The organism is Stutzerimonas zhaodongensis (genome assembly GCF_003696365.1).
Classification (GTDB): Bacteria; Pseudomonadota; Gammaproteobacteria; order Pseudomonadales; family Pseudomonadaceae; genus Stutzerimonas; species Stutzerimonas zhaodongensis.
The window spans coordinates 1-52,689 of record NZ_RFFM01000010.1 but is presented as its reverse complement, the minus strand read 5'-3'; the positions used below and the strand labels follow the sequence as shown (position 1 = coordinate 52,689).

Annotated in this window: 45 protein-coding genes, 1 pseudogene and 1 other annotated feature; of the genes and pseudogenes, 33 read left to right on the top strand and 13 right to left on the bottom strand. The window is 59.4% G+C overall.

The annotated features are described in order from the left end of the window. Positions 1 to 387 (top strand): pyridoxal-phosphate dependent enzyme (locus EA797_RS21115; RefSeq protein ID WP_122168875.1); only part of this gene is annotated, 387 nt, incomplete at its 5' end. A gap of 43 nt (positions 388 to 430) precedes the next feature. Here EA797_RS21115 and EA797_RS21110 read toward each other — a convergent pair. Next, positions 431 to 781 carry a DUF7079 family protein gene (locus tag EA797_RS21110; protein ID WP_122168873.1) on the bottom strand — a complete coding sequence of 117 codons (351 nt, stop codon included), beginning with the start codon at positions 779 to 781 and terminating at the stop codon, positions 431 to 433. Positions 782 to 1,096: 315 nt separating this feature from the next. On the opposite strand from EA797_RS21110, the gene EA797_RS21105 reads away from it, so the two are divergent. Both EA797_RS21105 and EA797_RS21100 read left to right on the top strand, forming a co-directional pair. After that, complete coding sequence (locus tag EA797_RS21105; RefSeq protein WP_122168871.1) at positions 1,097 to 2,938, top strand: DUF3592 domain-containing protein; 1,842 nt, start codon at positions 1,097 to 1,099, stop codon at positions 2,936 to 2,938. 116 nt (positions 2,939 to 3,054) lie between these two features. Beyond that, positions 3,055 to 4,277, top strand: a protein-coding gene (locus EA797_RS21100; RefSeq protein ID WP_116620509.1) for an IS3 family transposase whose coding sequence is annotated in 2 segments (ribosomal slippage) — positions 3,055 to 3,340 and positions 3,340 to 4,277 — 1,224 coding nt in all. Because the reading frame shifts where the segments join, the coding sequence is not laid out codon by codon here. Further along, positions 3,333 to 3,449, top strand: a sequence feature (AL1L pseudoknot). It overlaps the preceding gene by 117 nt. Before the next feature lie 200 nt (positions 4,278 to 4,477). Here the strand turns inward: EA797_RS21100 and EA797_RS21095 are convergent. From EA797_RS21095 to EA797_RS21065, 7 genes and pseudogenes are all read right to left on the bottom strand, one after another. Then, entirely contained in the window at positions 4,478 to 5,380 is a 903-nt protein-coding gene (locus EA797_RS21095; RefSeq protein WP_122168869.1) for a PoNe immunity protein domain-containing protein, read from the bottom strand. Between the two features lie 29 nt (positions 5,381 to 5,409). Continuing rightward, a pseudogene (locus tag EA797_RS21090) lies at positions 5,410 to 5,941 on the bottom strand (IS5 family transposase); the annotation flags it as partial. A gap of 129 nt (positions 5,942 to 6,070) precedes the next feature. Beyond that, positions 6,071 to 6,400: a hypothetical protein gene (locus tag EA797_RS21085; RefSeq protein ID WP_122168867.1), complete on the bottom strand. Its 330-nt coding sequence runs from the start codon at positions 6,398 to 6,400 to the stop codon at positions 6,071 to 6,073. Beyond that, complete coding sequence (locus EA797_RS21080) at positions 6,400 to 15,468, bottom strand: two-partner secretion domain-containing protein (RefSeq protein WP_167468843.1); 9,069 nt, start codon at positions 15,466 to 15,468, stop codon at positions 6,400 to 6,402. Before EA797_RS21080 ends, EA797_RS21085 begins: the two co-directional genes overlap by 1 nt. A gap of 38 nt (positions 15,469 to 15,506) precedes the next feature. Then, positions 15,507 to 16,025: a toxin-activating lysine-acyltransferase gene (locus tag EA797_RS21075; RefSeq protein WP_122168865.1), complete on the bottom strand. Its 519-nt coding sequence runs from the start codon at positions 16,023 to 16,025 to the stop codon at positions 15,507 to 15,509. A gap of 11 nt (positions 16,026 to 16,036) precedes the next feature. Continuing rightward, complete coding sequence (locus tag EA797_RS21070; protein ID WP_122168863.1) at positions 16,037 to 17,692, bottom strand: ShlB/FhaC/HecB family hemolysin secretion/activation protein; 1,656 nt, start codon at positions 17,690 to 17,692, stop codon at positions 16,037 to 16,039. Positions 17,693 to 17,988: 296 nt separating this feature from the next. Further along, the gene (locus EA797_RS21065) at positions 17,989 to 19,218 is read right to left on the bottom strand and encodes an MFS transporter (RefSeq protein ID WP_122168861.1); all 1,230 of its coding nucleotides are present in this window, start codon (positions 19,216 to 19,218) and stop codon (positions 17,989 to 17,991) included. Between the two features lie 96 nt (positions 19,219 to 19,314). Between EA797_RS21065 and EA797_RS21060 the strand changes: the two genes are divergently transcribed. After that, complete coding sequence (locus tag EA797_RS21060) at positions 19,315 to 20,247, top strand: LysR family transcriptional regulator (RefSeq protein WP_122168859.1); 933 nt, start codon at positions 19,315 to 19,317, stop codon at positions 20,245 to 20,247. A gap of 455 nt (positions 20,248 to 20,702) precedes the next feature. Next, positions 20,703 to 21,395 carry an endonuclease gene (locus EA797_RS21055; protein ID WP_122168857.1) on the top strand — a complete coding sequence of 231 codons (693 nt, stop codon included), beginning with the start codon at positions 20,703 to 20,705 and terminating at the stop codon, positions 21,393 to 21,395. 723 nt (positions 21,396 to 22,118) lie between these two features. Here EA797_RS21055 and EA797_RS21050 read toward each other — a convergent pair. After that, on the bottom strand, positions 22,119 to 22,409 hold the full coding sequence (locus tag EA797_RS21050; protein ID WP_122168855.1) for a diguanylate cyclase domain-containing protein: 291 nt from the start codon (positions 22,407 to 22,409) through the stop codon (positions 22,119 to 22,121). A 406-nt stretch (positions 22,410 to 22,815) separates the two neighbouring features. Between EA797_RS21050 and EA797_RS21045 the strand changes: the two genes are divergently transcribed. Then, positions 22,816 to 24,744 (top strand): pyruvate kinase, encoded by a 1,929-nt coding sequence (locus EA797_RS21045; protein ID WP_167468842.1) that lies wholly within the window; start codon positions 22,816 to 22,818, stop codon positions 24,742 to 24,744. Between the two features lie 62 nt (positions 24,745 to 24,806). Here EA797_RS21045 and EA797_RS21040 read toward each other — a convergent pair whose 3' ends face one another. Then, entirely contained in the window at positions 24,807 to 25,157 is a 351-nt protein-coding gene (locus tag EA797_RS21040; protein WP_122168851.1) for a histone-like nucleoid-structuring protein, MvaT/MvaU family, read from the bottom strand. Positions 25,158 to 25,581: 424 nt separating this feature from the next. On the opposite strand from EA797_RS21040, the gene EA797_RS21035 reads away from it, so the two are divergent. The 6 genes from EA797_RS21035 to EA797_RS21010 all read left to right on the top strand — a co-directional run bounded on the left by EA797_RS21035 (position 25,582) and on the right by EA797_RS21010 (position 30,708). Beyond that, positions 25,582 to 25,941 (top strand): helix-turn-helix transcriptional regulator, encoded by a 360-nt coding sequence (locus tag EA797_RS21035; protein WP_122168849.1) that lies wholly within the window; start codon positions 25,582 to 25,584, stop codon positions 25,939 to 25,941. A 35-nt stretch (positions 25,942 to 25,976) separates the two neighbouring features. Continuing rightward, positions 25,977 to 26,792 (top strand): replication initiator protein A, encoded by an 816-nt coding sequence (locus EA797_RS21030; RefSeq protein WP_122168847.1) that lies wholly within the window; start codon positions 25,977 to 25,979, stop codon positions 26,790 to 26,792. 229 nt (positions 26,793 to 27,021) lie between these two features. Further along, the gene (gene parA / locus EA797_RS21025; RefSeq protein WP_122168845.1) at positions 27,022 to 27,660 is read left to right on the top strand and encodes a ParA family partition ATPase; all 639 of its coding nucleotides are present in this window, start codon (positions 27,022 to 27,024) and stop codon (positions 27,658 to 27,660) included. Continuing rightward, on the top strand, positions 27,657 to 27,899 hold the full coding sequence (locus tag EA797_RS21020) for a hypothetical protein (RefSeq protein ID WP_122168843.1): 243 nt from the start codon (positions 27,657 to 27,659) through the stop codon (positions 27,897 to 27,899). Before parA ends, EA797_RS21020 begins: the two co-directional genes overlap by 4 nt. Then, positions 27,896 to 28,462 carry a S26 family signal peptidase gene (locus EA797_RS21015; protein ID WP_122168841.1) on the top strand — a complete coding sequence of 189 codons (567 nt, stop codon included), beginning with the start codon at positions 27,896 to 27,898 and terminating at the stop codon, positions 28,460 to 28,462. Before EA797_RS21020 ends, EA797_RS21015 begins: the two co-directional genes overlap by 4 nt. A 308-nt stretch (positions 28,463 to 28,770) precedes the next feature. After that, positions 28,771 to 30,708, top strand: a complete 1,938-nt coding sequence (locus tag EA797_RS21010) for a relaxase/mobilization nuclease and DUF3363 domain-containing protein (protein ID WP_122168883.1) — start codon at positions 28,771 to 28,773, stop codon at positions 30,706 to 30,708. Here EA797_RS21010 and EA797_RS21005 read toward each other — a convergent pair. Further along, positions 30,701 to 31,579: a helix-turn-helix transcriptional regulator gene (locus EA797_RS21005; protein ID WP_122168839.1), complete on the bottom strand. Its 879-nt coding sequence runs from the start codon at positions 31,577 to 31,579 to the stop codon at positions 30,701 to 30,703. The two genes, EA797_RS21010 and EA797_RS21005, sit on opposite strands and share 8 nt — an antisense overlap. A gap of 141 nt (positions 31,580 to 31,720) precedes the next feature. Between EA797_RS21005 and hemA the strand changes: the two genes are divergently transcribed. The 20 genes from hemA to EA797_RS20905 all read left to right on the top strand — a co-directional run bounded on the left by hemA (position 31,721) and on the right by EA797_RS20905 (position 51,607). Beyond that, the gene (hemA, locus tag EA797_RS21000; protein ID WP_122168837.1) at positions 31,721 to 32,953 is read left to right on the top strand and encodes a 5-aminolevulinate synthase; all 1,233 of its coding nucleotides are present in this window, start codon (positions 31,721 to 31,723) and stop codon (positions 32,951 to 32,953) included. Then, positions 32,953 to 33,456 (top strand): GNAT family N-acetyltransferase, encoded by a 504-nt coding sequence (locus EA797_RS20995; protein ID WP_122168835.1) that lies wholly within the window; start codon positions 32,953 to 32,955, stop codon positions 33,454 to 33,456. The genes hemA and EA797_RS20995 overlap by 1 nt, the downstream gene beginning before the upstream one ends. Continuing rightward, complete coding sequence (locus EA797_RS20990) at positions 33,453 to 34,523, top strand: Gfo/Idh/MocA family oxidoreductase (RefSeq protein WP_122168833.1); 1,071 nt, start codon at positions 33,453 to 33,455, stop codon at positions 34,521 to 34,523. The genes EA797_RS20995 and EA797_RS20990 overlap by 4 nt, the downstream gene beginning before the upstream one ends. A gap of 20 nt (positions 34,524 to 34,543) precedes the next feature. After that, positions 34,544 to 36,397 (top strand): asparagine synthase (glutamine-hydrolyzing), encoded by a 1,854-nt coding sequence (gene asnB, locus EA797_RS20985; protein ID WP_122168831.1) that lies wholly within the window; start codon positions 34,544 to 34,546, stop codon positions 36,395 to 36,397. A 56-nt stretch (positions 36,398 to 36,453) separates the two neighbouring features. Further along, positions 36,454 to 37,662 carry an MFS transporter gene (locus EA797_RS20980; RefSeq protein WP_122168830.1) on the top strand — a complete coding sequence of 403 codons (1,209 nt, stop codon included), beginning with the start codon at positions 36,454 to 36,456 and terminating at the stop codon, positions 37,660 to 37,662. 19 nt (positions 37,663 to 37,681) lie between these two features. Next, the gene (locus tag EA797_RS20975) at positions 37,682 to 38,620 is read left to right on the top strand and encodes a LysR family transcriptional regulator (RefSeq protein WP_122168828.1); all 939 of its coding nucleotides are present in this window, start codon (positions 37,682 to 37,684) and stop codon (positions 38,618 to 38,620) included. 119 nt (positions 38,621 to 38,739) lie between these two features. Further along, complete coding sequence (locus EA797_RS20970; RefSeq protein ID WP_122168826.1) at positions 38,740 to 39,144, top strand: hypothetical protein; 405 nt, start codon at positions 38,740 to 38,742, stop codon at positions 39,142 to 39,144. Further along, entirely contained in the window at positions 39,138 to 39,830 is a 693-nt protein-coding gene (locus tag EA797_RS20965; protein WP_122168824.1) for an RES family NAD+ phosphorylase, read from the top strand. Before EA797_RS20970 ends, EA797_RS20965 begins: the two co-directional genes overlap by 7 nt. 228 nt (positions 39,831 to 40,058) lie before the next feature. Continuing rightward, positions 40,059 to 42,005, top strand: a complete 1,947-nt coding sequence (locus EA797_RS20960) for a conjugal transfer protein TraG (RefSeq protein WP_208644481.1) — start codon at positions 40,059 to 40,061, stop codon at positions 42,003 to 42,005. Beyond that, positions 42,002 to 42,454: a CopG family transcriptional regulator gene (locus tag EA797_RS20955; RefSeq protein WP_122168820.1), complete on the top strand. Its 453-nt coding sequence runs from the start codon at positions 42,002 to 42,004 to the stop codon at positions 42,452 to 42,454. The genes EA797_RS20960 and EA797_RS20955 overlap by 4 nt, the downstream gene beginning before the upstream one ends. A gap of 53 nt (positions 42,455 to 42,507) precedes the next feature. Beyond that, entirely contained in the window at positions 42,508 to 43,458 is a 951-nt protein-coding gene (gene trbB, locus EA797_RS20950; protein ID WP_122168818.1) for a P-type conjugative transfer ATPase TrbB, read from the top strand. A gap of 17 nt (positions 43,459 to 43,475) precedes the next feature. Continuing rightward, positions 43,476 to 43,790 carry a TrbC/VirB2 family type IV secretion system protein gene (locus EA797_RS20945; protein WP_425275597.1) on the top strand — a complete coding sequence of 105 codons (315 nt, stop codon included), beginning with the start codon at positions 43,476 to 43,478 and terminating at the stop codon, positions 43,788 to 43,790. Further along, positions 43,787 to 44,059 (top strand): VirB3 family type IV secretion system protein, encoded by a 273-nt coding sequence (locus EA797_RS20940; protein WP_122168814.1) that lies wholly within the window; start codon positions 43,787 to 43,789, stop codon positions 44,057 to 44,059. The genes EA797_RS20945 and EA797_RS20940 overlap by 4 nt, the downstream gene beginning before the upstream one ends. 10 nt (positions 44,060 to 44,069) lie before the next feature. Beyond that, positions 44,070 to 46,493: a conjugal transfer protein TrbE gene (gene trbE, locus EA797_RS20935; protein WP_122168812.1), complete on the top strand. Its 2,424-nt coding sequence runs from the start codon at positions 44,070 to 44,072 to the stop codon at positions 46,491 to 46,493. After that, entirely contained in the window at positions 46,490 to 47,221 is a 732-nt protein-coding gene (trbJ, locus tag EA797_RS20930) for a P-type conjugative transfer protein TrbJ (RefSeq protein WP_122168810.1), read from the top strand. The genes trbE and trbJ overlap by 4 nt, the downstream gene beginning before the upstream one ends. After that, positions 47,218 to 47,430, top strand: a complete 213-nt coding sequence (locus tag EA797_RS20925; RefSeq protein WP_122168809.1) for a hypothetical protein — start codon at positions 47,218 to 47,220, stop codon at positions 47,428 to 47,430. Before trbJ ends, EA797_RS20925 begins: the two co-directional genes overlap by 4 nt. Beyond that, a complete protein-coding gene (trbL, locus tag EA797_RS20920) occupies positions 47,427 to 48,608 on the top strand; it encodes a P-type conjugative transfer protein TrbL (protein ID WP_122168807.1) in 1,182 nt (393 codons plus the stop codon). The genes EA797_RS20925 and trbL overlap by 4 nt, the downstream gene beginning before the upstream one ends. Before the next feature lie 10 nt (positions 48,609 to 48,618). After that, positions 48,619 to 49,311 (top strand): conjugal transfer protein TrbF, encoded by a 693-nt coding sequence (trbF, locus tag EA797_RS20915; protein WP_122168805.1) that lies wholly within the window; start codon positions 48,619 to 48,621, stop codon positions 49,309 to 49,311. Positions 49,312 to 49,322: 11 nt separating this feature from the next. Continuing rightward, positions 49,323 to 50,315 carry a P-type conjugative transfer protein TrbG gene (gene trbG / locus EA797_RS20910; protein WP_122168881.1) on the top strand — a complete coding sequence of 331 codons (993 nt, stop codon included), beginning with the start codon at positions 49,323 to 49,325 and terminating at the stop codon, positions 50,313 to 50,315. Further along, positions 50,309 to 51,607 carry a TraB/TrbI/VirB10 family type IV secretion system protein gene (locus EA797_RS20905; protein WP_122168803.1) on the top strand — a complete coding sequence of 433 codons (1,299 nt, stop codon included), beginning with the start codon at positions 50,309 to 50,311 and terminating at the stop codon, positions 51,605 to 51,607. Before trbG ends, EA797_RS20905 begins: the two co-directional genes overlap by 7 nt. Positions 51,608 to 51,673: 66 nt before the next feature. Here EA797_RS20905 and EA797_RS20900 read toward each other — a convergent pair whose 3' ends face one another. Together EA797_RS20900 and EA797_RS20895 are read right to left on the bottom strand one after the other, a co-directional pair. Continuing rightward, the gene (locus EA797_RS20900) at positions 51,674 to 51,961 is read right to left on the bottom strand and encodes a type II toxin-antitoxin system RelE family toxin (RefSeq protein WP_122168801.1); all 288 of its coding nucleotides are present in this window, start codon (positions 51,959 to 51,961) and stop codon (positions 51,674 to 51,676) included. Then, entirely contained in the window at positions 51,951 to 52,190 is a 240-nt protein-coding gene (locus EA797_RS20895; RefSeq protein WP_122168879.1) for a type II toxin-antitoxin system RelB/DinJ family antitoxin, read from the bottom strand. Before EA797_RS20895 ends, EA797_RS20900 begins: the two co-directional genes overlap by 11 nt. Before the next feature lie 301 nt (positions 52,191 to 52,491). On the opposite strand from EA797_RS20895, the gene EA797_RS20890 reads away from it, so the two are divergent. Further along, positions 52,492 to 52,689, top strand: a 198-nt coding sequence (locus EA797_RS20890) for a helix-turn-helix transcriptional regulator (protein WP_208644480.1), incomplete at its 3' end; no start/stop codon positions are given.

Below are 52,689 nucleotides of genomic sequence, written 5' to 3'. Positions count from 1 at the left end.
GAATTTGATGCAGCGTTGCTCGCCTCCGGAAGCGCAGGGACGCACAGTGGCCTGGCCCTGGCGCTCGAATATGCAAAGCCGGGTATCCGGGCGATCGGGGTAACCGTATCGCGCCCGGAAGCGGCGCAGCGGCCCAAGGTCGAAGGGTTGTTGGAACGCACCGCCGATCTGCTTGGCGTCGAGGTGCCGACGGGGCTACAGATCGAACTGTGGGATCAGTATTTTGCACCGCGCTATGGTGAGCCGAACGCCGGCACACTGGCCACGATCCGGTTGCTTGCCGCGCAGGAACGCGTCCTGCTCGACCCGGTGTACACATCAGCGCCATGCATGGCGCCGGTGGAAGCGATGCCGTCACAACTCGCCATACGTGCCTCTTATCGGTGATGTAAGTTAGTACGGTCACGGCTGTTCCCTAACACCCACGAGGTCAATAGTCAGTGGGCCTTTCGGTCAAAGCCCCAACAATCTTTTTCCAGATATAACCGTAGTTGTATTTCAACCAGACGATTAGTGCCTTATCCAATTTCTGTCTAAACCAACTGTTTTCCCGAGTTGCTAACCTTCCTTCGATCATGATGTTGAGAGAGCCTGGATCAAAGCCCGTCCCAACAGGAAGCATCGCCGCAGCGATATTGGTAAAGCACACAGGCGCCACTTCAGAATAGAGTATGTCGTACGCCATCCTAGGATCGACGTCCTTTATCTTTCTAGCTATGTAGTCGTAATTCACTAGAGAATCATTGAACGCATCGGAAAGTGCGGTTCTGACCTCTGTCAGTTTTGGTTCGCTTTAAAAATGTCCCAATACGAAAACCCCTCCAGCCCCTCATCCAACGAGTCCGCGGCGACCTCCCCTGCCACCAATCCAACCAAGACAGCAGCAATTGCGCAGATGGGCGCTTGGGCCGCAGTGCGCAGTGACTCCCAAGCCTACAAAAAATACTTTTCTATAGCTAAGGCTGGCGCTTTAATATCGCCGATAACAGCTCGATCTAAATTTTCTTGAATGGACTCTCTATGTTAAGCGCAGGACGTGTTTGCACACACTCGACCGATCATCTTGCTCCATTCTCGTTCGTGAGGAGCAGACGCCGTGGCGGCTAAACGTATTGGTGCGTTGCTGCTAATAGTCTTGGCAGCGCTCTTCCTATTCGGCTTTTTCTCTTCAGCCGCCCGCACGACCTGGTTTGTAGCAACGGCCGAAGTGTACTCGGCCACCGTGAGCGGATACCGCACGGTGCAAAGAGATCCGGAGCGACCACCGCTCTATGTTGCTCTGCTGGCCTATCAGAATAACGGGAAGGATGTTATCGCCAGCAACAACGAATCGTCCCGTGGGAAACCCTACGCGCTTGGCGAGCAACTGACGATATACGCCAGTAGCACTACACCGGATCGCGTAATCATCAAGGACCTAGCGAGTCTGGTGAGTACACCGTTGTTCAGTCTCGTTATGGCCTACCTCTTTGCGTGGGGATCGGGAGTAATCTACCGCAGCAATCGCGCCCGCGCCGAGCAGCAATCGACGAGTAAGGTCGATGCCTTCTATGCGCGCTATGGGCATTACCTCAAACCGACCACGCTGTTGCTCGTTCTGATATTAGTGCCACTGCTCGCGCTGATCAGTATTTTCGTATTTCTCGCCCAGAATCTGAGTCCGTCTTTACGCCGCGGCAGGCGGGATGCCGATGCGCTGGTAAAGGCTCTGGAGGACGTAGGATTCTTCAGTCTGGAGCACCTGCCCTTACCGTTACCCGCGTTTAAGAAGCATGTCCGCGACTCACAAACCCTGCATCTTGGGAACTATCGTGTGTGCGACAGTGGGTCCGGCGCTTTCAGCGCCCGGGTGTTAAGTCTTGCAGGCTGGTTTGCCCGCCGCGGCATTAATCTGAACGTGCGCAAGGGCACTCAGCCTGGTGAGCTCAATTATGGAACGGACGGGGTGTTACGGCTTCAGGGGTTAGATGGGACAAACGACGTGGATTCACGCCAGGTGGATCTGGCGCTAGCCCGGCTGTTTAACCGCTTGCTTGAGCGACAAGATCGGCCGGAACGTTTGTACGTGCCATTCCCCTATGGCGATATGACAATGCTCAGTGAAGACATTTATCAGGTCTTATGCCACTCGCCGTCTTTTCCTCGCGAACGTCTTCCGCTTGAGGTCGGTACCCAGGGACATCGGGACATTCAGTTGCTGGCGAAGGCTCAAGAACACCCATTGGCTTGGCGCTATCACCGCCTCTTCAAGGTTGACGCTGATACTTTGGGAGGGCTCGCCCAGATAGCCAATTCCGCCCCATTGTTGAGGCGGTTGCACGCTGCCGGGATGCGATTCGGCAAGGTCATAGGCCAGACCGATCAGAGCACGCTACTTACCGTCAAAGCCGCCGACGCGGATGAGAATACACCGCCGCTATTATTGCTTTACGCGCTGGCTAGCGAAGCCTATTCGTGCTGCCGTGACGTTCCTGATCTTGATCGATTGCATTTCAAACCATCTGAGGGACTTCAGCTACCAGTACCTAATCAGCTAGCTGCGAACGATCGACTCGTATTCAGTGAAAACGGCAGCGAAATAGACATCCTCGAACTCGATACTCATGCGCGCCACTGCTTAGCCGAGAAGGCGGCATGCCGCAGCTACATGGGGATGACGTTGGATGAAAGCGGACGCTGGCTGCTCTACTGGTACGTTGACGAAGATGTCGATTTCCCAAATATGTGCCTGCACGATTTGCTGAACAGAAAGAATATCCAACTGGACTGCGCGCCCCTGATTGACTATCGCTTCGATACTTTATGCTGGCAGCGGGCCCCTGTCGCTTTCACCGTTCGCAACCAGTTGACCGAAACGCACGAGGCCTGGCAGATCAACGTAGCTAACAGGGGATTGCGACCGTTACTGGAAAACGAAGCCACCGAACAGCCCGCGTAATCGTTAGCTATCTACTTCAAGCCAGCTCGAGCCACAGGTACTACTAGAAAGGGTAAACGATTCTCTTGAACCGCCCCGGGTTTCGTGGAGGCCTCAACTCTTGAGAAGATGAGGCCATGAAAAAGACTACGACCTACTCCCCTGAAGTCCGTGAACGTGCCGTGCGCATGGTTCTGGAGCATTTGAACGACTATCCCTCCGAGTGGGCCGCCATTGAAGCCATCGCGCCGAAGATTGGCTGTGCAGCGCAGACGTTGCATGGCTGGATTCGCCGTCATCAGACCGACGCAGGTCAGCGTCCAGGCCCGACAACCGAAGAGCGCGAACGCATCAAGGCGTTGGAGCGGGAGAACCGCGAACTGCGCAAAGCCAATGAAATTCTGCGTCTGGCCAGTGCGTATTTTGCCCAGGCGGAGCTCGACCGCCGCACCAAGTCCTGAGGGCTTTTGTCGATCAGTACCGTGACCGTCTTGGGGTCGAGTCGATCTGCCGCGTCTTACAGATCGCCCCGTCCGGTTACCGTAGGCATGCGGCCCAGCAGCGCAACCCCGAATTACGTTGCTGCCGCGCTCGACGCGATGACGCATTGATCATGGAAATCCAGCGCGTATGGGACACCAACATGCAGTGCTATGGCGCAGTGAAGGTCTGGAAGCAGTTACGGCGAGAAGGCATCGCAGCTGCCAGGTGCACGGTAGAGCGATTGATGCGTCGTGCTGGATTACAGGGCATAAGGCGTGGCCAGGTCGTGCGCACAACGGTGGCTGGCGACAAGGCTCTTTGCCCGCTGGATCGCGTCCAACGCCAGTTCCATGCCGACCGCCCGAACCAGTTGTGGGTGTCGGACTTCACCTATGTATCGACCTGGCAGGGCTGGCTGTACGTGGCGTTCGTGATCGACGTCTTTGCACGCCGGATCGTCGGCTGGCGAGTCAGTACTAGCATGAAGACAGACTTCGTACTGGATGCCCTGGAGCAAGCCCTGTATGCCCGTCAGCCGCATTGCACAGGTGGGCTGATCCATCACAGCGACCGTGGCAGTCAGTACGTCTCCATTCGCTACACTGAGCGATTGGCAGAGGCCGGTATAGAGCCCTCGGTGGGTAGCAAGGGAGACAGCTACGATAACGCCCTGGCCGAAACCATCAACGGGCTGTACAAGGCCGAGCTGATTTACCGTCAGTCATGGAAGAGCCGCGAAGCCGTCGAAATGGCGACCTTGAAATGGGTGCACTGGTACAACCACCAACGCCTGCTGAGCTCAATCGGCTATATCCCGCCTGCGGAGGCTGAGGCAAACTTCCACCAGCAGCAAACAGATCAGGCCGTGGCGGCCTGACTTAAACGAAACGGCCTCCACGAAACCCGGGGCGGTTCAGTGTGGACTCGCTTCGCCGAATTTTTTGATATGTATCGGGACGAACTCGTCTCTCATCTGCGATCCTCTCGGCGAAGCGCCCTCACAATATAAACACAGCTGGCGGAGCGTTTTAGAAGCTACCACTATTCGTTCGCCAAGCCGGAAGCTGCCGCCCGTTATCAATTCCGCCGACTGAGCAAACGAGCTATTAGACCTCGTTTGGCACTAGGCTGAGCCGAGCGCTCTGTCATAACTTCAGCTTGCACGGATGAGTCTGTCTCGTTGCGCGGCAGGTGTATCAGGTCAACAGGGTAGTGCTGATTACCAACGCATAAGGCATCGTCGACCCGGAATACCTTTGCAGCTACGGCGGCCTCTACGCACCATCTACCAAAGTAAGCGCCGCCTGCGAAATTCTCATCGCCGTACTTATACCAGTACGGATACGTGACCTTTGCTGCTTGACCATGCTTGGCATTTCGCACGGCTGCGCCCAGCCCATCGAACCAAGACTCAACGAACTGCTTGAGAAGGAGGGCCTGTTTCTCTACTGGTGCCTCAATAGCATTTAAGAGCAACGCGTAAGGTGTCGGATAGAGCACTTCATCCCTAATGACCCGTGCTGGTGAACGTTTGGATATTATTTTGTCAAGAAGACGATCTTGTCCTTCATTTCCAATTAGCGCTATCAGCCGTGACCATTGATCATCCGGAATATCTAACGTCAGCCCAAGTCCAACAAGCCAAAAGCAGCTGATATAATGGTCGAGATTAAGCTTCCAAGAGCTGCGGATAACCTGCTGCTCCTTGCTCCAGATTTCGCGGCCTAATTGCTCTGAACATTCCCATGCATCGAGCAAGCCTGGGAAGTATATCGCAAGAGTATCTACACGACAGCCAGCTGAGTAACGGCGCAGCATCTGGTGCCAATGTTTCTGCGCTATGGTAAATAAATACTGTGGTAGATAATTGGGATCCGCATTCTGTTGTGCAGCTGTCTGTTTCGCCTCAGCGATGTACTGATCACCATAATCTACCCATTCTGACCAGTAATCAGCACTTCCTTTGAGATCCCGCACCATCACGTCTTCCTACCACTCATTGCTATTGGCTTGCGAGGCCGGCCTTGTTTGCCGGGGATGCGGATCTGATCCTGGAGTGCTTGAGCATTCGAGATGCCGCTGGCCTGGCCCGGCGACAGCAGAAAACGCAGAGGCACGCCGTCGGCATCGCAAACCACGGGGATTTTGGTGTTCAGGCCACCTCGGCTACGCCCCAACGCATGGTCTGCCGGTTCTTCTGGCCCCCTTTCTTTCCGGCGCCAGAAGAGCCTTTGGTTGTTCGTACCGCCGTGGAGTCGATCAACCATGTATCCAGATCGATGATTTAGGCAAATATGCAAACGATCAAGCACTTGGTCGACATGCCTTCACCCCGCCAATCACGAAAGCGCTGATACACCGTCAACCATCGGCCGAAGCGCTCCGGCAGATCGCGCCAGGCGCCACCTGAGCACGAGGCCCAGAGGATGCCGATGAGTATCAGTCGATCATCACTGCGAGGTCGCCCTATTTTCTGTTTGGGGAAACCAGATCGGCGATCAGTTTCGAAGCTGCATCTGGGAGTTCGTAGCGCTCAGCCATGCGAGTCTCCAGCCTTTTATGGCACCGATTCTACCCGTTCGGGCTTTTCATACAGAACCTAGTTAAAGGTCGCAGATCATCGACCGATCGCACGCCTCCAATTTACTCAGAGCATACCGGAAGAGTGTCTTATTCATCATAATTGAATTTGATACCGAGCTTCATCTTATCAACCGCCAATGAAATCTCACACCCTGACCAAGCACCTTTGCCAGCAGTCAAGTCATTGATCAAAAAATAATCTCGCAATTGCACCAATAATTCAGTGAGATCCCCTACGGCACGTCCGTCCGGCGTAAACCAATCTAACACACCACCGTTGTCTATATAATCGAACTCATACTTTCCGCCATCTCCTTCCGAAAAGAGCTCTGCTCGAACTACTATTTCCCGAGCATTCGAAGGCCCAGCATCAACCAAAAGTTGCCCGATCTTCTGATACAACGCCTGATCACTCATCAAATACCACCTGGTGAATTTTTGAAGTCCATAATAACAGGGCGACCGCCGTCAATCGAATACTGGACACTAAATCTATCTGGGCGCGCACCAGAGCCACTATAGACAGGCTCAATTTTCACATAGACCGCCTGCCCTTGCTTGAGCGCATCGGCCCATTTATTCTCCATTTTTTTCCAGGCGCCCTTATTCAAGTTCCCATTCATAGGCAGCAAATTGAGTTTCTCGCCTGGCCCATTGAAGACACTGGCGATCAGATGTCCTCCTTCGTCGCCGCTGACCCCGCACTTACCGGCGATACATTGCTGATAGGTATTCCGGTCATTCTTAGCAAGCGATAGATTAGATTCAACTTTTTCAACTCGCCCGACACTGTCTGTCTGGTAGGTTTTGTTACCGTCTACCCTATAGATAGTGTTCGGCTCTGGCTTATTCAACTCTTTCGTCCAAGCACCTTTAGCGCCGGAGCTAACCTCGACCTCACGGAGAGGATTTCCAAGAATTTTCCCACCACCCGCCAGATCAACTGCGTCGGTCTTGAGCAGCTTGGTGCTATCTACTGCCATTTTCTCCAGGCTGTCTCGGCCCAGCTTGATGCCGACACTCGCGAGTTTAACTCCCCCTTTCGCTATTCCACCGACACCGGTGAGAATGCCCCCGACATCCCATACCAGCTCACCCATGTCACGGCCCAGTTGCACAGCATGCTCGTCGCCCCCGACTGTCAGCGCTTGCTCAATGCGGTCGATCTTGGCTTGTAACTGCAGCTTGACCTCATCTGGGTAACCGGCCAAAGCGCCTGGCTCATTGATCAGCCTGCCGATCGCCTGGATGGTCTCCACCGGATGCATTAGCATCTGCGACAGACCCTGGACATCATCGAAGCCCGCTTCAACTAGGCCCAGGCCAACGCCACTCTGCGTCAGCAAATCCTGCTTTTTGCTGATAAACGCCCATTTCGCCAAGACCTGCAGTTCATCCAGGCGCCCTTCTGCCTCTTTCAGTTCCTTCTTCGCCTGCACAAGCTGCTGAGTCGCCAGCCAGTTGTTATCAATGGCTGCGCTGGCGGAGGCGTTTGCAGCGGCCGCATCGAGGTCGCCAGCCGCGGCAAGGCCGGTGACCAGGCTCGCAATTAGATTTCGTTTAGCCTCGCGTTGGGTCTCGCTCTCGTTCGGGCTCGCATTGGAGAATAATCCCGTGAGAAGACTTGATGCGGCTGCACCCGCCGCACCGCTTCCACAGCTCTGGCTGCTCGCCGCTGCGCCCGCGCATCCCACGATCCCATGCAGTGCAGCATGGGATGGGGATCCTTCTATCAAGGCGCCGTCCTCCACGAGCTTCCCAATATAACCGGCGCCCTGCTGCTGAATGTAATTGACGACCAAGCCTTGTATGAAAGCGCCATTGCTTGCGCTTACGTTTCCACCCGCCGCCGCGACCAAGGCTGTGGTCACCTGACGATAGGTTCCACCCGCCCCCCACTTGTCGGCGACCGCTGCGGCGTCCTTTCTGAGTTGTTGTGCAGATTGCAGAAGAGCCAAAGCCTGGTCTCCGGTCAGATCCGGATTCATCGCGGCGGCTTCCGCTTCATCTGCAGCGCGGCGTTTTTCGTCAACCTCATTCGCTTTGTTGGCCAACAGAGTACCTACCTCGTTGGTGAGCGCCCCAACGATCTGGAAACCGGCCCGAATCTCCTCTTCGTTGAAGATCGGCTTGAGCGCGTTTGACGTATCACGATCGCTCGACACGTCGCGATTCAGCGATGCGACGGTTTGCTCGGCGGTTGAGCCTGTCAACGCTTGCTGACCAGCCTCGTCTCTGATTTCAATGACCGCACCGCTGATCCCACTGCGCGTGGTGCTGCTCGCGCTGTCACGTGCACCAATGACCACTGGCAGGGCCGAGCTGACCCCGCCCTCGCTTGGCAATGTTGATCCCGGGGTCTGGGCACTACCGGCCTGTGCGTTGCCTTGCTGATCCTTCCCGACGGCGCCGCCATACCCTCCGCCCAGGCTGATACTGCTACCGCTGTATTTCGCGCCGTTCTCAATGTCGCGGGTCGTTAGCGTGGCCGTACTGAGCGTGTTACGACCGTCCTGGATGGCCTTGTCGGAGCTCGTGATAACCGCGCCTCCCAGGTCGGTATTGCCACCTACCCGGATCTGGAATCCGTCATCGCCCGCCCTAATGCCGGACTGCTCGGTGACGCTTGCAAACTCGGAATTGATGTCCGTCTTGCCGATATTTCCGGATACGGAACTTGCGCCATAGCAGAACGGCGGGATGCACAGACTCACGCCAAAACCCATACTCTTTTCGTCGACCTTGTAGGTGCTGGTGTCCTGCAAACTCTCGATATTCAGGTCGCGCCCGACATCGGCAATAACCTGCTTGCCTGTCGCCACGGCGCCTTTGAGATTGGTGTCTCGACCAGATATCAATGCCAGCGTGTTGCCAGCATCGACCCGCGCGTTTGTATGAGTAACGTCTTCCCCGTCGCTTTCGCCTCGATTAGCAGATACACCCAGGTTGAAGGAAATGCCGTTCTGGCTACCGCCAAAGGAGATCCCGATTCCCACGCTGGCACTGCTTCCCTCGCTATCACTCTGCTGTTCAGCTCTGTCTGTAGCAGCGAGCAGATTGATATCGCCCTCTGAGACGAGGGTCGCGTTGTTCCCCGCTTTGATCTGGCTACCACGGACGGTGATGGAGCTGTTATCGCCGGCGCCACGGGCGGTCAACGTCACGTCGTTGCCCGCCGCAACGGTGGAAGCCGCGGAGGTGTCGCTGCGCTGAGTGACGGTGTTTTCGTTCTTTTGACTACCCAGGGAGATACTGATGTTAACTCCGCCGACTTGCGCCGGATTCTGGGCGACAGCGGTGGCAGCATTGTTTGCAGACAGCGCGGTCGTGGCCAGTGCCAAGGTTTGCATGCGGCTGTTATCGGTTTTATCCGATGCCTGCTTCATCTGCTCGGCAGTTTGAATCGCACTGATCACCGGATTGGTGATCGTGATTGACACCCCTGTTTGCTTGAACTTGGTCTCACGTGCGCGCTCGCTGATATTGCGTGCTTCGAGAATATCGATGCGCTCGGCGCTGATATCGACATCACCCTTGGGGGCGACGACTTGGCTACCCACCTGGCGATAATCTTTCCCAGCGGCAATCAAGACATCGCCGTCAGTTGAACCGATGGTGCTGCCAACCGCTGTCCGCCGAGTCGATTCATCTTCGACGCTTTGCTGCTGGCTCCCGATCGTTACCGCGATGCCGCCACCGCTGAACAAGCCGCTCTTTTTCTCCGTCTTGTCGTGACGCTCGGTGACCCGGTCGGCCGCCGCTTCAATATTGATATTGTTGTCAGCTACCAGGATCGTCTGTTGCGTGGAAACCACATTGCTGCCGCGCACGTTGATGTCTCGACCGGCCTGCAGATACGTTTGCTCACCACTGACGGTAGAGCCGGCCACCAGGGTCTGGGTGACGGTATCTCGGGTCGTCGTGGTCTTGCTTGAGAACATCCCACTCTTGCCCTTGAACTTGTGCGCCTCGTCGGCGAACTGGTAGTTCTCGGCCTCAGTGAGATTGATGTCACGCTGCGCGTCAGCCAGTACCATCCCTTTGTCGCTTGTTACATCTGCGCCACGGGCGTTGATGTCTTGACCGGCGCTCAGCTGAAGGTCGCCGGTAGACTGAATGACAGAGCCGACCTCCGTTCGGCTGGCATCTTTACGCCAGTTGCTGGCGTTCCAGGCGATGGATTGCTCGTGCGCCTCTGAAACCGTCCCCAGGTTGATGTCTCGACCAGCACTAATTGCCGTTTGGCCGTCGCCAGCATTGACCACCTGTGCAGCATCGAGATTGACATCGTTGCCTGCACTCACCTTCATGGTGCCGTTGGCGCCACTGACGAAGAGCCCTGCCACCCTGGACAGGTTTGTCCGGCCTCCTTGCGCGCCTGAGCTCTCATGGGTGGTGGACGCAACAGTGATGTCCTGTCCTGCGCTTAGGGACAGCGAATCCACCGCGCCGATCAGCCCGCCGAGGTTATTGAGGTTCTCACGTGCTTGAATTGATGCCTTGTCAGCCTGGATGCGTCCACCGAGGTTGTCGATATTCTGTGCAGTCAACGACATGACGCTGCGGCCAGCCAGGCTACCGCTGTTGATCACATCACCGCTGATGTCCAGGTTGAGCTGCTGGCCGGCAATCAAGGCGCCTGAGCCGTCAAGATCACCCTCTTTCACGCGAACATAGACCTGAGGTACCAGGACGGTCCTGACTTCTCCGGAGGGAAGCGTTACCGGCTGCTCGACTAGCCAAACGATGTCGCTGGTGAGCGACGCCATTTGCTCAGCCGTCAGTGCAATGCCTGGGACGAGCTGCCACTCGCTCGCGACGGTAACGGCATTGTCTATCAGCGATCGATACTGCTGCTCGTCGCTTGCATAGCCCTCCAGGAAGCGCCGCCCAGTCAATTGCGCGATCTGCTCGCGAACAAGTCTCTGCTCATAGAAACCATCGCCAAGACGAAGCTGGCTCTGCGCCGGATCGATTCTAAGCCGGTCCAGCATGTAGTCGGAGGACAACCAGGTCCGATAGCTTGCGAACTTGGGATCGGTTTCAATCAGGAAACCGGTGCGTGCGCTCGGGTTGGTTTTGAACAAGCTGCTGGTGGGCAGACTTACCGAGTATCCGCCGGTGCGAACGTGCTCTGGGACAGCACTTCCTTGCTCGGATGATTGAGCGGCAACCTCGATGATCGATCCGACCTGATGCATTCCACCGGCATTTGCGGTCAGTGCGCCGGTTGTGGCGACCTGCTGGGCTACTAGCTGGCTGCCGTGTCCGGCCACCGACGTGCCGGTACCGACCACGTTGGCAGTCTGTTGGTAGACGGCAGGCGACAGGGATATCGATTGGATGACGGGCGCCGGTGTATAGGCCGCACGACTACTGCCCTGGTCATCGCGTCCCTTTTTCTTCTTGCGGTAGAAATTGGTGACCGAGCCTTGATCTGCAATGACGCGCTCACCTTGCAGCTCGGTGTTGGTCAGCTGATCAATGTGGCCCTGCAGCAAACCGCCGGCAATGATCCGACTGTTATCGTTGAGGACATCTCCTGACTTGATCAGCAAGTTGCCACCCGACAGAATCTGCGCAGGGGCCGAGGAGACGATTTGCGTCTCTTGAATGACGCGCGTGTAGTCGTATCGATTCCAGGTATCGTCGCTCCCGTCAGGCGTGTGAAGGTAATCTACCTCGTCATGGGTTAGCGTGATTTGGTCTTTGGAGTAGCGATTGGATGATCCGGAGAGCTGGTACTCCTGTACCGCCTCTCGGCTGACCTCGGCAATGCGAGTACTGAAGTGCTCATTGGTGTTGCGGATACTCTGCACATCCATGGACAGGTTGCCGATCGACTCAATCGTAGCGCTCGCGTTATGGAGCCACTGGGCACGCCCCTGCGCCTTCCCATCGGCCGTTAGCGTCTTTCCGATCGACAGATCCCCGGCGCTGAAGATCAGCGACTGTTCGCGATTGCTAAGCACGTCGGCGCCGATATTGAGTTCGTCCCGCGCGGCAATGACAGCCGCACTGCCATTCTCGTCGCTGTTTACAAGGCTAGTCGCCTCAACGGAGAGCTGATCGCCGTACAGCCTTCCAGTCCCGAGGTTGGTTAACGCATTGGCTTGCAGCCGCACGCGCTGGCCGTCGATCAGGCCCCGGTTAACGAGCGAGTCACTGGCTTCTACGCTCACCTGTGACGCGCTGATTTCCCCGCTGACAAGGTTGTTCAAGGATTTGGCGCTGAGCAGCAGCGAACCTGCCACCAAGCTGCCGCTGTTGGTTAGGTCGCCAGCAACCGCCAGATCAAGCACATTGTTCGCCTGAAACTGACCGCTATTGGTCAACCCATTGTGGCTGCGGAATGTCAGGTCACCCAGGCTCAAGGCCCGGCCGGTACCCGAGAAGTAGGCGGCGTTGAGCGATAGGAGATTGCCTGCTATCAGGGTTCCGCCGGTGTTCGATACCGACAGGCGCTGCAGGCTGGGGTCGCGGTCACTGACCTTCAGCTGCGTGCCTCCCGAGATAAGACCGCTGTCGTTGTCGACGGACTGGCTGGCACCGATCTCAATTGATTCGTCTGCCCGAATGGCCCCAGACCGGTTGATAACCCTATCAACGGCCAGGCGCATCGAACGTCCCTCGATGCCAGTTTCAGCGCCTGAGGTCAGGCTGTTGTCTAGTTTGACAGCCTCAATATCAAGGTGACTGCCCGAGCGGATCAAACCCCCGGTGTTATTGATATCTTGCGCGATTGCCAGACCGATATCGCTGCGCGCCTGGATCGTGCCCGCCTCGTTGGCTAGATTGGAGCCGTGAATCCGAATGCCGGCCTCACCAATCACCTGTCCGCGGTTTATGACGCTTGTTGCTTGAAGCAGTACGTCGTCTTTGGCCGCGATAAAGCCTTTATCATTGAGGACGTGTGCACTTAGGATTTGCAGCTCACCCTGACTGACTATGCCTCCGGCGTCGCCTGAGGCTGCGTTAACAAGCCGGTCGGACCCCGTGTCTAGCTTGAGGTCCCCCGCCGATTGGATCAGGCCTCCGACATTGAGCAGTTCGCCGCTTTCGGAAACCAAGCCCGCCTGGGCGTTAATCGTTCCTCCACCGTTGTCCAGACGTTCTCCGTGAGCGTCCAAATCCAGGTTATGCCCGCTGATGGTGCCCTTTGCATTGTCGATACCGGAGGCATTCACGCTGATGTCACCAGCGGCCTCCAGCCGGCCTGCCGCATTGCCCAGCTTTTCCTTCACGCTGATCGTCAGATCCGAGTCCACGGAGCCAATAACGCCTTGCTCGTTGTTCAGTCGCTCGGTTGTAATCGTGACGTCCTGCTTGGCAGCCACTGTGCCCTTGGCGTTATTCAGGTCATCGGCTGCGACTGCAAGGCTATCCGCCGCACTCAGCGTGCCCCCGCCGTTGCTGAACAATGAAGCGGTCAGGGTGGCGGCACCGCTCGATCCCAAGGTTCCGTTGGTATTAACAACCGATCCCTCAGCCGCTATAACCAGGTCTCCACCGGTCGTGGACAGAACCTTGCCTGCGGTGTTGTCTAGCATTCCAGCTTTCAAGGTTGCCGGTCCGCTACTGCTGATGAGGCCGCCATGGTTATCCAGACGGCCTGTGGCGGTGATGCTCAGCGGATCGTCGCCTACCTGCAGCATTTTCCCGCCGCGGTTGCTGAGATCGCCGACCTGAAAAAAAATACCCCGGCCCTGAGTTACACTGCTATCAAGGACAACGTCGTTTGCCTTCACCTGGAGCGATCCGTTGCTGGCTAGCAAGCCCTGGGAGCCATCAAACGATTCGGTCTGAACATCCAGCAGGCCGTTGCCCGCATGCTCAATCCGGCCTTTCGTGTTGTCTACAGCAGCCGCGTCAATACGAAGGTCAGAGCCGTTACTGGCGATGCGCCCATCCTGGTTACCCAGCGCGCCGGCAACCCGTATGGTCGTGCTACCCGTACCTGACTGTACGAGTTCGCCACCTAGGTTTGACAGTGTTCCAGCATCGATACTTAGCGAATCGGCCGTGACTCGCGCCCGCTCCGTGATCAGCGCTGAAGTCGCGTTCGCTGACAGGCGTTGCGAAGCGTCCACAGTACTATCTGATAGGTCGAGCTGGCCTGATTCGATCTGGATGTTCCCGGCCCTGATCTCGCCTCCGCTAAAATTGACATTCACTCCGCGAGCGGTGACATCACCTCCGGCCAGACTCTGTCCATTCGACTTGATCTGTTCGGCTGTCAGGACAAGGTTACCAGCACGCCCTAGTTCACCGTCGTCCGTCAAGCCCGCCGCCAGTGTCGAGTTCAGGTCACTGACGATCGTTGCAGCCTTGAGATTGACGTCGCCTTGAGCCGCAATGGTTCCGCTGTTACGGATAATCGTGGCGCTCTCAAGGATCGCATCACCCTTGGCGTACAGCGATCCGCTATTGCCGATTGCGTCACGGCTGTTTATTCGGGTAGAGACCGCACTGCTGATCGTGCCGGCATTCTGTATCTTGCCGTCTGCACTGATAGTGACATCGCCGGCCATGGCGCCAATCTGTCCGGCGTTGCGAACACCTACGCCTGACTCCGTGCCAATCAACATAATCTTGCCGGCGTACATGCCACCCAGTTGAGCGACGTCGATGGCGACGCTCGGCATTTCTGCGGCGATGTCCGCCAACGGTTTGGCCTGCGTATTATCGGCGTTGACCTGATTCCGCCCGGCGGTGACTTTGAGATCGTTTGCCCAGATCCCGGCGTTCACTTCAACTGCTCGGGCGATCAGGTTCGTGTAGTCGGATTGGGCAGTGTCGAGCCCCTTTCCCTCGATCCGAAGCGTCCCGCCTGTCACGTCAAATCCGGTAATGCGCCCATTTTCCATCTGTGCCCGACCGGTAGTGAGCGTGGCGCGTTCAGCATTGATGAAACCGCAACCGTTACAGGTAATCCCTGCAGGGTTGGCAATGATGACTTCGGCACGCTGTCCGGCCACTTCGGTATAACCGCGCAGCTGGCTCGGATTGGCCGCATTCACCTCATTGAGAATGACCCGAGCGCTGGTCTGTCCGAGTAGTGGATTACCCTCGATCCATCCACCGAGTTGAGTCTGGACGCTGCGATTTGAATTGTTGAGGATGACGCCCTTACCCTCAACATCGAACTGGCTGTAGGTGTTCCGCGATACGCCAGCCGCACTGGGCGCGCGGATATTGATCTGAGGCGTGCCGTTGGCGCTGTTGATGATGCCTGGCTGTTGATTCGATGGCGCAGTTGAGTCAGCGACCACTCCAGACGCCCAGGATGGCGTACTGATAACGGCAACAAGCCCAAGAGCAGCCATGATTGCGAACCGGACGCCGCCGATGACTGCGACGCACCGGGTTCCAACAGGACCATCAGACGCTCCGGGTGATTTCCCCTGACTGCTCACATTTTCGGCCACTACCATCAGCAGCCCGCGAGCCTTGTTGAAAACAACGCGGTAGAGGTTCTTATTCATTGCAATTCCATTTGCGGTACGACGCCGCCCAAGAGTGTTTAGAACGTCACAGAGGGAAGTCTTGCGGCAAACCAGGCACCCGCCTGTTCGCGCGTTACGTTGTTTCCAATAAAGGTTTTGATGCGCGCGCCTCGCTGCTCGCCCCTGTGGTGCAGAAAGCGAGCGCAACGATTCGGCAGCAGTTGGCCCTGAAGCAATCGTCTAACGATGGCCGAATGACCGAACGGTGCTATCCAATCCTCAAACCACATGCGATCGCCGCTATTCCAATCTTGCTCGGAAAGCCCAAGTGGTGAGTGGCACAGATATCGTCGCTCGCTCTCTTCATTGAGGCGCAGCCAGGACATGTAAAAAACGGGCTTTCCCGCCTCGCTACCGACAATGAATTGCCGATGTTTGATTGCAGGAAGCAGCACCGTGGGAAGTGCATGGAGCGGAGCGTCACGGTGTGCATCCGAATGCATCCAGAGCCATGTGGCAGCGCCCAACGCTGAAGCTTCACTCCACGGCTCATCAATGAGCCCAGGCGCCATAATTTCTAAATTGTCGAATCGCATGATCAGCGGCCTCAGAACGAAACGGACACGGTAAAGGCACTGGTGACCTTCGCGGCCTCAAAGCCATCTGGCTTCTTGAGCGGTGTTCCCCAGGACCAGTCGTAGTAGAGCCACTTGTAACCGCCCCTTATGCCGACTGCCGCGCCGACAAGATCTTGGCCTATCAGGTATTCGCTGGATGGCCCGCCGACGCGGCCGTAATCAGCGGCGGCATAGAGTTCCTGACCTGTAGAGCCCAAGCTAAAGCCAAGTTCATTGCGTATCGTCCAGCCCCTATCGGCAGACAGAACGCTCTCACCATCAAAACCACGGACGGTATATCGCCCACCTATCGCAAAGCGGTCCTGAGGAACCAGCGGTGTTCGATTCCATTGCGCACGCCAGCTGCCGATGTATCGGAGCCGTTGCGCGTACAGTTCGAAAGGAATTTGTAGTTGGGTACTGGCCGTTATGATCTTGGATCGAGACGTACCCTCATCGAATTCGTCTTCCGGTGCGACAAGTGCCGAATGAGCACCCGTTCCGCGTCGATAAGCCGCGCTGACTTCCAGCGTAGAGGCACCCAGATACTCTCGATGGCTGACTCCGGCCTCCCACCCAGCCATACGACGCCGTTGAATTTCGATCTCCGTATCATCGATGAAATTCTCCGAAGAGCGACTCCAGAAACTGCTCCAAGCGCTGGTCTTGCGTACCGCGTCCCGATAAAGCATTCGCGACAACCGAAGCTCATTGTTGCGGCTCTCACCCCGATAAAGATAAGACTGGTTTACACCTGCTACAGACTGGTGATAGTCGAACTCGCTGCTCGTTAGTCCGAACGTCCAGTAACCAAATGGCAACGAATAATGCAGCGTGTTGCCTTTGGATCCGCGATCGCCCGATTCACCGCCGCCTAGGTCGTGCGTGAAGCTTGAATAGAACAGATCGTTGAGGGAAAAGATGTTGTCCAGAGACAACGCAACATTTCCCTGATACTTGCCCGTTCCTTTGCTGCCCGAGTTATCGAACGAGAAACTCACCCGGGCTGGGAAACTCTGCGTCCATGCTATTACGACATCGCTCTCACCCGGCTTGGCGTCAACAGCGCTAGCGGGCGCAATCTGGATGTCCGCGTCCGCTGTCGGCACACGCTTGAAGTTCTCTAAAGCCTGTTCGATATCGCGAAGATTCAGAAGATCACCCGGCGACGCTGGCAATGCATTCCAAGCATTGGCGCGCCGGCTTGTACCTTCGGCAAACCTGATGTCGTTGATACGACCAGGAAGGATGGTAAGAACCAATATTCCGCTTTTGAGATCTTGAGCCTCGGCCAGGACTCGAGTAGTGACGTAGCCCCGCTCGATGACCGCGTTCTGAATACGGCCCATCACCAGATTGATTCCGCCCGCTCCCAGGCATCGGCCGACGGCTCGATCGTGGTCTGGGTTTGCTGCGCTCAACGCCCACTGAAATTGATGAGAAGCCTCGCCAATCAATCGAATATCGTTGATGGGAAAGCAAGGCACCTCGCCCGAAGGGAGATCGCCCGAATCGATGGTAGGCGCCTGCAAACGCACATCCGGACGTGCTTCGAGTTGCTCCTGAAGAACCCGCTCGCGTTCGCGCTGACGCAAAAGCTCATCCTCAGCACCCGGCACCTGCGCGCTCGCTTCGCTGAGCATCATTGCAAGAACCGCGGCACCTATTCGCGCTGACACGGCCCTGCCGATGGGTGTACAGCTAACAGGCGGTTGCGGGTGCTCTTTTCCTGAGGCCCGCCTGCGGCAAAAGCCGACGTACTGCATGGCACATTCCTTGTGGACCAGTTTGGTGCGCGATCCTAAGAAGGGATGCCATGGGCTTCAACAGGCGAAGCCGCGAAACAGGATCAACGTCTCGGTTTTCTCAGCGTTCATCAATAAAGCGTCGACCGGGTTGCGCTCCGGCAACAACATGAGCGCCCCGCCAACGAAGGCTACTGCTAGAGCCCAGAGGGCCAGTTCCGATCTGGGTGATTCGCCAATAGGATGCCTAGCGCGCCGAGAGACGCCAGCGTCGCGAGTACAACCACCCCACTCCAACCCCATTGAGCCAGCGCTAGACTGCCTAAGCCGGCCCCCGTGGCCATGCCAACAAACACGCCGGTGAACAGAACTGCGTTCAATCGACTCCGAGCTGGTGGATCAATCCCGTAGACGATCGCCTGATGAGCAACCAATGTTGCTTGAATGCCGAAGTCAAAACCAATGGCGGCAACTACTATCAATGCGAGCTGTGACTCCATCGGAACGGCACCTGCCAAGCCCAGTACGGCAAACGATGCAGCAGTCAAGGCAGCGCCGAGTCGCGTCACCTGCACGGGGCCACGTTGATCGGCCAGCCTGCCTGCTAACGGGGCGGCCAATGCGCCAGCGGCGCCAGCAAGGCCAAACGCACCGGCCGCCGCACTGCCCAAACCGAACTGCGTATGAAGCATAACCGCGAGTGTCGACCAGAACGCGCTGAACGCAACTGACAGCAGACCTTGGGCTACAGCCGCGCGGCGCAGGGCTGGATACCGCGACCACAGCTTGAGCATCGATCCGAGCAGAGCGCCATAACCCAGCGCTGTGGTTGGGGTGAAACGCGGCAGACCTCGCCAGGTGGCGACGCCCACCAACGCGATCGAACCCGCAGCAATCGCATACACCGTTCGCCATCCGAACTGATCTGCGATCAGCCCGCTCATGACCCGTGACAGCAGGATGCCGAGCAGCAAGCCCGTCATGACCGTGCCCACGATTCTGCCTCGTTGCGCTTCGGGAGCGAGCGTCGCGGCAGCCGGAATAATGTCCTGCGCCATGGTGGCGGCGACGCCAATCACAAGACTGGCTACGAGCAAGGTACCGACGCCGGGGGCGATGCTGCTGAGCACCAGTGCGAGCATCAGCATGACGGCTTTAGTAAGAATGATTCGACGCCGATCGTAGCGATCACCCAGAGGGGCCAAAAACAGGATCCCGAGCGCATAGCCGAGCTGCGTCAGCATCGGGACCATTCCGACAGTCTGTTCGCCTGCCTGGATATCCGCACCCAGCAGGCCCAGCATGGGCTGGCTGTAATACAGGGTGGCAACGCTAAGTCCGGCACCGGTTGCCAGCAGAAGAATCAGTTTGCGCGAGGGAGCAGGCGCGCTCTGATAAAGCGCAGTGGATAGATGAGCAGATGTCATGGCGATTCCAAATGAACTGTTGGGCAGGCTCATTCTCATCGCGTATCGAGCGGCGCTGTAGTAGCCTTAAAAACATGTCAATTATGCGCGAAACGTATGACTAAAGCCCTCGCCTCTGGCCTCGACCGCATCGATTTGCTGCGCACTTTCATACGCATTGTCGACGCCGGGAGCCTGTCGGCCGCTGCGGCGCAGTTGAGCACAAGCCAGCCCACCGTCAGCCGCCGACTCAAGGCGCTCGAGCAATCCCTTGGTCTGCAGCTGCTCAATCGCTCGACTCACAGTATGCAGCTTACCGGCGACGGTGAACGGTGCTACGCCTTTGCCAGGCAGGTCCTAGATAGCTGGGGGGAGATGGAAGCCGAACTGCTCGGCGCTCGCGACGATCCCCGCGGAACGCTTCGCGTGCAGGTGCCCCACGCGTTCGGGCAGGACCAGCTGATCGCCCCGCTTGGCGAATACCTTCGCCAGTATCCAAACGTGAGTGTCGAATGGGTGCTGCATGACCGTAGGCCCTATTTCACGGCCGAGGGCATCGATTGTGCGATTCAGGTTGGCGTCATCGAGGACCCTTCTGTGGTCGCCATCAGACTCGGCGAGATCCCTCGAATAGTGGTGGTAGCTCCGGAGGTTTTGGGACCTGGCGCCCTGCCAAATTCTGCTGAGCAACTGCAGCGCTTACCCTGGCTGGCCTTACGCACCTACTATACCGACGAGGTAGTCTTGAACTGTTTGGCGGACGGTCGCGTTCATAAGTTTTCAATACAGCCACGGATGAGTACCGACAGCCTGTATGCGCTGCGTGGCGCAGCATTGGAGGGGCTCGGCGCATGCGTCAGCTCCGCCTGGGTAGTTGCGCGCGATATCGAGCAAGGCCGCTTGATACAGCTTATCCCCCAGTGGCAGGCGGCCCCCCTGCCCGTCTACCTCATCTACCCTCACGCTCGTAGCCATCCTGCGAAACTCCGACTGTTCGCGGACCTGATCCGTAAACGCATGCCGAACCTGGTTGGCTTGCGCAGGGCATAGGCGAACTCGCAGGAAGATAGTGCGCGGAGAAAGATGAGCTGCTTGCAGGTCACGTTGCGGAGTTATGACCGCTAAACAAAAGCTATCGATCATTACAGGCGAGTGCGTCCCAGCTGCGACCATGATCACCGATGCCATGCCGATGGCAGCAATACGAAAAGCCCCGCGCGGTGCATATCATGGAGGCAGCCGGTCTGCTCTCTCCAAACCGACCGATCATTCTTCGCCGCGCGCTCTTGCACAGTTCTTTAAGCACCTATTCCGGCCCCCACTTATGTACTCCGCATAATTGACTTGCCGCAGCAGTAACTTCGGCGCTGTGCTCCAATCAAATCGGTACTGTTTTCGAGCGCCCCGGGAGAGATGCAAATGTCCATGGCGTTTCTCTTCATGGCGCCTCGCCCGAGAAAGCTGTATATTTATACATACAAAGTTTCTGCGCCAAGGACGTGCGAATGCCTCGCCTCTGCCTTCTGCTGTCTCTCCTGTCTTTGCTATTTTCTGTCAGTGCCGTTGCTGAAGCGCCTCGAACTTTCGCCGAGGCGAAGAGGATTGCCTGGAAGCTCTATGCCGGCAATCCCGAGTTCTACTGCGGTTGCAGCTTTACGGGAAACAAGGTCGACCTTCAGAGCTGCGGCTATGTTCCGCGCAAGAACGCCCAGCGCGCTGCTCGCATCGAATGGGAGCACATCGTGCCGGCCTGGGTCATCGGTCATCAACGCCAGTGCTGGCAAAACGGTGGGCGGTCCAACTGCTCGAAGACTGACGCAACCTTTCGGGTAGCTGAAGCGGACCTTCACAACCTGGTGCCTAGTATCGGTGAGGTTAATGGTGATCGGAGCAACTACAGCTTCGCCTGGCTTCCACAGCAGCCCACCCAATATGGCGCCTGCCCCTTGGTCGTAGACTTCAAGGCGCGCAAGGCTATGCCTCGCCAAAAGGTACGGGGCATGATCGCCCGCACCTACTTCTACATGGCTGACCGTTATTCGCTGCGTTTATCCAAGCAGGATCGCCAGCTCTTTGCGGCCTGGAGCAAAACCTACCCACCAGAACCCTGGGAGCTGGCCCGCAATCAACGGGTCGCCTGTATCATGGGACATGGCAATGGTTATGTAGCAAAAGTCGATCTGAGCCAATGCCAGTGACCCGCTCCCAGGCAGTTACTGCAGCGAATGTGAATTCCTATTCAGCCTGTCATACGGTTGAAACGCGCTTGATATCTGGGATTTAACGGTTATCCCCAGAACCTGTGGATAACGCTGTGAACAGTTGCGGGATGACTTGCCCAATCGCCCGGCAGGCGTGGGTTTGCAGCAGATCGGCGAGAATTTGGTCAGTTAACGTAATTTCTTTATAATCAACAAGTTAATGAAAACGCAGGCAAGGTGCGCCTCCAGCGTCGGCTGCCTCGTATCCAGACACTGCGGCATGTGCATAACAAATTTCTGTCAACGATTTTTTTAGAAAAAAAAGCAGTAATAGGGCTGGACAAAAGGCGTTTTCGGCGCTGTACGGCAGTAGCTTGCGAGCGAAGTACATTGTCCTCCACCCGAGGTTCCCCTATCCGAACCTATCATGGACGTTCATAGCGGTGGTATTAGACGCGTATTGCCAGTCGTCATGTTCCTCGCGCCTTTGCCGAAGATCGTGTCGATAAGCTAGCCCGACGCGATTTCGGCCATGCTCCTTGACGCGGTAGGTCGCCTGATCCGCTCGATCGAGCACAACGTCAATCGTCATCGTCGCGCCTAACGGCGACCCCAACGCTGCCGCTGGTACGTGCGGTGTCCGTACCGGATGAAATTTGCCAGCCGAACGCGTTCTGCAACGCATGCGCAGCTCCTCTGCCTGGTTAACCAGCACTAGCCTTACAAACTCTTCACGCCGAGACGGATCAGCACATAATCGGTACGCAGCACAGTTTTCAATTGGCGGGCGGCCTGCACGTGCACGTGATCACCACACGTGTGACCACAGCGATCGTTGAGCGCTTTGAAATGATTGATGCCGCAGGACACAGTCCCACCCGCTTGCCATCCGTCCGCGCCTGGATAACCAACGGCGCAAGGTAGTTCAGTCGACCGCGATTCCACGCCCGCGTCAGTGGGTAGCTCGGCATCGAGTGCCTCGTAGAGCGTCCTGATACGGTAGTTCTGCATCCGTTGCGTCACGAAGCCCTAGGCTAGCGTAGCCAAATCGTCGAGCATGTTTTGCTGGTCTGCTCAACTGACGAGTTGGCATGTAGCAAGCAGAACGAACCGATGGGGAAGCCGTTAATGCGAATGGGATGGCCTGCATAGAGCCGCACTCTGGGGGCTGCCAGCACCAAGGGGTTGTGTTGAATCGAAGATCTTCAGCGCATCGGGTACGATCAGCGAACCGGACTGCAATATGGTGTGGTTGCAGAAGGAGATATCTCGCGGCCCCTCGTTAACATCGGTGCCTTGCCTGGCCTTGAACCATTGACAATCATGTAGAAGCGGCCATCCATCGGGTCAGCGAAACCGCGAAAGTTCCGCGCTGGTCTGTGTTCTGCCTGCCAAGAGGGCGTTCATGGAGCCAGTCATGTTTCGTGTCGACGATCAACCACCGTCCAACCACGCCTCGATCCAACCCAGTACCACTGCGCTTTTGCAGTCATTGCATGAGCTGCGCCAGCTGATGCGGCAAGGCAATTGCGTGCAGATTCCCGAAACGCTGAAGCCGCACCCCTCTTATCGGCAAAGCGCTGAGAATCTGCTCGCCTATCTCTGTTTGCGGCGCCGTGATATTCGATCGCTGCAAAATCAATTAGCCGAGTTGGGGCTGTCATCTTTGGCTGGGTGCGAAGCGTACTGTCTGAGCGCTGTCGAAAACGTCACCGCCGCGCTGCAAAGCCTTACAGGCGAGGCTCTGTCGGACGATACGCCTGCTGCTCCAGGTCTCGCTAGCGGCCGCGCGCACTTGCGTCTTCATACCGAGGCACTGCTCGGTCCAACTGGCGATGACCGTGCGGTCAGGATCATGGTCACCCTGCCCGAGCAGGCGGCCAATGATGCAGCCATGGTTCGAGATTTCCTCGCCCAGGGTATGAACTGCGCGCGGATCAACTGCGCTCACGGGAATGCAGACAGCTGGAGCCGGATGATCGATCACGTCAGAAGCGGCGCCGATGAGCTCGGTCGTAATTGCAAGGTCATGATGGATCTCGCTGGACCGAAGCTGCGAACCGGGGACATTGCACATGACACTGCGGTACTCAAGATTAAGCCAGAGCGAGACCGCTGCGGCCGGGTTACACGGCCGGCCCGGGTATGGCTCACAGCCCAGGCTACCGAGGTGCGCTCCGATATGCCGGCGGTGCAGTCACCCTGGATTGAAGTACCAGCCAAGTGGCTTGCCAACCTTCGCAGTGGGGACACGCTGAAGCTGCGAGATGCGCGCGGCGCCAAGCGCGTTTTGAACGTCGTTGAGCACACCCCGGGTGGTTGCTGGGCCGAGCTTGAAAAAACGGTGTATCTGACATCTGGCTTGAAGCTCAAAGTAAAACGCGAGACCAAGCGAGAAGCCGGCAAGAAACAGGCTCAGACGAAGATCACAGCCGTGCCGAAGTCCGAATCTTTCATTGAGCTGCGTGTGGGTGAGTCGCTTGTCCTGCAGCGCAATGGTATTGGACACCAGGCCCAGCACGACGACAAAGGGGAGATCAGCGCACCGGCCTGCGTGGTATGTGATGTACCTGAACTGTATCGCGACGCGCGGGTTGGGCAGCCGATCTGGTTTGATGACGGCAAAATTGGGGGACGCATCGAGGCGGTCAACTACGAAAAGCTTGAAATAGGCATTGAGCACATTGTGCACGCCAGCGGACGCGCCAAATTGCGCTGCGCCAAGGGAATAAACCTGCCGGAGACAGACCTGCAACTTGCGGCTCTGACAGATGAGGATCTTCGAGCGCTTGAGTTCGCTGTTGCCCATGCAGATGTTGTCGAGCTGTCATTTGCCAACACAGTCGAAGATGTCCAGGCCTTGGCTGGACACCTGCGGAGACTGGGCCGCGACGACCTGGGGGTGGTGCTGAAGATCGAGACACGCAAAGGCTTCGAGAATCTGCCGGCCATGCTGCTTGCCGGCATGCAGTTCGAAGGGTTCGGCGTCATGATCGCGCGAGGTGATTTGGCAGTTGAGAGCGGTTTCGAGCGACTAGCTGAAGTGCAGGAGGAAATTCTTTGCCTATGCGAGGCGGCCCATGTACCTGTTATATGGGCCACTCAGGTACTTGAGACGCTCGCAAAAAAAGGCGCACCCTCGCGGGCTGAGATTACCGACGCGGCCATGGGAGTCCGCGCCGAGTGCGTCATGCTGAACAAGGGCCCGCACGTGCTCGACGCAATACGCACACTCGATGATCTGCTGAGGCGCATGCAGGGACATCACGTAAAGAATCGCGGGATGATGCGCTGCCTTAGCGTGGCAAAAGAGCCCTCCGGGTTAGTTGCGGCCCACCCTACCTAGCGGAGCATTCGTCCGCAGCACAAGTCGAGCAAGCCCTTCGATCTTTGCCTGGCCCAGCGTTCCTACTGCGCCCAGGACTTGACCTGTTCGGCGCCGTATTCGCTCTTCCAGGCATTGATGGTCTTGTGGTTCCCACCTTTGGTTTCAACAACCTCCCCCGTATGTGGGTTTGTGTATTTCTTAAGAACCCGAGACTTGCGGCTGACCGGTATTGCAGACTTCGATGCTGAATCCGGATCAAGAATGTCCAGCACAGTCTGGAGGTTGAATCCGTACTCTTTGAGCAATCCCTTTAGCTTGGTTTCAAACTCCATCTCTTGCTGTAACTTGTCATCACTCTTGAGCTTGTCCAGCGCGGCAAGTTGTTCAGCAAGTTGTGCTTCCAATCTTTTGTATTCTGCAATCTTGCTCATCATTACTCTCGTAAGCTTGGTCAAAGGCTGTCAGTCTTTATCGACTGCCCGATGCGATGTTTCCCAATGCCCTTTGATTATATTTAAGTACCCGTCCTGCTGCATTCTATTAGCTTTATATATTGAGACTAATTAAACAATGGATATTTAAAGAAACTGGATAATGCGCAATGGTGGCTTTGTGTTTTTGTGTACCTTCATTTTTTCTCTTGCACGCAGTTATTACTGCGGAACGGGCGCCACTGGTGGGAGTACCTACCGAGCAGTGGCGTGAACTGCCGCGTCCGATAGGCCTGGAATGACTTTGACCGAGCCCGCCGTAATCTCCGGCAGTTGCGGGGGCCGACTCGGTTGAGACCCAACCAGGCATGATCACCGCACCCGGGCACATCAGGGTAAGTCTCCACCCACCGGAGGCCAGACCATGTCCCATCACTTCTATCGCAACGCCCAACCTTGCGTCTCTCACGTGGCGCCGTCGCACCGACGTCGGGGCGGTACCGGGAACCTAGATCGCGACGACGCTCAAGAGCATTGCCTGAGTGCGAGCGACACCCCGCAGTACCTGAACAACGACGAAGCGGCAGCCTTCCTGCGGCTCTCGCCGCGAACGCTGGAAAAGCAGCGCGTGATCGGCGGGGGCCCGCGTTTTCGCAAATTCGGACGCCGCGTGATGTATGCCCAGGCCGACCTGCTTGCCTGGGCCGACGCGAGGTGCTTTGAAACCACCTTTGACCCGGAATATCTGGCCCACCATCAGGGAGCGGCACGCGATGAGCTTTGAGTCCTTTATCCAACGTGAGCGTGAAGTGTCGCTCCATGCAGCCAGAACAACTGCAGCTGTTTCGAGCACTGCCAGGCGACATGGCGCCTCGGGATGCGCAGGACCTGATGGCGCACCCGTTCTTCTCGCTGACCAAGTCCCGCCGCACCAGCCCAATCGACTTTCGAACCGCCAAGGTCACCATTCGGGTCGAGGGTACCCTCGATCATGGCATTGCCACGATCTGGGATGCCGACATCCTTATCTGGGCAGCCAGCCAATTGGTCGAGGCGCGCGATTCAGGTATCCCGACGTCCCGATTGATCCAGGCAACTCCCTACGAGATTCTGCGATTTATTGGCCGCGGGACGTCCCAGCGCGACTATCAACGGCTCAGGGCTGCACTGGACCGTCTTCAAAGTACAAGTGTTGCCACCTCCATACGAGAACCAACCGGACGCCGGTTGCACCGCTTTTCCTGGATCAACGAATGGAAGGAGTTGGAATCGGCCAACGGCAGACCCCTGGGCCTGGAGATGATCTTGCCCGACTGGTTCTACTCCGGCGTGCTCGACCAGGCACTTGTCCTGACAATCGATCCTGCGTATTTCCGGCTTACCGGCGGTATAGAAAGATGGCTGTACCGCCTGGTGCGAAAGCATGGAGGGCGGCAGGTGGACGGCTGGCAGTTCGATTTCCGCCACCTGCATCGCAAGTCCGGAAGCACGGCACGATATTCGGATTTTGCCTACGACCTGCGCGCCCTGGTTGCTCGGCAGTCCCTGCCTGGCTACCGGTTGAGCACCTTGCGTCTCCCGCCCTCGACCGAGCTGCTCGCCTTTCACCCCGTGCCGCCCACGGCACGGGGATAACTCGCGAACAAGCTGTGGAATCACTCGTGCTATCGGGCGCAAGAACCCTCGTGTTATCAGGCGCATGCCTGTCGTGCTATCAGGAGTATCCATATGCGCTGAGCCCTTCATTGGCGCGGCCTGTAGCTCGCCCTAACTTAACTAACAAAAAAAACCTAACTTGTTATTGGTGCACGGCTTCGTTTTGGATGGTCGCCAGGTCGTGCATTGCCCACACCGAGGGTGCGTCATGATCATCGCCCTGCTCAATCAGAAAGGCGGCGTGGGCAAGACGACCCTGGCCACCCATATTGCCGGTGAGCTTGCGCTGCGCGGTAAAACGGTGATCCTGCTTGATGCCGACCCGCAGGGCTCTGCGCTGGACTGGACCCAGCGACGCGCTCAGCGGGGCCTGCCTAGGCTGTTCGGGGCGGTAGGGCTTGCACGCGAGACGCTTCACCAAGAGGCCCCGCAACTGGCCCAGCGGGCCGATCATGTAATCATTGATGGGCCACCTCGGATTGCCGCGCTGGCGAGATCGGCGTTGATGGCAGCCGACCGGGTGCTTATCCCGGTGCAACCCAGTCCATTCGACCTCTGGGCCAGCGCCGAAATGGTCTCGCTGCTGCAGGAAGCGCAGGTCTTCAAGCCCGCGCTTCGCGCCGCGTTTGCCATTAATCGGCGGGTCAGCACCACCATCATCGGCCGCGAGGTACGCCAGGCGCTGGCCGATCAGCCGTTACCTGCATTGCATGCCGAGGTTCGCCAACGAATCGTGTTCGCAGACAGCGCCGCAGGCGGGCAACTGGCGTGTGAGCTGGCTCCCGACAGCGCTGCATCGCGGGAAGTCAGTTGCCTGGTCGACGAGCTGCTGGGGTGGGAGACATGAGCGCCAGACGACCTGCCATTGGTGGCCGGCCTCTGGCCGACCCGCAAGCAGAGGCCTGGGTACGACAGCGCGAGCGGACAGCCTTGGACAAGGGGGCGGTATACAGTGCGCGGCTGACCCTTGACGTTACGCCTGCCCTGCGAGCGCGCATCAAGGTCGCCGCGTTCAAGCAGGGAATTACGGTTGCCGAAATGCTCCGTGAACTGCTGATCGGCCGTTTCCCTGAGGGCGACCAATGAGGCCCTCTCCCCAGCGCTTGCAGTACTGGTCTGCAAGCATTCGCGGCAAACCTTTGGCACCGGCCAACCGGATAGTGATTGGACTTGCCGCAACCGGCCTGATCGCCCTTGGCTGGGCGATGCTGCGAACGCCCTGCTCGCAGATCGTCTACAACGCGTCAGCCAGCATGCCCACAGGCTGGTATCGCATCACGCCAGGGACGTCGGTCAGGCGGGAAGATACGGTACTCGTTCGGCTTCCTCCCGGTCCCGCCACCCTCGCCGCCGCACGCGGCTACCTGCCTGCGAACGTCCCCCTGATCAAACAGGTGTTTGCCACCTCGCCAAGCCGTGTCTGTATTCGAGCAACGCAGGTGCTGGTCGACGACCGTGTTGTGGCGAGGTGGCATTCGCGTGACCGCTCGGGGCGTGCGCTGCCTCGATGGAGCGGCTGCCGGAGACTTACCGACGATGAAATCTGGTTGATGAGTGCGGATCACCCGGACTCCTTCGATAGCCGATATTTCGGTCCGCTCACCCTCGACTCCGTACTCGGTGTTGCCGAGCCACTGCGTCTTGATTGAGCTCCGTTGCGCTAGATGGTGGTGGCCAATAGTCAAAGCCCGCTGCGCCTTCAGGGATGCCAGGTTTCGCCTGTTTGTTGTGATCCTTTGAACGATTTATCGAGAAAGAACGCGGCAAGGCGGAGGAAAAGCGGAGGGCAAGATAAAAGGAGCCTGCACGAGCAGGTGTCGAGAGCGCGTCTGCACATGGGGATGGGAGAGCACGCCGATAACAGCGTCGGTGCCTTGCAGCCGTGGAGGCGGCATGCACAGGGCATTACAGCGGTGTCGGCACGCTGCACTACGCTGATCTGGGAGCAGTCAAAAACATGGCCAATCGACGCACCAAGAAAGCCGACGACCCGTTTCGGCCACAGGTAGGCCCGCCTCGGCAGCGAGGCGAGTCCTTTATCACCCAGATCGTCCGGCAGACGAGCAGGTCGGGTGCGGCCAGCCGCAAGGGGCGACATCAGCCTGGCGCTCGCCTAGGTCGTGGCCACGTCGCCGCCCGGATGAATGCCAGCAGCCCACGGGGGCGGCGTGTCACCGTAAAGACCCGTCTTGTGAATCTGGGTAAGGCTGGCGGTCGCTCAACGGCAACGCATTTGCGCTATATCGAGCGCGAAGGCGTAGGCCGAACCGGTGAACAAGGACGAGCCTACACACCGATAGAGGACCGGGCACACCTGGGCGCTTTTGAAACCCGGAGCCGGCAGGATAGGCATCAATTCCGATTGATCGTGTCGCCCGAGGATGCCGAGTCTCTTGATGACCTGCGCCGCTACACCCGGCACCTGATGGAGCGCGTCGAGTCCGACCTGGGCACACGCCTCGACTGGGTTGCCGTCGATCACTGGAACACCGATAACCCCCACACGCATGTCGTCATCAGAGGCGTGGACGACACGGGCAGAGATCTGGTGATTTCAAGGGACTACATCGCGCATGGCATGCGGATGCGCGCCTGCGAACTGGCAACCGAATGGCTCGGGCAGCGCAGCGAGCGAGAAATCCAGCTCGGCCACTTACGCGAAGTGAACCTTGAGCGGCTAACTGGCCTTGACCGCACCCTCCTGAAAGAAGCCCGAACCGCCGATATAGCGCTGGGCCAGCTCAACCGGTATCCACATCGACAGCAACTGATTGGACGCCTGCAGCATCTCAACCGCCTCGGGCTGGCGCATGAATCACGGCCTGGACTCTGGCACATCGAGCAATCGACCGAACGAACGTTGCGCACATTGGGGGAACGGGGCGATATCATCCGCACGATGCAGCGCGCCCTCGCCGGCTCAGAGCGAGAGCTCAGCGTCCACGAGCCCGGCGCTGGCCCAGCCATAGTCGGTCAGCTGCTCGCCAAGGGCCTCGCAGGCGAGTCGCATGACCGCGGTTACCTTATCGTCGACGGCACCGACGGAAAGGCTCATCACCTGCCGCTTGCCCACACCGCTGATCTTTCAGCCTATCCGCTCGGCGCAATCATTGACGCCCGCTCGCCCCGAGTGCCAAGGGACATGGACAGACAATTGGCCTCGCTGGCGCCGGACGGCTGGTATCGAAGGGAGCACCACAGGCTCCAGGTGTTGGCTCAGCCCGGTAACGCTTCAGACCCGGACTTCGTGCTCGATGCCTACGAGCGCAGGCTCGAAGCGCTGCGTCGCTCCGGTATTGTTGAACGATCAGGCAACGGCCTCTGGCGGATTCCGCGTGATCTGGTTGAGCAAGGCCAACGCAACGATGCGCAGCGTGCCGGGGACATGCACGTCACGGTGCGTGCACGGTTATCACTCGAGCGGCAGATTCGGGCACTGGGCGCCACATGGCTTGATGGCCAACTCATTGCTGGAAGCTCGGCGCTTGCCGACAGAGGTTTTGGCGCCCAGGCGAGGATGGCGCTGGCGAAACGCGCCGACTTTTTGATTGAACAGGGTCTGGCCAAGCGTGAGGACCAACGCGTGTTGCTCGCGCCAAATCTGCTTTCAACATTGCGTGAGCGGGAGTTAGAAACAGTTGGCCGCAGGCTGGCCGGTCAGTTGGGAAAGCCTCATCACCCAACCCTCGATGGGCGGCCCGTCAATGGCATCTATCGCCGGCAGGTCGAGCTTGTCAGTGGCCGCTACGCGCTTCTGGAGACCGACTCCGGCTTTAGCCTGGTGCCGTGGAAGCCGGTGATCGAGGCAAGGCTCGGCCAGTCGATCGCCGCCGTCATGCGGGGCGGCCAGGTGTCCTGGCAGTTGGGGCGATCCCGCAGCCCTACGATCAACTGACGGCTTGAACGTCGTCGGCCATCTGTTCTTTTGAATCGGCCAGCCATCGTTCGAACCGAGTGCTTTGGGGATGCTCTGGTTTAGCTGCGTAGTAGACAAGCCGCAGGTCTCGATCGACGTCGATGGTCAGCGAGGTGTGATCGAACACCACCTGGCCTACGCCGTCGACCTGCAAATGCCGGACGCCCTGGCAGGGACCATGGATATCCTGCTGGCGCCACCAGGTCCTGAAATCCGTATCAATCTTCTCCAGGTCCTTGACCAGCGCTCCGATATCCGGGTCCTGGGCCGCCCGGACAAAATCGCGGCGAAAGCTCGACAGAATTTGTAGCGCTTGGTCATCCCATGGATCGAACAGTGCGCGCATTGAAGGCACAGTGAATAGCATCCACAGCAGATTGCGGCGCTCGGCTGGAGTGCGTGAAAAGCCGAACAACTTGTCCGCTGGTGCATTCCATGCCAGCACATCCCACCGCAGGTTCAGCACATAGGCCGGGCGCAGGGGCAGATCTCCCATCAGCCGATGCACCAAGGGCGGCACCACGCACCACGTTTTGCCAGGCTCCGGTGGCAGCCGCTGGTGAGCGAGGAGGAACAGGTAGCGACGCTCGGTCGCATCCAGCTTGAGCGTTCTGGACAGATTCTCCAGAAACTGAGCCGATACGCCGATCTCCCTGCCCTGCTCCAGCCAGGTGTACCAGGACAAGCCCACCCCTGCGAGCGCAGCAACTTCCTCACGGCGTAGTCCAGGCGTGCGGCGCCGTGCGCCGGCCGGCAGGCCAACTTCCTCTGGGCTAATTCGCTCGCGGCGATTGCGAAGGAAGTCTGCCAGCTCCGCACGGTTTCGCTCAAGGCTGCGCGGCGCGCTCATCCAGTTACCTCCAGTAATAGCATAAACGGTCAAATTGTAACCCCATCGAAGCGGTACTAAGAATACCTCCTGTCGCCTGTAAGGCGCGACGCAGAGGGCTAGCTCGCGCCAGGGCGATCTTGACCGTTCAGGAGAATATGGATGTACCAATCAATACTTCGCCAACAGCTGGAGTTACTGAAGTCCTCCAACCAGTACCGCACGTTCACCACGTTGAGTCGCATCTGTGGACAGTACCCGCTCGCCAAGCTCGAAGGTGCGCCGGACACGCCAGTCGTGGTGTGGTGCAGCAATGACTACCTCGGTATGTCGCAGCATCCGCTTGTACGCCAGCAGATGCATTGGGCGCTTGAGACATATGGGGCGGGATCGGGCGGCTCTCGCAATATCGGCGGGTCACACGAACTATATGCGCGGCTGGAAAGCAGCCTGGCCGACTGGCACGAGAAGGAAGCTGCGCTCGTCTTTCCTACCGGGTTCGGATCGAACGACGCGACGTTGCAATGCCTGCTGAGGCAGATCCCCGACTGTGTCGTCGCCAGCGACGAACGAAACCACGCCTCCATCGTCAATGGCATCCGTGCGACGCCCAACGAGCGCCGGGTCTTTCGTCACAATGATGTGGACGAACTCGAGCAGATCCTCTCGGCTTATCCGGTCGATCGACCCAAGCTCGTCGTGTTCGAATCGATCTACTCCATGGACGGCGACATCGCTCCCATCGCGCAGATCGTCAAGATCGCCAAGCGGTTCAATGCACTCACCTACCTCGACGAAGTCCATGCGGTAGGCATGTACGGTCCTCGTGGTGCTGGCATCGCCGCGAAACTCGGCATCGCCGACCAGGTGGACATCATCCAAGGCACCATGGCCAAGGCGATCGGGGTGATCGGCGGCTACATTACTTCGACACAGACGCTCATCGATGCGGTTCGATCGTTCGCAACGGGATTCATCTTCACCACCTCCTTGCCTCCGGCCATCACCGCCGGCTGCCTAGCCAGCATTGAGCACCTCAAGACCAGCTCCTGCGAGCGCGAGCAATTGCATCGCAGCTCAGGCACGCTCCGTGAACGCCTACGCCAGCACGACATCCCGGTCATGCGCTGTTCCCAGACGCACGTGCTACCGGTACTTGTTGGAGATGCTGAGCGTTGCAAGGCGGCTGCGCATCGTCTGCTGAACGTCCATGGCATCTACCTGCAGCCGATCAACTCTCCCTCGGTTCCGGTTGGCACCGAACGCTTCCGAGTCAATGCAACGCCCAACCACGACCTGAACCAGATCGACCATCTGGCCGCTTCGTTGCGCGAGACGTTCGACCATTTCGCGATCCCGCTGGCCTCGCAAGCGTCTGCAGCGGAGGTGGCTTGATGATCAGCTCGTTGTTTTTGGTACGGCTCGCCACGGCCGACGACATCGCCGCGCTGACCGAACTCAGGGCCCTTCTGCTAGACGGCACCGGAGCAAGCTATTCCAGCCGCACCCCCGAGGACGCAGCGAAGTGGCGTGCGGCCTACAGGAGCTGGCTTGCGGGCGTGCTTGGCATACACGACAGCGTCCAGATCCTGGTTGCCGAGCATCGAGCGTCGAGGCAGCTACTCGGCTGCGCGACGGGCATCATTGATATGAGGGCGCCCACCTCGGCAAGCCCCAACGGCCTGAGCGGTTGGGTCCAATCGGTGGTTGTAGCCCCGCCGTGGCGCGGGCGCGGAATCGCGAACCAGTTGATGCAGGTACTGCTTCGCTGGTTCGCCAATCGGGACGTGGCAACCATTGCTCTACAGACCACAGACAGGGCGTCCGGGCTCTACGGCAAGCTCGGGTTCGCCCCCAGCGGGGAGTGCCTTCTGGTCCGCCAGGAGGTACCGGCATGAAGGTGCTGATCATTGGACTGGGCTACGCAGGCGATCGTTTTCGTCGCGCATTCGAACATGCGGCGAGCCAAACAGGCGTGTCGGTTTCGATCGCCTATGTGGGACGCCAGCAGAAGCCAACGGCGTTGCGCTACTTCAATCGCATTGATGGCGCGCTGCAGGATTTCAACCCCGACATCGTGGTGGTCAGCGTCAATGACATCAGCCACGCGAGCGTCTTGTGCGAACTGGCCGGGTACGAAGGCTTCGTCATTTGTGAAAAACCGCTCACGGCGCCGGCAGATGACCTTGCGAGCGTAGGAGCGGCACTTGCTCAGGTCCGCGGGTTTGCGCTGAACCTGATCGAGCGCTATTCGGATGCCACGCAGGCACTGCGCGACTGGGTCGCTCGTCATGGCTGGCAACCCGTTCGCGCCAGTTTTTACTGGGGTAAGGACCGCCTCAACGACTATCGGCCAACCTGCGGTGTTACCAGTGAAGCAATCCACGCATTGGATCTTCTGGGTTGGATATGTCCAGCGGCAGGGCCGCTGCGCCTGACCGATGCGATAGGCATCCGCTCTGACTTCTCGGTATCAGGCGATGCGGTCCTCGACACGGTTCAATTGAGTGCGACGCTCGGTGACACGCCTATAGCCGGGTATAGCAGCTTCGTCAGTGTTGTTCGACAGCGCACGGTCGACTTCACGTTTGTCGATCACGAAGACCAGTTGATCCATGCGCGGCTGACCTTCGATACGCCGCGATGGGACCACGACCATCTTCGGATCTGGATGCGCGACACCGACGGCAGCGAACTCGTCCTGCACGACCTTCGTGTCTCGCCCGTGCAACCAGGGCTTGAAACGCTCAGTAAGCTCTCGAAGTTCTGCCAGCAGGTTCTGCAGTGGGTCACGCGGCGGCAGCCCCCTGCCCCACGTTTCGCCAGCCTGGACGAATCGCTGGACCTCCAGCGGCTGCTCAATGAACTCGAGCACCGTGCCCGAACGCCCGCCCCAGCACGCTACAACCACGGCGCAACCCGCTCATTGCTCGCTGAAAGCAGCGACCTTGAAGTCCTCGGTTAATAGATCAGCAGGAGAAAACCATGTGTGGAATAGCAGGATGGCTTTCGTTTGGCCAGAACATGCAGACGCAACGAGACACGCTCCAAACAATGACCGAGACGATGTCCAAGCGAGGTCCTGACGCGGGAGGGCTATGGATAGATGGGCCGATTGGGCTTGGCCATCGCAGGCTGTCGATCATTGATCTTGAGGGTGGTCGCCAACCAATGCTGGCTCGTCGTGACGATGGCCTAGAGGCTGCGGCCATCACCTATAGCGGTGAGGTCTATAATTTCCGTGAGCTCCGCACGGAGTTGAAGGTTCTCGGCCATCGGTTCGAGAGCCATAGCGATACCGAAGTTGCCCTGCGGGCCTACGTCGAATGGGGTGAAAGCTTCGTCGATCGACTCAACGGCATGTACGCCTTTGCGCTATGGGATTTGCGCACCCGCGAACTGCTGCTGGTACGCGACCGTATGGGCGTCAAGCCGCTGTTTTACTATGAGACGGCCGACGGCGTAGTGTTTGGGTCCGAACCCAAAGCACTGCTAGCCAACCCGCTCGTTCCGCGCACCGTGCGGGCCGATGGGCTTCGCGAGCTGCTTGAGATGGTGAAAACGCCGGGCCAAGCGATCTTTGCGGGGATGCGCGAGGTCCTGCCGGGTGAGGTCGTACGGTTCAACGAGCACGGCTCACATCGCCGCCGGTATTGGCAACTCGAGGCGCGCGAGCACGCCGATTCGGTCGAACAGACCATACGGCATACCCGTGACCTACTTGAGGACATAGTCCAGCGGCAGATCGTTTCGGACGTCCCCCTGTGCAGCCTGCTCTCCGGCGGGCTGGACTCGTCCATCATCACGGCTCTGGCGTCTAAAAAGCTGTTGGCCGCTGGCAAGCCGAACATCCGCTCTTTCTCAGTCGATTTTGTCGATCACGGCAGTGCCTTTACCAGCGACGCCGTGCGCGGCACCCCCGATGCGCCCTACGTTCGCGACCTGGTCGCGCGCATTCACTCGACCCACAACGAAATCGTGCTCGACAGTGCCGAGTTGGGCGATCCAGCCCTGCGCAGCCTGGTCGTACAGGCACTGGATCTACCACCGGCCTACTGGGGCGACATGTGGCCTTCGCTGTACCGATTGTTTGAACAGGTGCGCCAGCATTCCACCGTGGCCTTGTCTGGAGAAAGCGCCGACGAGGTCTTTGGCGGCTATCGCTGGTTTCACGATCCGGTGGCGATCGAGGCGCAAACGTTTCCTTGGCTGACGTCCGTGACGGGCAAGTATTTCGACGGCAAGACCCTGTTCGATGCCACTCTGCTGAACCAGTTGGATATGCCGGGCTTCGTGCAGGACAGCTACAGCCAAGCAATAGCCGAAACGCCTGTCCTCGCGAGCGAAAGCACCACGGAACGGCGCATGCGCCAAATGAGCTACGTCAACCTGACCCGTTTCGTCCAGACGCTGCTCGACCGCAAGGATCGAATGAGCATGGCGGTCGGCCTCGAGGTCCGGGTGCCGTTTTGCGATCACAGACTCGTCGAGTATGCGTTCAACATTCCCTGGGAAATGAAGGCCTTCGACGGGCGAGAAAAAAGCATCCTGCGCGCGGCAACACGTGACCTCCTTCCCGACTCTATCGCCGATCGGGTCAAGAGCCCCTACCCATCAACGCAGGACCCTGCGTACGAACAGGCGCTACGCACTTCGCTGGCGCACATCATGGCCAGCGACCGTGCTCCCGTACGGGCGCTGCTGGATGCATCGAAGGTCAAGCACACGCTGGACAGGACGGTAGGTGCGTCATCGCCCATGCATGAGCGCATGGGCATGGAGCTCGCGGTTGGGCTGAACACCTGGCTGACAGAGCAGGACGTCACGCTCGACCTGTAACCCGACCGGGCGCGGCCCGGCGGGCCGCGCCCCCTATTTTTTGCGGAGCGTCTGCAATGAACAACCCCTCTCCCAACCACCAGCTATCGGTCTACCTGATCGCCCTCGGCGCGTTCTCGCTGGGCATGGCCTCCTATGTGACAGCGGGGCTTATTCCGCTAATCGAATCGTCGTTCTCGGTCTCGGTCGCCGTCGCGGCTCAGCTTGTTACGGCCTTCACCCTGGCTTATGGCCTCGGGTCGCCCATATTCGTAGCGCTGACACCGCCTGACCGGCAGCGCGCCGGACTCCTGATCGCACTGGGCCTATTCGTACTGGCGAACGCGGCAAGCGCCATCTCTACGGACTTCATGGCTCTGGTCGTCTGGCGGGCCGTTACCGGCATCGGTGCCGGTGTCTACCTTGCCATGGGAATCGGCGCTGCCACCGCGCTCTCGCCGCCCGAGCGCCGCGGCAAGTCGATTGCCCTCATTATGGGAGGCATGGCCAGCGGCGTCGTGCTGGGCGTTCCCCTGAGCCTGATGATAGCCGAGCGCATGGGCTGGCAAGCCGCCCTATGGCTGGTCACCCTGCTCGGCCTGATGGCGTTTGCCGGGTTGATGATCAGGCTGCCCCAGCTACCGGCGGCTCCGGCTAGCTCACTTCGGCAGAAGATGGCAATTCTTGCCGATGGTCACGTCATGACCATTCTGCTTGTTTCACTGCTGGCAGCCGTCGCGAGCCTAGGCATGTACACCTTTATCGCCCCGCTGCTCGCAGACCCCGACCACGGCGCCGTCCGCTCGGTTACGCCCTATCTCTGGATATGGGGCATTGGGGGCGTGCTGGGCAGCTTTCTCGTGGGCCCGATAGTGGATCGCGTCAGGGGACCGGTTCTGGTCTTCGCCATCATGGCCATTCTCTCGGCATCGCTCTTCCTGCTGCCGTTTGCCGCGGCGTCAGGTGCCTGGCTGGTCGCTATTCCCATCGTTGTTTGGGGAGCGGTTGGCTGGGCGCTCCAGGTCCCCCAGAACAACGAACTGATCATGGCCCGGCAGGCGCAGGGAGACGGAAACCTTGCCATTGCCCTGAACGAGTCAGCGCTCTACCTGGGCAGCGCCATCGGTGCGGCAGCAGGTGGTTTCGTCCTCCTGCTTCGGATGCCGACGTGGTCGCTTGCCGCCTGTGCGGGATCAGTTGCCCTGGCGGGTGCATTGCTCCAGATCCTGAACCTGAGACGCCAGGAAGGCTCGCGGCGCGTCAGCCAGCCTGAACTCAACCATTGACCGGGCCGGAGAGACAATCATGGAATTACGTCATCTTCGCTGTTTCGTCGCAGTCGCCGAGGAGTTGCATTTCGCACGTGCTGCGGAGCGGCTACACATCGAGCAGTCACCGCTGTCGAGGATCATCAAGGATCTTGAGTACAAGCTGGGTGTGCAGCTGTTTGAGAGAACCACCCGCCGTATTCGCCTGACATGGGCGGGTACCGTTCTGCTGGCAGAGGCAAGGCGGATATTCGCGGTCGTCGACCAGGCGCGCGCCAGCGTCAAGGGCGCGGCCTCGGGTTACCGTGGACGGTTGCGCGTCGCTCTGTCTGACGGCGTACCGCAATCACGGCTGGCAGCGCTTCTGGCGCTCTGCCGAGAAGAGGATCCCGACGTTGAGATCTGCCTCCACGAAGTCCCATCTTCAGCTCAGATTAAGGGGCTTCAAGAAGACCTGTTCGACGTCGGCTTTGCCCAGCGTGCCGGCCTGGCGGAAGGCTTAACCGCGCTTCCGGTCTGGCTGGACCCGCTGGTTGTGGCGCTGCCGGCTCGGCACCAGTTGCTGGCGCACCGCACCATTCCGCTCGAGGCGCTCACGCGACATCCGCTGGTGCTTTGCGACCCGCAGGTGTGTGAGGGATTCTGGCAGCAGTTGCTGTGTGTTCTTAAGCCGATCGAGTCTAGGCTCACGATCGCTGAACGAGTGCCGACGCTCGACTTGATGATGGCCCTCGTGGCAGCCGGTTACGGGTTGGGCTTTTCGAGCCTGGCGCGCATAACCGAACTGAACAATCCCGACGTCGTCGCCCGTCCGCTCGCAGGCCAAGAGGCAACCCTTACCACCTTTCTGGTGAGGCGCAGCGGCGAACCGTCCGAACAGTTAAAGCGGTTCATCGACAGGGTGACCGGTAGTGAGCATGACGATACGCGAGCCACACCTTGCGACCGGACCCCAAGCATATGTGAGGCTCAGTGATGACTTGGCGTGTTTCAAACGAACCAGAACGGGGGCAACATGTTAGTCCGCTGTCTTTGCCCGCAGATACACGGAGTGCTATATTTGTATCTACAGACACAACAGAGAAGCCTCCCGCCATGACAGCATTCCCCCAGGCACAGGCGTTCACGAAGGACCAATGCGCCACGGGTCTTAGGGCCGCCGTCGCCATTTTGGAAAAATGGCAGGCGACCACCGAGCAAGCGTGCGACATTCTGCGCGTTTCGCGCAGCACACACGCCCGAGCCAAGTTGCGCAATCGGGAGTGGTCCGTCAGCCTCGACTCGGACCAGATGCAACGGGTCAGCTTTATCCTGAACATGCACGCTGCGCTGCGACTGATATTCGACAATCCCGAGAACGTCTACGGTTTTGCGGCCATGGCGAATCACAACGAGTTCTTCAACGGGCGCTCGCCTCTAGAGGTAATGGCCCAAGGTGACATGATCTCGCTGTACGAGACGTACCGCCGCATCGACAGCCTGCGAGGCGCTCAGTGGTAGCTCCGAACGAGCTACCGAAGCGCCCGGGCGGCCAGTGCCAGGCCTTTCGGCTGGTCAATTCGAAGTTTCCGCCGATCGCCCTGTTTGACGACGTGGCCAACGCAGACGAATTCGAGACCCTCTATCAGCTGCAGGCGCTAACCAACCCGCGCCTGCAGAATGAAACGGGCCGCCTTGAGCTGATCGCACGCTCCGAGATCCCATTCGGAATCCCCGGCTGCTCGTATGCGACAGCGCCGTTTACGCATGTGAATCCGGCCGGCTCACGCTTCAGTGATGGCTCGTACGGGGTGCTGTATCTGGCAAGCACTATGGACACGGCGCTTGCCGAAGTTCGGTATCACCAAGACCGGTACTGGTCGAACGTGGATGCGCTGAGCTACGAGCGGTTCGTCTTTCGCGGCCTGGCTTGCCAGTTCGACGAACGCGAGATGCTTGATGCGACCGCTGTCGCGGTGACCGATCCTATCTACGATTCCGACGACTACAGCGCCGGGCATCGTCTGGGCCGTCTCGTCAAAGAGGGAGGATATCCAGGGTTGCGCTACCGATCGGTGCGCAGGCCAGGCTCGGACTGCTGGGCACTCATGACGCCCAGACCCGTGTCTTCGATCGTCCAGACCGCTCACTTCGAAATGATCTGGAACGGCCGGATATCCAGCGTCAGTACCCTCAGCGAAATCTGAGCAAGAAATTGCTCGGTACGCTGACACACGACTGATGCTGCCCCCTAACGCCAGCCGTTTCCCACGTTTGTTTTCTTGCCGCTCCTGCCACAGCACCCACCGAAACGGTCTTTGAACGGTTGAGGCCCATTGGCGAACCTCCCGTACGCGGCGCAGCTAAGTGCCGCGACAACAGGGGGTGGTGCTGCGGTGAAACAGGCATCGAACGTGCTGTACGGTCAGATCCTGATGGTGTCGTCCATGGTGCTGCTTGGCACCTGGACCGCGACCCAGTGGGCTGCCTCGGCGCTTGGCTACCAGCACCGGCTCGGCACGCCCTGGTTCGATCTGTTTGGCGTACCGGTCTATCACCCCTGGCGCCTGTTTAACTGGTGGTTTTTCTTTGGGCCGTACGCACCCGATGTATTCGATATCGCGGGAGCGATTGCTGCCGCCAGCAGCGGCGCGTCGCTCATCGTGGCGGTCGGCATGGCGCTGTGGCGAGCTCGACAATCACGGCGCGCCACGACCCATGGTTCGGCTCGCTGGGCCACGCCAGACGAGGTGGTCGCAGCCGGTCTCACCACGGGCTCCGGCGTGTTCCTGGGTCTGCATGAACGTCGCTATCTACGTCACGATGGCCCGGAGCACGTGTTGGCTTTCGCTCCGACACGCTCGGGCAAGGGCGTCGGCCTCGTGGTTCCGACGCTTCTCTCCTGGCCGGCCTCCGCTGTCGTTCACGATATCAAGGGCGAGAACTGGCAGCTCACGGCAGGTTGGCGCTCGAAGTTCTCTCACTGCCTGCTGTTCAACCCGACCGACCCGGCGTCCGCCGCCTATAACCCGCTGCTGGAGGTTCGCCGGGGCAGTCACGAGGTTCGGGACGTACAGAACATCGCCGATATCCTTGTTGATCCCGAGGGTGCGCTCGAGCGCAGGAACCATTGGGAGAAAACCAGCCATGCGCTATTGGTCGGCGCCATCCTGCATGTGCTCTACGCCTGCGAGGACAAGACACTACGGGGTGTCGCAAACTTCCTGTCCGACCCGAGCTGCACTTTCGAACTGACCCTGCATCGCATGATGGGCACCACGCACCTGGGCGAGTCTCCACACCCAGTCGTGGCGTCGGCGGCCAGAGAGGTGCTGAACAAAAGCGAGAATGAACGCTCCGGCGTGCTCTCGACTGCCATGTCGTTTCTTGGTCTCTACCGGGACCCGACGGTGGCGCGGGTGACCTCACGCTGCGATTGGCGCATTGCCGACCTGATTGCTGCCCGGCATCCGGTTTCGTTGTACCTGGTGGTTCCCCCATCCGATATCAGTCGAACCAAGCCGCTGATTCGATTGATTCTGAACCAGATCGGAAGACGGCTGACCGAGTCGCTCGATGGTGCGGACGGCATCGAGCGCAAACACAAACTGCTGCTGATGCTCGATGAGTTCCCGGCGCTCGGGCGGCTGGACTTTTTCGAGTCGGCGCTGGCGTTCATGGCCGGCTACGGGCTGCGCGCCTTTTTGATTGCGCAGTCACTGAACCAGATCGACAAGGCCTATGGGCAAAATCATTCGATACTGGACAACTGCCATGTTCGAGTCACGTTCGCCACCAATGACGAGCGCACTGCCAAACGCATTTCCGAGGCGCTTGGTATGGCAACTGAGGTTCGCGCCCAACGCAACTATGCAGGTCATCGACTCGCTCCCTGGCTTGGCCATCTCATGGTGTCTCGCCAGGAAACGGCTCGCGCTCTGCTGACGCCGGGTGAGGTCATGCAGCTGCCACCCGCCGAGTCGGTCGTCATGCTTTCGGGGCATCCACCGATCCGTGCACAAAAGCTTCGCTATTACGACGATGCGAACTTCACCAGGCGTGTCTGTCGGGCGCCCTGGTTGGCGCCGGACACCTACATCGATGCTCCACCGCCCAGCCCGGATGACTGGACTGCCCTCATCGCGCCGGAAATACGTACAGGATTGTCTTCCGAATGCGCGCCCGCCGCTGACGGTGACGCCGAGGACGGTGGACCGCTGCATCAGTGGACGCTGGCGCAGCCCCCCCAGGACCCGGCCAGCGACCTGAACCTACTCGACGATGATCAAGACGCGTCCTGCTCGGCTCACCAACCAAACAGGTCCGCCAACCGGCAAACCTGGACCGCCCTGCCGGACCCCGACGACGGAATCATCCTATGAGACGCACTCGATTAAACCTGTTCATCGAACCGGAACACGCCAGGCGCCTGGACGAGCTGGCTATCAAAAAGGCCGTCTCCAAATCATCGCTGGTTGCCGCAGCACTGGCCGCCTGGCTGGGACCAACGTCGGGCGACCAGCGGGAAACCGCGATGGCCAAGCGCCTGGATCGACTGTCCCGGCAGTATGAGCGCCTCGAACGCGACCAGAACATCCTCATCGAGACCGTTGCGCTTTACGTGCGCTACTACCTGACGGTTGTCACCCCCGTACCGGAAGCGCATCAGGATGCAGCCAGGGCTCAAGGCCGGCTTCGCTTTTCGCAGTTCGTCGAACAATTGGGACGGCGACTGCAAAAAGGGCGACGCCTGCTTGATGACGTCCAGACCGACTCATTTGCCGACAACACGGGTCCAGAGGCAGACCCAGGGCGGGGCGAGCCGACATGATGTCACGCTCAGCTTCATCATCGATTGGCTCCCCTCTGGAGCGAAGCCGCCAGATGCTGCGTACCGCCATGGGCCCGCAAATCGCAGCCGCACTGGACGACCCCGACGTACTCGAGGTGATGCTCAATCCGGACGGGCAGCTGTGGGTCGACAGGCTCGGCGCAGGCCGGTCTCCGCTGGGCATGCTTTGCGCTTCAGATGGCGAACGCATCATCCGCCTGGTTGCGGCCCATGTCGGCGGCGAGGTGCATCGCGCAAGGCCCCTCGTAAGCGCAGAGCTCCCCGTGAGCGGCGAGCGATTCGAAGGCGTCTTGCCCCCGGCCTCACCTGCTCCCGTTTTCTCCCTGCGCAAACGCGCTGCGCATGTCATTTCTCTCGATCAATACGCGTCCGGAGGGATTCTTTCGTCGCAGCAGGCCGACTGCCTGCGCGAGGCTGTTCAGCAGCGGCTCAACATCGTCGTTGCCGGCCCCACGAGTAGCGGAAAGACCACCCTCGCCAATGCCCTGCTCGCTGAAGTTGCCAAGACGGACGACCGCGTACTGGTGCTCGAAGACACCGTCGAGCTCCAGTGCACGGCTCGCGATCAGGTCACCCTCCGCTCTCAGCCAGGGATCGTCGACATGGCGGACCTTATGCGCAGCACGCTTCGCCTGCGGCCGGATCGGATCGTCGTTGGCGAGGTAAGAGGCGCTGAGGCGTTGGATCTGATCAAGGCATGGGGTACCGGCCATCCCGGCGGTATTGCCACCCTCCATGCCGGCTCCAGCCTCGGTGCGCTGTTGCGCATCGAGCAGTTGATCCTTGAGGTCGCCCGCACCGCCCCTCGCGCCCTGATCGCCGACGCCGTAGACCTGATCGTTCTCCTCGACGGTCGCGGGCGCGAGCGGCGTGTGCGAGAGCTATCGAGAGTCCTCGGCTACGACGGGCATGGCTACCGGCTCGAAGCGGCCAACGGTGTATCCACGCAAATCCAAGCCACCCACCAGGAAAACCCGTCATGACCCGCCACTTCCGCGCTATGAACCTGACGACCCTCAGCAGGCACGGCATATCGCTCGGCCTTCTCTGCGCCGCCATGCCAGCGCTTGCAGCTGGATCCGGCATGCCCTGGGAAGCGCCTCTTCAACTCATTCTCGAGTCGGTGCAGGGCCCCGTCGCAAAGATCGTTGCGGTGATCATCATCATTGCGACCGGGCTGGCCTTGGCGTTCGGCGACACCAGTGGTGGCTTTCGCAAGCTGATCCAGATCGTATTCGGCTTATCGATTGCCTTCGCCGCTTCATCGTTCTTTCTGACCTTCTTCAGCTTTGCAGGCGGGGCGCTGCTCACATGACCCAGCCGAGCCAGCACCTGCCAGGATTCGAGTTGCCCCTGCACCGTTCCCTCTGCGAACCCATTCTCCTCGGTGGCGCGCCCCGCAGCGTGGCCATCCTCAATGGAACCGCCGCTGCGGTGGTCGGGCTGGGCCTCCAGCTGTGGCTGCCGGGATTGGCGCTATGGCTCGCCGGCCAAGCCATGGCCGTTTGGGGCGCCCGGGCGGACCCGCAATTCATGGAGGTGTTTGCGCGCCACCTGAAATACCCGCCTCTGCTCGACCTGTAGGTAGCCGACAATGCTGAACCTCCGCGAATACCGTTCTCGACCAACCAAACTGGCCGATTGGCTTCCCTGGGTCGGCCTCGTAGCGCCTGGTGTCGTACTCAACAAGGACGGCTCGTTCCAACGTTCCCTTCGTTTCCGAGGCCCGGATCTGGAAAGCGCCACCGAGGCCCAACTGTTGGCCACCACGGCGCGCCTGAACAATGCCCTGCGTCGTCTCGGTTCGGGATGGATGCTGCAGGTCGAGGCCGACCGGAGGGATGCCGCGCATTACCCGACGGGTCAGTTCGCCGACCCGCTGTCCTGGCTCGTCGACGAGGAAAGAAGGGGCAGTTTCGAGTCGGCAGGAAGCCATTTTGAAAGCGACTATCACCTAACGCTGGTGTACCTGCCCAGGGAGCAGGCTCATGCCAGCGCTGCCAACCTGCTCTATGCAGACCGGCCGCAACGCGGCGCCGACTGGCGCGGCCAGCTGGCCGCGTTCATCGATGAAACGGGGCGTTTCGAGGCGCTTCTCGAGGGGGTAATGCCTGAATGTCACTGGCTCGACGATGCCCAGACGTTGACCTACCTGCACGGTACGATTTCGGCGAACAGGCATTCGGTAGCGCTGCCGGACGCGCCCTTCTATCTCGACGTACTCCTGGCAGACCAGCCGCTAACAACGGGGCTCGCCCCGATGCTCGGCGAGCAGCATCTGCGCGTTTTGTCTGTTCGCGGTTTCCCCACGTCCAGCTGGCCTGGCGTGCTAAACGAACTGAACAACCTTGGCATCACGTACCGGTGGTCGACCCGCTTCATCTGCATGGACAAGACCGAGGCATTGGCTGAACTGACGCGCTTGCGGCGCCAATGGTTCGCCAAGCGCAAGGGCGTCCTGACGCTGCTGCGAGAAACCGTCTTCCAGCAGGAAAGCCCACTGCTCGACAACGACGCCTCCAACAAGGCCGCTGACGCCGACGCGGCGCTGCAGGACCTCGGTGCCGATCGGGCCGCGTACGGCTATTTCACCGCTACGGTCACGGTCCTCGATGGCGATCCCCAACATGCCGATGAAAAGCGCCGGCTAGTGGAACGAACCATCCAGAGCCGCGGCCTGGTGACGATTAACGAGCAGTTGAATGCCGTTGAGGCGTGGCTCTCCTCCGTTCCGGGCAACGCGTACGCGAACGTGCGACAGCCCATTGTCTCCACGCTAAACCTGGCTCACCTGATGCCCGTCTCGGCCGTATGGGCCGGACCGATACGCAATGCGCACCTGAACGCGCCACCGTTGATGATGACAAGAACCGAAGGCGCTACCCCGTTTCGCCTGGTCACCCATGTTGGCGATGTTGGGCATACGCTCATCGCCGGGCCTACGGGCATGGGAAAGTCGGTGCTGCTCGCCATTCTCGCGCTGCAGTTTCGCCGGTACCGCGGCGCCCGACTGGTCATCTTCGACATGGGCGGCTCATTGCGTGCCACCACGCTCGGTCTCGGTGGCGACCACTATGACCTTGGCCGCGACGGGCATGTCGCGTTCCAGCCGCTCGCTTTTATAGACGACGACGGCCAACGCGCGTGGGCGAGCGAGTGGATCCAGGCCCGACTGCAGGCCGAGGGCCTAGCGCTTACGTCGGCACAGAAAACCTCGATCTGGACCGCTTTGAATAGCCTTGCCGGGGCGCCAGTCGGGCAGCGCACCATGACCGGCTTTACGGTGCTCTTGCAGGACAGGCAGATGCGCGAGGCCCTTCAGCCCTATGTCTTTGGTGGTGCGATTGGCCGGCTGCTCGATGCCGATGAGGAGCGGCTGGGACGCGCTGATACTCAATGCTTCGAAATGGAAGAGTTGATGCACAGCAGAGCCGCCGTCGCGGCAGTGCTGGGATACCTTTTTCAGCGCTTCGAGGCGCGTTTTGATGGTGCGCCAACGCTGCTCATCCTGGATGAGGCGTGGCTATTCCTGGATGAACCGCTGTTCGCCGCGCGCATCCGTCAGTGGCTCAAAACACTGCGAAAGAAAAACGTGTCGGTCATTTTCGCAACGCAGTCGCTGGCCGACATTCGCTCGTCGAGCATTGCCACCGCCGTCATCGAAAGCTGTCCGAGCCGGATTCTTCTGCCAAATCCCCAAGCGCGCGAACCCCAGGTACGCGAGCTTTACCAGGCGTTTGGTCTGAACGAGCGGCAGATCGAGATGATCGCCCGGGCAACGCCCAAGCGCGACTACTACTTCCAATCCCGCCAGGGCAATCGCTTATTCGACCTCGACCTGGGGCCGATCGCACTCGCGTTTGCCGCAGCGGCCAGCCCGCAGGATCAACGGGAGATAGATGCAGTTCTCGAGACTGCAGGCGTTGATGGCTTTGCTGGCGCATGGCTCGATGCGAAGGGGCTGCCGTGGGCTGCCGGTCTGCTCGAATCTCACAGCTCGTTGCAGGTGGGCATATGAGCCGACAGCTCCGGTTCAACGGGGCGCTGGGCCTAATTTGCCTATCGCTTAGTACGCATGCCTGCGCGATGACGGTAATCGACCCAACGAATCTCGCGCAGAACACGCTGACTGCCGTGCGCACTCTGGAAATGGCAAACAACCAGCTCAGTCAGCTACAAAACGAAACCCAGATGCTTCTGAATCAGGCCAGACATCTCGCGACGCTCGATTTCAATGTGGTTGAACGGTTGAAATCGTCCATCACGACAAGCAACCAACTGCTCGCCCAGGCACAGGGCCTGGCCTATGAGGTATCGCGGCTCGATCGGGAATTCGCCCGCCTTTACCCGCAAGAGTACGCGAGGACCATGACAGGATCCGAAATGGCCAAGCAAGCGCACGAGCGTTGGGGCCAGGGCCGTGACGGAATCCATACGGCACTTCGCATGCAGGCGCAGCTGTCGCGGAGCCTGGAGGGGGACCAGGCAGTACTGACCGACCTCCTAGCCCAGAGCCAATCGGCGGTAGGGGCTCTGCAAGCCAATCAGGCCACCAACCAGCTTCTCGCCCTGCGGGCGAAGCAAGCAATTCAGGCCCAGCAGTTGGCCATCACCCAGAGCCGCTCGATTGCACTCGATCAAGCCCGCCAGATTGCTTCGGAGGAGCAAGCACGCGAACAACGACGGCGGTTCATGGGAACCGGTACGCGCTACACGCCGCAGCCAGTCAGGCTGTTCGGGCGATGAGCTACAGGTTCGCGTTTGCTGCTCTGCTCAGCACGGTGCTGGTGGCGGGCGGCTGTGACCGGGCGAGTACTGCTCACGCGTCCTGCAAACCAAGCCATATGCCCACCGCATCGCAGCGGTTCTTCATGGGACAGGCAATCCCGGGCGAGTTTCTTACCCTGGAAAGTCTCCCTCCGATACCCGCCACCTTCGACGATGACGAGCCATGAACGACGTCGGCGTAATCGACCGATTCCTAGAGGTGTTTTCACTCTACATCGACTCGGGCTTTGGTCTGCTGAGCGGCGAAATCGCGTTTCTCTCGGCCACCCTCGTCGCCATCGACATGACTCTTGCCGGCTTGCTTTGGGCGACATCCTCGGACGATGTCATTGTGAAGCTTCTCAGGAAGACACTCTATGTCGGCGCCTTCGCCTTCATCATCGGCAATTTCAACTGGCTCGCCGAGACAATCTTCAACTCCTTCGCGGGCTTGGGATTATTGGCGTCCGGATCGCAGCTGACGCAGGACCAATTTCTACAACCCGGACGACTGGCCGCCGTCGGTATCGAGGCAGGTCGCCCGCTACTCGATCACATCGGCAGCCTGACCGGTGTTACCAAGACCGTTTCGAACATCGACAGCATCGTCGTGCTGTTTCTGGCTTGGCTGGTGGTGCTCATCAGCTTTTTCATCCTGTCGATCCAGCTATTCGTCACCCTCATCGAGTTCAAGTTGACGACCCTCGCAGGCTTCGTTCTGGTGCCCTTCGCGCTTTGGAACAAGACGTCTTTTCTCGCCGAGAAGGTGCTCGGAAACGTGGTGTCGTCAGGAATAAAGATCCTCGTGCTCGCTGTGATCGTGGGCATCGGCACTGGCTTGTTCAGCGAATTCCTGTCCGCCCCGGACGAACCCTCAATCGACCACGCGCTGGCTACCATGCTTGCCGCCCTGGCCATGCTGGGGCTAGGCATCTTCGGTCCGGGAATCGCCACGGGCCTGGTCTCGGGCGCACCGCAACTGGGGGCTGGCGCTGCTGCTGGAACGGCCTTGGGCGTCGCCGGGATAACCGCCGGTGCCGCGGCGATGGTAGCGGGCGCAGGTGGCGCCGCAGCCGCGGCGGCTCGCCTGTCACACGTAGGCCCTGGCGGACCGATGGCCGAGTCTGGGTCGGCAATCGCCGGTGGCACCCAGTCCGCAGCGGTATCCAGCGGATCGCTGAGCACAGGCGAAGCTGCAACCGCAGCGACATCAACTCCTTCTGGAACGCAGCCGGCTTGGGCCCGGCGCCTGCAGCGCAAGCAGCAGGTCAGCCAGGCGACATCGACCCTCGCCCATACGCTGCGCGGCGGTGACGCTGGCGGCTCGGCACAGGGGCCTCGTCTCAGGGATTCTTCAAACAGCTAGGGGAACGCAGATGCGGTTCAAACGAACCAGGGTCCGGTATTCGGAAACGCCCTCTCCCATCACACCCTACCAGGCGGCCGGGCAGGCCTGGGATGAGCGCCTGGGCGCGAGCCGGGTTCAGGCCAGCAACTGGCGGATGATGGCGTTCGGCTGCCTGGGCCTTGCACTGTTGATGGCATCAGGGCTGGTGTGGCGCTCGTTGCAGTCGACCGTTACGCCCTATGTGGTCGAGGTCGATAGCGCCGGCCAGGTACGTGCGGTCGGCGAAGCGCCCATTCGCTACCAGCCAAAGGACGCGCAGATCGCCTATCACCTGGCTCAATTCATCAGCCTCGTGCGTGCGCTTCCGATCGACCCGATCGTGGTCCGGCGAAACTGGCTGGCCGCCTACCAATACACCACCGACCGTGGCGCCGCGACGCTCAATGAGCATGCGCGGACGCACAACCCCTTCACCCGGGTGGGCAAGGAGTCGGTGACGGTTGAAATCACCAGTGTCGTGCGCGCCAGCGACCGCTCGTTCCAGATTCGATGGGATGAGCGTCGCTACGTCAACGGCGCGCCGTCTGGCGTCGAGCGCTGGACGGCCGTGCTCTCGATCGTTCTTCAAGCACCCCGTACCGAAGAGAAGCTTCGGAGCAATCCGCTAGGCATCTACATCGACGGCCTGTCCTGGAGCCGAGAACTGAACACCACGCAATGAGCCAAGCTGCCATGAATAATGCAACCCGCCTCTACGTCTACCCGCTCCTATTCGCCATGCTGACTGGCTGCACCAACCGAAGTGCACCGGCTCCGGTCGTTACGCTGGACGAACCCGTTCGGGCTCAAGAGCTGCCGAGCCCGCCCGAGCCCTTCAAGGTTGTCACGATCCCACAACCGCTGGCGCTGCCGGCACAACTTAAGCCACTGCCAACTGCCAATCCGGCGCACAAGCCTGTCGATGCGAGAGAGAGCGTTACACAAGCGAACCGTGATGCCCGTGTTGCACCGACTCGTGACGGGTACATCAACGCCATCCAGGTCTGGCCTTACTCGGACGGCGCTCTGTATCAGGTCTACGCCAGCCCGGGTCGAATAACGGCAATCAACCTACAGCCGGGCGAGGAGCTGGTCACTGTGGCCGCGGGGGACACCGCTCGCTGGATTGTCGGCGATACGGTGAGTGGCAGTGACGACAACGCAAGAGTCAGCGTGCTCATCAAGCCGACTCGAACTGGACTGGAGACGAACCTGCTCGTAACGACCACACGGCGAAGCTATCTCGTCGAGCTGACCTCGACTGAAAAAACCTGGATGGCGTCGGTGTCCTGGGATTACCCGGACGACCGCATGCGCTCGCTAACGCGTCGAGCCGCTGCGGCGCGTTCTGCTTCGCCGGTCGACGTTGGCCTGTCGCTCGCGCAGCTGCGCTTCCGGTATGTGATCGGCGGTAGCAACCCGCCGTGGAAGCCACTGCGAGCGTTCGACGATGGGCGCAAGGTGTACATCCAGTTTCCCCCAGGCATCGCACAGGGTGAGTTGCCGCCTCTATTTGTAGTGGGACCAGAGGGAGACGGGCAACTGGTCAACTACCGGTTTCGCTCCCCCTACTACATTGTGGACCGGTTGTTTGGCGCAGCCGAGCTGCGGCTCGGCGCTGACAAGGGTGATGTAGTTAGGATCGAGCGCACCGATGGGCTGGCACGGAAGGCACCGGCATGGTGAGCAAGTCCGACGATTCTCCGCACGGCGATGCCCAAGCCATGCCGCCAAAGGTGGCTCCGGAAACACTGGAACTGCGCGCCAGACCACCACGCGTCACCCGTCTTAACCCACGGACACTAGCAGCAGTCGTCGGCGGACTCGCCGCTGTCGTGTTGGGCGCTCTCGTGTGGTCGTTGCAGCCCCAGCATCGAGCCAAGATTGCGGCGAGGGACGAACTCTTTAACGTGGAGCGTATTCCCCGCTCAGAAGGACTGGACAGGCTACCGGCCGATTACGCCCAGCTTGAGCCAACGGCAACGCCATCGCCAGTGCCGCAGCTTGGCCCTCCGCTTCCTGGCGACGTCGGCGCGGCCATAGTCAAGGTGCAGGGCCAGGCCCTCGTCCCCGGTGATGCAGCTAAAGCGGACAACAACGCTGAGGAGCTGCGCCTGGTAACGCTCAGGGAAGCCGAGGACGCGGTGCGTTCACCGATTTTCTTCGGAGTCGGGGGATCAAATGCCCCGAGTGGCCGGCGTTCGGGTCTCGCCACTAATGGCTTGGATCGCGGCGCGCCTCCGATGACAACCGAAGCTGGCGCTGCATTAGCGAGCCGGGGGGATCCGAACGAGCCGTTTACCAGTAATTCAGCCAATGCACAGAAGCGGGATTCAGGATTTGTTCAACTCCCAGTGTCACCCTACCAACTGATGGCTGGCACCGTTATCGCGGCCGCATTGGTGACCGGAATCAAATCGGACCTGCCGGGCGAGGTAATCGCCACCGTGACCGAGCCGGTGTATGACAGCGCAACGGGTGAGCACCTGCTGATACCACAAGGCTCGCGTCTGCTGGGTCGCTACAACAGCCAGGTCAGCTACGGGCAGCGGCGCGTGCAGGTCGTTTGGCAACGCTTGATCTTTCCGGACACTACCTCCGTTCAATTGGATAACCTGGTTGGTACCGATGCCGCCGGGTATTCAGGCTTGGAAGATGGCGTTGACTGGCATTGGGATCGCATCGCCGCAGGCGCTGCCATGAGCAGCCTGCTGGGGATCGGCGCCGAACTGGCAGCTCCTCAAAACCGCAGCGACAGCGACCGAGTCATCATTGCCGGACGCGACGGCCTGCAGGACACGGTCAACCAAGTCGGCCAGCAAATGACCCAGCGCAACCTTGATATCAAGCCTACGCTCACGCAGCGTCCTGGCTTGCCGCTTCGCGTGATCGTCAATCGCGACATGGTGCTCCATCCGTTTCCGGAGGCATTTGGTGAACGGACGGACCCACCCCTAATCGAGGGAAACGTCAGGTAGCGAAGGAGCGATTGCCTTCACTGGAAGCAATTTGAATCGAGTGTCGGGGGCCAGACACCCCTGCTGTTATTTGAGACGCCCAGCTGCCTTGCTATATGCCTGTTCGCGTTCACGGCGATCAACCGCAATCACAAATACCACCACCTCTTGGTCGAGCACCTGATACACCAAGCGGTAGCCGCTGCTTCGTAATTTGATCTTGTAGCAGTCCGGCAGCGAGCGGAGCCGATTAGCCTCAATTCGCGGATTCAGCAATATTTCCGCAAGCTTTTTCTTGAGCTGCTGGCGGACGGTGTCGCCAAGCTTTTGCCATTCTTTCAGTGCCCGCGCATCGAACTCGAGGCTATAGGTCATCCAGCGCAACCTTCACGCGCTGTGGGTCTGCAAGACGCTCACGAACAGTGGCGATCATCGCTTCGTCTTCCTCGGTCATCAACACTGGTCGAAATGGTAGCTGTCCGCGCTCGGCCACATACTGCAGAGTCTGCCGCATCAACTCAGAAGGGGTAATGCCGAGCTTTTCAAGTTCATGGTACGCCCGGGCTTTTAGTTCATCATCGACACGTATATTTATAGAAGCCATGGCGATAACACCTGTAATGACAATTGTCATTACAATGGCAGCTTTACTGTAACCAGGCAACCATTTCAAAGCCCACGGTACGTCTTGCGTAACCCCCAGTCTTGCCTTCTTTCCGGACTTTCATGGTCCCTCTCGCCCATAGAGTTGGTACCTGCCAGCCCGCGCTCCGCGAGGCAAGTGCCGCATTGGGTCTGGATGATCGCCATCCTACGCCTACGTTCTCCCATGCCGGTTTCTGCAGGTGAATGAGTCGATCAGCATGCATTCGTGCATGTCGCGCGCCCTGCTAAGAGGACATCTCATGAACCGTACCGAATGTCAGCCAACTCGCGCCACAAACCTCATGGTGGATGCCAAAACGCTGTCCCGGACAGTCGGCGTCAGCGTCCCGACGTTGTATCGCTGGATGGGTGAGTTGGGCTTCCCGCGCCCCATCAAGCTTTCCGCCCGCTGCTCGCGTTGGCCTATGGCCGATGTCGAGGAATGGATCGAGAGTCGA

Excerpts from the sequence above, each read along its gene's own strand:
- EA797_RS21055 (WP_122168857.1), top strand. The coding sequence starts at position 20,703 with ATGCCTCGCCTCTGCCTTCTGCTGTCTCTCCTGTCTTTGCTATTTTCT.
- EA797_RS20925 (WP_122168809.1), top strand. The coding sequence starts at position 47,218 with ATGAGCTACAGGTTCGCGTTTGCTGCTCTGCTCAGCACGGTGCTGGTG.
- EA797_RS20970 (WP_122168826.1), top strand. The coding sequence starts at position 38,740 with ATGACAGCATTCCCCCAGGCACAGGCGTTCACGAAGGACCAATGCGCC.
- EA797_RS20995 (WP_122168835.1), top strand. The coding sequence starts at position 32,953 with ATGATCAGCTCGTTGTTTTTGGTACGGCTCGCCACGGCCGACGACATC.
- EA797_RS21070 (WP_122168863.1), bottom strand. The coding sequence starts at position 17,692 with ATGATGCTCAGCGAAGCGAGCGCGCAGGTGCCGGGTGCTGAGGATGAG.
- EA797_RS21075 (WP_122168865.1), bottom strand. The coding sequence starts at position 16,025 with ATGCGATTCGACAATTTAGAAATTATGGCGCCTGGGCTCATTGATGAG.
- EA797_RS21060 (WP_122168859.1), top strand. The coding sequence starts at position 19,315 with ATGACTAAAGCCCTCGCCTCTGGCCTCGACCGCATCGATTTGCTGCGC.
- EA797_RS20900 (WP_122168801.1), bottom strand. The coding sequence starts at position 51,961 with ATGACCTATAGCCTCGAGTTCGATGCGCGGGCACTGAAAGAATGGCAA.
- EA797_RS21005 (WP_122168839.1), bottom strand. The coding sequence starts at position 31,579 with ATGAGCGCGCCGCGCAGCCTTGAGCGAAACCGTGCGGAGCTGGCAGAC.
- asnB (WP_122168831.1), top strand. The coding sequence starts at position 34,544 with ATGTGTGGAATAGCAGGATGGCTTTCGTTTGGCCAGAACATGCAGACG.
- EA797_RS21015 (WP_122168841.1), top strand. The coding sequence starts at position 27,896 with ATGAGGCCCTCTCCCCAGCGCTTGCAGTACTGGTCTGCAAGCATTCGC.
- EA797_RS20975 (WP_122168828.1), top strand. The coding sequence starts at position 37,682 with ATGGAATTACGTCATCTTCGCTGTTTCGTCGCAGTCGCCGAGGAGTTG.
- EA797_RS21065 (WP_122168861.1), bottom strand. The coding sequence starts at position 19,218 with ATGACATCTGCTCATCTATCCACTGCGCTTTATCAGAGCGCGCCTGCT.
- EA797_RS20960 (WP_208644481.1), top strand. The coding sequence starts at position 40,059 with ATGGTGTCGTCCATGGTGCTGCTTGGCACCTGGACCGCGACCCAGTGG.
- EA797_RS20895 (WP_122168879.1), bottom strand. The coding sequence starts at position 52,190 with ATGGCTTCTATAAATATACGTGTCGATGATGAACTAAAAGCCCGGGCG.
- trbJ (WP_122168810.1), top strand. The coding sequence starts at position 46,490 with ATGAGCCGACAGCTCCGGTTCAACGGGGCGCTGGGCCTAATTTGCCTA.
- EA797_RS21050 (WP_122168855.1), bottom strand. The coding sequence starts at position 22,409 with ATGCAGAACTACCGTATCAGGACGCTCTACGAGGCACTCGATGCCGAG.
- trbL (WP_122168807.1), top strand. The coding sequence starts at position 47,427 with ATGAACGACGTCGGCGTAATCGACCGATTCCTAGAGGTGTTTTCACTC.
- EA797_RS21045 (WP_167468842.1), top strand. The coding sequence starts at position 22,816 with ATGTTTCGTGTCGACGATCAACCACCGTCCAACCACGCCTCGATCCAA.
- EA797_RS20955 (WP_122168820.1), top strand. The coding sequence starts at position 42,002 with ATGAGACGCACTCGATTAAACCTGTTCATCGAACCGGAACACGCCAGG.
- trbG (WP_122168881.1), top strand. The coding sequence starts at position 49,323 with ATGAATAATGCAACCCGCCTCTACGTCTACCCGCTCCTATTCGCCATG.
- trbE (WP_122168812.1), top strand. The coding sequence starts at position 44,070 with ATGCTGAACCTCCGCGAATACCGTTCTCGACCAACCAAACTGGCCGAT.
- hemA (WP_122168837.1), top strand. The coding sequence starts at position 31,721 with ATGTACCAATCAATACTTCGCCAACAGCTGGAGTTACTGAAGTCCTCC.
- EA797_RS21080 (WP_167468843.1), bottom strand. The coding sequence starts at position 15,468 with ATGAATAAGAACCTCTACCGCGTTGTTTTCAACAAGGCTCGCGGGCTG.
- EA797_RS21040 (WP_122168851.1), bottom strand. The coding sequence starts at position 25,157 with ATGAGCAAGATTGCAGAATACAAAAGATTGGAAGCACAACTTGCTGAA.
- EA797_RS20905 (WP_122168803.1), top strand. The coding sequence starts at position 50,309 with ATGGTGAGCAAGTCCGACGATTCTCCGCACGGCGATGCCCAAGCCATG.
- parA (WP_122168845.1), top strand. The coding sequence starts at position 27,022 with ATGATCATCGCCCTGCTCAATCAGAAAGGCGGCGTGGGCAAGACGACC.
- EA797_RS21085 (WP_122168867.1), bottom strand. The coding sequence starts at position 6,400 with ATGAGTGATCAGGCGTTGTATCAGAAGATCGGGCAACTTTTGGTTGAT.
- EA797_RS21020 (WP_122168843.1), top strand. The coding sequence starts at position 27,657 with ATGAGCGCCAGACGACCTGCCATTGGTGGCCGGCCTCTGGCCGACCCG.
- trbB (WP_122168818.1), top strand. The coding sequence starts at position 42,508 with ATGCTGCGTACCGCCATGGGCCCGCAAATCGCAGCCGCACTGGACGAC.
- EA797_RS21035 (WP_122168849.1), top strand. The coding sequence starts at position 25,582 with ATGTCCCATCACTTCTATCGCAACGCCCAACCTTGCGTCTCTCACGTG.
- EA797_RS21095 (WP_122168869.1), bottom strand. The coding sequence starts at position 5,380 with ATGGTGCGGGATCTCAAAGGAAGTGCTGATTACTGGTCAGAATGGGTA.
- EA797_RS20980 (WP_122168830.1), top strand. The coding sequence starts at position 36,454 with ATGAACAACCCCTCTCCCAACCACCAGCTATCGGTCTACCTGATCGCC.
- trbF (WP_122168805.1), top strand. The coding sequence starts at position 48,619 with ATGCGGTTCAAACGAACCAGGGTCCGGTATTCGGAAACGCCCTCTCCC.
- EA797_RS20940 (WP_122168814.1), top strand. The coding sequence starts at position 43,787 with ATGACCCAGCCGAGCCAGCACCTGCCAGGATTCGAGTTGCCCCTGCAC.
- EA797_RS21030 (WP_122168847.1), top strand. The coding sequence starts at position 25,977 with ATGCAGCCAGAACAACTGCAGCTGTTTCGAGCACTGCCAGGCGACATG.
- EA797_RS20945 (WP_425275597.1), top strand. The coding sequence starts at position 43,476 with ATGAACCTGACGACCCTCAGCAGGCACGGCATATCGCTCGGCCTTCTC.
- EA797_RS20990 (WP_122168833.1), top strand. The coding sequence starts at position 33,453 with ATGAAGGTGCTGATCATTGGACTGGGCTACGCAGGCGATCGTTTTCGT.
- EA797_RS21010 (WP_122168883.1), top strand. The coding sequence starts at position 28,771 with ATGGCCAATCGACGCACCAAGAAAGCCGACGACCCGTTTCGGCCACAG.